This is a genomic window from Georgfuchsia toluolica (assembly GCF_907163265.1).
GTDB classification, from domain to species: Bacteria; Pseudomonadota; Gammaproteobacteria; order Burkholderiales; family Rhodocyclaceae; genus Georgfuchsia; species Georgfuchsia toluolica.
The window spans coordinates 3380370-3438040 of record NZ_CAJQUM010000001.1 but is presented as its reverse complement, the minus strand read 5'-3'; the positions used below and the strand labels follow the sequence as shown (position 1 = coordinate 3438040).

At 59.6% G+C, this 57671-nt stretch carries 52 protein-coding genes (2 of these 52 cut by a window edge); 41 read left to right on the top strand and 11 right to left on the bottom strand.

What is annotated here, in order from left to right; translation table 11 throughout:
• The 3 genes in view from K5E80_RS16260 to K5E80_RS16250 are tightly spaced (at most 27 nt apart) and all read right to left on the bottom strand, a layout consistent with a single transcriptional unit that may run on beyond the window.
• Positions 1–1564 carry the 5' portion of an acyl-CoA carboxylase subunit beta gene (locus K5E80_RS16260; RefSeq protein WP_220637139.1) on the bottom strand. The gene continues 194 nt to the left of window position 1, outside the view, so the window shows 1564 of its 1758 coding nt (coding positions 1–1564); its start codon is at positions 1562–1564; its stop codon lies off the left edge, out of view.
• A 27-nt stretch (positions 1565–1591) separates the two neighbouring features.
• Positions 1592–3676, bottom strand: a complete 2085-nt coding sequence (oadA, locus tag K5E80_RS16255) for a sodium-extruding oxaloacetate decarboxylase subunit alpha (protein WP_220637138.1) — start codon at positions 3674–3676, stop codon at positions 1592–1594.
• 27 nt (positions 3677–3703) lie between these two features.
• A complete protein-coding gene (locus K5E80_RS16250; RefSeq protein WP_220637137.1) occupies positions 3704–4861 on the bottom strand; it encodes an acyl-CoA dehydrogenase family protein in 1158 nt (385 codons plus the stop codon).
• A gap of 737 nt (positions 4862–5598) precedes the next feature.
• On the opposite strand from K5E80_RS16250, the gene K5E80_RS16245 reads away from it, so the two are divergent.
• From K5E80_RS16245 to K5E80_RS16165, 17 genes are all read left to right on the top strand, one after another.
• The gene (locus K5E80_RS16245) at positions 5599–6510 is read left to right on the top strand and encodes an enoyl-CoA hydratase/isomerase family protein (RefSeq protein ID WP_220637136.1); all 912 of its coding nucleotides are present in this window, start codon (positions 5599–5601) and stop codon (positions 6508–6510) included.
• Between the two features lie 20 nt (positions 6511–6530).
• Entirely contained in the window at positions 6531–7598 is a 1068-nt protein-coding gene (had, locus tag K5E80_RS16240) for a 6-hydroxycyclohex-1-ene-1-carbonyl-CoA dehydrogenase (protein WP_220637135.1), read from the top strand.
• Positions 7599–7641: 43 nt separating this feature from the next.
• The gene (gene oah / locus K5E80_RS16235; RefSeq protein WP_220637134.1) at positions 7642–8772 is read left to right on the top strand and encodes a 6-oxocyclohex-1-ene-1-carbonyl-CoA hydratase; all 1131 of its coding nucleotides are present in this window, start codon (positions 7642–7644) and stop codon (positions 8770–8772) included.
• A 262-nt stretch (positions 8773–9034) separates the two neighbouring features.
• Positions 9035–9778 carry a 3-oxoacyl-ACP reductase FabG gene (gene fabG / locus K5E80_RS16230; RefSeq protein WP_220637133.1) on the top strand — a complete coding sequence of 248 codons (744 nt, stop codon included), beginning with the start codon at positions 9035–9037 and terminating at the stop codon, positions 9776–9778.
• Positions 9779–9824: 46 nt separating this feature from the next.
• On the top strand, positions 9825–11024 hold the full coding sequence (locus K5E80_RS16225; protein WP_220637132.1) for a thiolase family protein: 1200 nt from the start codon (positions 9825–9827) through the stop codon (positions 11022–11024).
• Between the two features lie 135 nt (positions 11025–11159).
• Entirely contained in the window at positions 11160–11339 is a 180-nt protein-coding gene (locus tag K5E80_RS16220; RefSeq protein ID WP_220637131.1) for an SDR family oxidoreductase, read from the top strand.
• A gap of 1 nt (position 11340) precedes the next feature.
• Positions 11341–11958, top strand: coding sequence for a transferase hexapeptide repeat family protein (locus tag K5E80_RS16215; RefSeq protein ID WP_220637130.1), 618 nt, complete (start codon positions 11341–11343; stop codon positions 11956–11958).
• Between the two features lie 392 nt (positions 11959–12350).
• Positions 12351–13538 (top strand): acetyl-CoA C-acyltransferase family protein, encoded by a 1188-nt coding sequence (locus K5E80_RS16210; protein ID WP_220637129.1) that lies wholly within the window; start codon positions 12351–12353, stop codon positions 13536–13538.
• Between the two features lie 478 nt (positions 13539–14016).
• Positions 14017–15171: a (Fe-S)-binding protein gene (locus K5E80_RS16205; protein ID WP_220637128.1), complete on the top strand. Its 1155-nt coding sequence runs from the start codon at positions 14017–14019 to the stop codon at positions 15169–15171.
• A 14-nt stretch (positions 15172–15185) separates the two neighbouring features.
• Positions 15186–16076: an FAD-dependent oxidoreductase gene (locus K5E80_RS17275; RefSeq protein WP_220637127.1), complete on the top strand. Its 891-nt coding sequence runs from the start codon at positions 15186–15188 to the stop codon at positions 16074–16076.
• Positions 16073–18283: an FAD-dependent oxidoreductase gene (locus K5E80_RS16195; RefSeq protein ID WP_220637126.1), complete on the top strand. Its 2211-nt coding sequence runs from the start codon at positions 16073–16075 to the stop codon at positions 18281–18283. Before K5E80_RS17275 ends, K5E80_RS16195 begins: the two co-directional genes overlap by 4 nt.
• A 40-nt stretch (positions 18284–18323) precedes the next feature.
• Entirely contained in the window at positions 18324–19094 is a 771-nt protein-coding gene (locus K5E80_RS16190; RefSeq protein WP_220637125.1) for a hydrogenase iron-sulfur subunit, read from the top strand.
• Between the two features lie 28 nt (positions 19095–19122).
• Positions 19123–19575: an NADH-quinone oxidoreductase subunit NuoE family protein gene (locus K5E80_RS16185; RefSeq protein ID WP_220634863.1), complete on the top strand. Its 453-nt coding sequence runs from the start codon at positions 19123–19125 to the stop codon at positions 19573–19575.
• A gap of 9 nt (positions 19576–19584) precedes the next feature.
• Positions 19585–21246, top strand: coding sequence for a (2Fe-2S) ferredoxin domain-containing protein (locus tag K5E80_RS16180; protein WP_220634862.1), 1662 nt, complete (start codon positions 19585–19587; stop codon positions 21244–21246).
• Positions 21243–21914, top strand: a complete 672-nt coding sequence (locus K5E80_RS16175; RefSeq protein WP_220634861.1) for a 2Fe-2S iron-sulfur cluster-binding protein — start codon at positions 21243–21245, stop codon at positions 21912–21914. The genes K5E80_RS16180 and K5E80_RS16175 overlap by 4 nt, the downstream gene beginning before the upstream one ends.
• Before the next feature lie 261 nt (positions 21915–22175).
• Entirely contained in the window at positions 22176–24137 is a 1962-nt protein-coding gene (locus K5E80_RS16170; protein ID WP_281420324.1) for an aldehyde ferredoxin oxidoreductase family protein, read from the top strand.
• Positions 24130–24669 (top strand): 4Fe-4S dicluster domain-containing protein, encoded by a 540-nt coding sequence (locus K5E80_RS16165; protein ID WP_220637123.1) that lies wholly within the window; start codon positions 24130–24132, stop codon positions 24667–24669. Before K5E80_RS16170 ends, K5E80_RS16165 begins: the two co-directional genes overlap by 8 nt.
• Before the next feature lie 447 nt (positions 24670–25116).
• Here K5E80_RS16165 and K5E80_RS16160 read toward each other — a convergent pair whose 3' ends face one another.
• The 3 genes from K5E80_RS16160 to K5E80_RS16150 all read right to left on the bottom strand — a co-directional run bounded on the left by K5E80_RS16160 (position 25117) and on the right by K5E80_RS16150 (position 27581).
• The gene (locus K5E80_RS16160; protein ID WP_343213268.1) at positions 25117–25557 is read right to left on the bottom strand and encodes an acyl-CoA thioesterase; all 441 of its coding nucleotides are present in this window, start codon (positions 25555–25557) and stop codon (positions 25117–25119) included.
• A 162-nt stretch (positions 25558–25719) separates the two neighbouring features.
• Entirely contained in the window at positions 25720–26610 is an 891-nt protein-coding gene (locus K5E80_RS16155; protein ID WP_220637121.1) for a helix-turn-helix transcriptional regulator, read from the bottom strand.
• A 59-nt stretch (positions 26611–26669) separates the two neighbouring features.
• Entirely contained in the window at positions 26670–27581 is a 912-nt protein-coding gene (locus K5E80_RS16150) for a LysR family transcriptional regulator (RefSeq protein WP_220637120.1), read from the bottom strand.
• A gap of 350 nt (positions 27582–27931) precedes the next feature.
• Here K5E80_RS16150 and nifJ point away from each other — a divergent pair, with 350 nt between their 5' ends.
• The 6 genes from nifJ (at position 27932) to dnaJ (ending at position 37078) form a co-directional block, all read left to right on the top strand.
• The gene (gene nifJ / locus K5E80_RS16145) at positions 27932–31510 is read left to right on the top strand and encodes a pyruvate:ferredoxin (flavodoxin) oxidoreductase (protein WP_246591022.1); all 3579 of its coding nucleotides are present in this window, start codon (positions 27932–27934) and stop codon (positions 31508–31510) included.
• A 68-nt stretch (positions 31511–31578) separates the two neighbouring features.
• Positions 31579–32427: a 3-hydroxybutyryl-CoA dehydrogenase gene (locus K5E80_RS16140; RefSeq protein ID WP_220634413.1), complete on the top strand. Its 849-nt coding sequence runs from the start codon at positions 31579–31581 to the stop codon at positions 32425–32427.
• Between the two features lie 104 nt (positions 32428–32531).
• Positions 32532–32966, top strand: coding sequence for a thioredoxin TrxC (trxC, locus tag K5E80_RS16135; protein WP_220637119.1), 435 nt, complete (start codon positions 32532–32534; stop codon positions 32964–32966).
• 260 nt (positions 32967–33226) lie between these two features.
• Positions 33227–33802, top strand: coding sequence for a nucleotide exchange factor GrpE (gene grpE, locus K5E80_RS16130; protein ID WP_220637118.1), 576 nt, complete (start codon positions 33227–33229; stop codon positions 33800–33802).
• Between the two features lie 114 nt (positions 33803–33916).
• The gene (dnaK, locus tag K5E80_RS16125) at positions 33917–35854 is read left to right on the top strand and encodes a molecular chaperone DnaK (RefSeq protein ID WP_220637117.1); all 1938 of its coding nucleotides are present in this window, start codon (positions 33917–33919) and stop codon (positions 35852–35854) included.
• 96 nt (positions 35855–35950) lie between these two features.
• The gene (gene dnaJ, locus K5E80_RS16120) at positions 35951–37078 is read left to right on the top strand and encodes a molecular chaperone DnaJ (protein ID WP_220637116.1); all 1128 of its coding nucleotides are present in this window, start codon (positions 35951–35953) and stop codon (positions 37076–37078) included.
• 223 nt (positions 37079–37301) lie between these two features.
• Here dnaJ and cysS read toward each other — a convergent pair whose 3' ends face one another.
• Entirely contained in the window at positions 37302–38687 is a 1386-nt protein-coding gene (gene cysS / locus K5E80_RS16115) for a cysteine--tRNA ligase (RefSeq protein ID WP_220637115.1), read from the bottom strand.
• 258 nt (positions 38688–38945) lie between these two features.
• Between cysS and K5E80_RS16110 the strand changes: the two genes are divergently transcribed.
• The 5 genes from K5E80_RS16110 to K5E80_RS16090 all read left to right on the top strand — a co-directional run bounded on the left by K5E80_RS16110 (position 38946) and on the right by K5E80_RS16090 (position 43103).
• Entirely contained in the window at positions 38946–39977 is a 1032-nt protein-coding gene (locus tag K5E80_RS16110; RefSeq protein WP_220637114.1) for a nuclear transport factor 2 family protein, read from the top strand.
• Positions 39944–41161, top strand: coding sequence for a L,D-transpeptidase family protein (locus tag K5E80_RS16105; RefSeq protein WP_220637113.1), 1218 nt, complete (start codon positions 39944–39946; stop codon positions 41159–41161). The genes K5E80_RS16110 and K5E80_RS16105 overlap by 34 nt, the downstream gene beginning before the upstream one ends.
• A gap of 5 nt (positions 41162–41166) precedes the next feature.
• Positions 41167–41745 carry a peptidylprolyl isomerase gene (locus K5E80_RS16100; protein ID WP_281420357.1) on the top strand — a complete coding sequence of 193 codons (579 nt, stop codon included), beginning with the start codon at positions 41167–41169 and terminating at the stop codon, positions 41743–41745.
• 18 nt (positions 41746–41763) lie between these two features.
• Positions 41764–42255: a peptidylprolyl isomerase gene (locus K5E80_RS16095; protein ID WP_220637112.1), complete on the top strand. Its 492-nt coding sequence runs from the start codon at positions 41764–41766 to the stop codon at positions 42253–42255.
• A 101-nt stretch (positions 42256–42356) separates the two neighbouring features.
• Complete coding sequence (locus tag K5E80_RS16090; protein WP_220637111.1) at positions 42357–43103, top strand: UDP-2,3-diacylglucosamine diphosphatase; 747 nt, start codon at positions 42357–42359, stop codon at positions 43101–43103.
• On the opposite strand, the gene ispH is transcribed toward K5E80_RS16090, so the two are convergent.
• The 4 genes from ispH to K5E80_RS16070 form a co-directional block, all read right to left on the bottom strand.
• Complete coding sequence (gene ispH / locus K5E80_RS16085) at positions 43093–44019, bottom strand: 4-hydroxy-3-methylbut-2-enyl diphosphate reductase (RefSeq protein WP_220637110.1); 927 nt, start codon at positions 44017–44019, stop codon at positions 43093–43095. The genes K5E80_RS16090 and ispH overlap by 11 nt on opposite strands.
• Positions 44016–44459, bottom strand: coding sequence for a signal peptidase II (lspA, locus tag K5E80_RS16080; protein WP_343213267.1), 444 nt, complete (start codon positions 44457–44459; stop codon positions 44016–44018). The genes ispH and lspA overlap by 4 nt, the downstream gene beginning before the upstream one ends.
• A 130-nt stretch (positions 44460–44589) precedes the next feature.
• Positions 44590–47391: an isoleucine--tRNA ligase gene (gene ileS / locus K5E80_RS16075; RefSeq protein WP_220637108.1), complete on the bottom strand. Its 2802-nt coding sequence runs from the start codon at positions 47389–47391 to the stop codon at positions 44590–44592.
• A 112-nt stretch (positions 47392–47503) separates the two neighbouring features.
• The gene (locus K5E80_RS16070; RefSeq protein WP_220637107.1) at positions 47504–48472 is read right to left on the bottom strand and encodes a bifunctional riboflavin kinase/FAD synthetase; all 969 of its coding nucleotides are present in this window, start codon (positions 48470–48472) and stop codon (positions 47504–47506) included.
• A 146-nt stretch (positions 48473–48618) separates the two neighbouring features.
• Between K5E80_RS16070 and K5E80_RS16065 the strand changes: the two genes are divergently transcribed.
• From K5E80_RS16065 to K5E80_RS16005, 13 genes are all read left to right on the top strand, one after another.
• On the top strand, positions 48619–50595 hold the full coding sequence (locus K5E80_RS16065; protein ID WP_220637106.1) for a peptidase U32 family protein: 1977 nt from the start codon (positions 48619–48621) through the stop codon (positions 50593–50595).
• A gap of 15 nt (positions 50596–50610) precedes the next feature.
• Positions 50611–50781, top strand: coding sequence for a hypothetical protein (locus tag K5E80_RS16060; protein ID WP_220637105.1), 171 nt, complete (start codon positions 50611–50613; stop codon positions 50779–50781).
• A gap of 15 nt (positions 50782–50796) precedes the next feature.
• Positions 50797–51105 (top strand): hypothetical protein, encoded by a 309-nt coding sequence (locus K5E80_RS16055; protein ID WP_220637104.1) that lies wholly within the window; start codon positions 50797–50799, stop codon positions 51103–51105.
• Entirely contained in the window at positions 51102–51293 is a 192-nt protein-coding gene (locus K5E80_RS16050; RefSeq protein WP_220637103.1) for a hypothetical protein, read from the top strand. The genes K5E80_RS16055 and K5E80_RS16050 overlap by 4 nt, the downstream gene beginning before the upstream one ends.
• A gap of 89 nt (positions 51294–51382) precedes the next feature.
• Positions 51383–51964, top strand: a complete 582-nt coding sequence (locus tag K5E80_RS16045) for an HD-GYP domain-containing protein (RefSeq protein ID WP_220637102.1) — start codon at positions 51383–51385, stop codon at positions 51962–51964.
• A gap of 195 nt (positions 51965–52159) precedes the next feature.
• Positions 52160–54058, top strand: a complete 1899-nt coding sequence (locus K5E80_RS16040; RefSeq protein ID WP_220637101.1) for an ATP-binding cassette domain-containing protein — start codon at positions 52160–52162, stop codon at positions 54056–54058.
• A gap of 113 nt (positions 54059–54171) precedes the next feature.
• Entirely contained in the window at positions 54172–54360 is a 189-nt protein-coding gene (gene hemP, locus K5E80_RS16035; protein WP_220637100.1) for a hemin uptake protein HemP, read from the top strand.
• 9 nt (positions 54361–54369) lie between these two features.
• On the top strand, positions 54370–54579 hold the full coding sequence (locus K5E80_RS16030; protein ID WP_220637099.1) for a bacterioferritin-associated ferredoxin: 210 nt from the start codon (positions 54370–54372) through the stop codon (positions 54577–54579).
• A gap of 13 nt (positions 54580–54592) precedes the next feature.
• Entirely contained in the window at positions 54593–55075 is a 483-nt protein-coding gene (gene bfr, locus K5E80_RS16025; RefSeq protein ID WP_220637098.1) for a bacterioferritin, read from the top strand.
• 114 nt (positions 55076–55189) lie between these two features.
• Positions 55190–55738 (top strand): iron transporter, encoded by a 549-nt coding sequence (locus tag K5E80_RS16020; RefSeq protein ID WP_220637097.1) that lies wholly within the window; start codon positions 55190–55192, stop codon positions 55736–55738.
• 2 nt (positions 55739–55740) lie between these two features.
• The gene (locus K5E80_RS16015) at positions 55741–57156 is read left to right on the top strand and encodes a carbohydrate porin (protein ID WP_220637096.1); all 1416 of its coding nucleotides are present in this window, start codon (positions 55741–55743) and stop codon (positions 57154–57156) included.
• A 2-nt stretch (positions 57157–57158) separates the two neighbouring features.
• A complete protein-coding gene (locus tag K5E80_RS16010) occupies positions 57159–57593 on the top strand; it encodes a cupredoxin domain-containing protein (RefSeq protein ID WP_220637095.1) in 435 nt (144 codons plus the stop codon).
• A 7-nt stretch (positions 57594–57600) separates the two neighbouring features.
• Positions 57601–57671, top strand: partial view of an FTR1 family iron permease gene (locus K5E80_RS16005; protein ID WP_220637094.1) — the 5' end (the start) only. Its footprint extends 739 nt past the window's final position; the window shows 71 of its 810 coding nt (coding positions 1–71); its start codon is at positions 57601–57603; the stop codon falls past the right edge of the window.

The following is a 57671-nucleotide window of genomic DNA, read 5'->3' as shown; positions in this document are numbered from 1 at the left end:
TCTTGTCGAGTGTCGGGCCGATGTCACGGCCGCCTTCTTCTTCCTTGACCAAGCGACGAGCGTAGGAGGCCGCCGCCGCGGTTTCGCCGTGCATGACATAGATCTCGGTCAACGGAGTGCCCAGCGTGAAGGCGTTATTGTTGTTGGCCTGCGGGCCGCACATGATGTAGTGGGCGGCAGCCGTACCCTTGCGCAGCACCACGCACATCATGGATAGATCGGTCTGCTCGATGGAGTACACCAGAGACTGACCCAAGGCCAGCAGTTCGGCTTCCTCGGCCAGATCGCCAACGTCGATGCCGGTGGTGTCCTGCAACCAAACGATGGGCAGGTTGTCGCGGCCACACAGGGTAACGAACTCGCCCTGCTTGATCAGACCCTCGCGGTAATGCTTACCGCCGACGCCAGGGTAAGCGCCTTTGGCGTACTCGGGATAATCGGGGAAGACGCCCTGCCGGTTGCCGATGAAGGCGACGGGGAAGCCGTCGATCTTGGCGATGCCGGCGAACACCTCGCGCCCGTAATCGGGACGGTACTCCATGAACTCGCTGTTGTCGGTCAAGCGCGCCAGGATCTGGATCGCATCGTAGGTACGCTTCTGGTTCGCCGGCAGGATCGCGTCGAGATCGGAGGCGGGAAACTTGGGCTCGGCTGGTGCCGCCACGCGGAACATGGCCGGATCGAAGGCCGGCATCATGCGCATGTAGTCCTTGATGCCGTTCAGCACGCCTTTCTCGCTCTCATATACTTCGCGGAAATAGGCAGTCTGGTCGAAGTGAGTCTCGACGCGGCCCGGATCCTTGGCCTTGAAGCCCTTGGTCGCGTCGATCAGGGCGCGCGCGGCTTCGGCATCGATGTGGCCCTTGGGATTCATGCCGCCGACGATGCCGGCGCCACCGACAGCGATGTTGGCCCCCTCGTGCGCAATCAGAATGGTCGGGCTGATACCCTGATAGCCGCCGCCGGCCGGGTTGGTACCGTAGATGCCGTTGAGTATCGGTATGCCCAGATGATTGAGATCGGCGTGGCGGAAAAAGGGCGCGCCGCTCGAACGGCGGCCAGCGTAGACCGTCTCCTGTTCCATCAGCTTGACGCCGCTGCAGTTGGTGAGCCAGACCAGCGGCACGTGAAGGCGTTTGGCCATGTCGGTGACCATCAGGATGTTCTCGGCCTGACCGGCGATCCAGGCACCGGCCATTACCTTGTTGTCGAAGCCGATGATGACCGCCCACTTGCCCTCGATCTTGCCAATGCCGTTGACGACGCCGGTACAACCTTCTTCGTTGTTCTGGGGGTTATAGAGGCTATGCAGGGGATGCCAGGTGCCCTCGTCGACGAGGTAGTCGAGCCGGTCGTAGATGGTCATGCCGCCACGTTCGTGGATCTTCGCCGCAGGGATGCCGGCCTTCTTCACCCGGTCGTTCTCCTTGGCCAGAATCTCCTCCTGCTCGCGGACGAGTTCGACGTTCTCCTTGGCGCGCTTAATCTCTGACTCGGACAGCGGCTTGCCGATGTCGGCCATCTTCTCGAAGTAGGGGCGCAGGGGAGTCTGTTTACGTGGCATGGTTCTTCCTCTATTTCAACGTCAATATCAAACCAGGGTCAGAAGGATCTGCCCGATGTCGACCTTGTTGCCCTCTTGTACCAGCAACTGGCCGACGGTTCCGTCGCGCTCGGCGATGATCTCGTTTTCCATCTTCATGGCTTCAAGGATCAGCAGCAGATCTCCCTCTTGCACAACCTGCCCTTCCTTCACCTCGATCTTCCAGACGTTGCCGGCGAGCGGCGCAGGCACTCCGCCCTTGGTGCTCGCGGCAGTAGCGGTGGACTGGACAGAAGTCGCTGCGGTGGCAGCGGGCGCGGTGGCGGCACCGACAAACGAGAGCAGGGGCTGGCCCTTGAGCACAGCGTCGCCCTTCTTCGCCAACACCTCGGCGATCTTGCCCGGGCGGTCGGCGAGCACTTCGTATTCCATTTTCATCGCTTCCAGCACGAACAGCAGATCGCCTTCTTCGACGCTCTGGCCGGACTCGACCTCGACCTTCCAGATGTTGCCGGCGAGCGGCGAGCCCATCGTCGCCGCGGCGGCGGGAGCAGCGGCGGCCGGTGCAGTGGCGGCGCCCGACATCGCGGCAGCCGCTGCGGCGGCGCCGGCAGCGCCTGTGGCCGAGACCTGGACCTGGAAGCTCTGGCCACGGCCGGTAACAGTGAATACTTCGCCGCCGGCCATTGCCGGAGTCGCCGCCTTGGGTACAGCGTCTTGCTCGCTGGGCACAGGCTCGAAGGCGGCGGGATTGTCGCGGTTCTCGAAGAACTTGAGACCCACCTGCTGGAACAGCGCGTAGGTCAGCACGTCCTCGACCTCGTGCAAACCGGTCCTGATGCCCTTCTTGGCAACGATGTCACGCAGTTCGGCAGTAAGTTTGTCCATCTCTGGCTTGAGCAAGTCAGCCGGGCGGCAGGTGATGGCCTTGCCGCCAGCCAGCACTTTTTCCTGCAACGCCTTGTTCACCGGCGCCGAGGTCGCACCGTACTCGCCTTTGAGAACGGCGGAGGTTTCCTTGGTCATCGACTTGTAGCGCTCGCCGGTCAGGACATTGATCACCGCCTGGCTGCCAACAATCTGCGAGGTCGGCGTGACCAGGGGGATGAAGCCAAGATCCTCGCGTACTTTGGGGATTTCGGCGAGAACCTCGGCCATCCTGTGGCCAGCGTTCTGCTCCTTCAGCTGGCTCTCCATATTGGTGAGCATGCCGCCGGGCACCTGGGCGATGATGATGCGGGCGTCGACGCCCTTCAGCGAACCTTCGAACTTCGCGTATTTCTTGCGTACCTCGCGGAAATAGTCGGCGATCTCTGCCAGCAGGAGCATGTTCAGACCGGTGTCGCGCTCGGTGCCAGCCAGTATCGCCACCAGGCTCTCGGTAGGCGAGTGGCCGTAGGTCATGCTCATCGATGAGATGGCGGTGTCGACGTTGTCCACCCCGGCTTCGACCGCCTTGAGGTAGGCGGCGGTAGACATGCCGGTGGTGGCATGGCACTGCATGTGGATGGGAATCTTGAGCGCTGCCTTGAGCCGGCTTACCAACTCAAAGGCCACATAGGGCGTGAGCAGGCCGGCCATGTCCTTGATGCAGATCGAGTGCGAACCCATATCCTCGATGCGTTTGCCCAGATCCACCCACTTGTCTATGGTATCGACCGGGCTCACCGTGTAGGACAGCGTTCCCTGCGCGTGCTTGCCCTGTTTGATGACTGCGCGGATGGCCGTTTCCAGGTTGCGTGGATCGTTCATGGCATCGAACACGCGGAACACGTCAATACCATTGACTGCGCAGCGCTCGACGAATTTTTCCACCACGTCGTCGGCGTAGTGCCGATAGCCGAGGATGTTCTGGCCGCGGAAGAGCATCTGCTGCCGCGTCTTGGGCATAGCCTTCTTCATCGCTCGCAGGCGTTCCCAGGGATCCTCGCCGAGGTAGCGGATACAGGCGTCGAAGGTGGCGCCGCCCCAGGACTCAATCGACCAGAAACCAACCTGGTCGAGCTTGTCGGCGATCGGCAGCATGTCATCCAGGCGCATGCGCGTTGCCAACAGCGACTGATGCGCGTCGCGCAGGACGACTTCAGTGATGCCCAGAGGAGGCTTCTTTGTCTTAGCTTTTTCTTTGCTCATTTCTCACCCACGCGTCTATGGCAGGAATCAACGATTGACAGCGTCACCCAAGGAAATGCCTGCGATGATGGTCTTCTGGATGTTGCTGGTGCCTTCCACCACGCGCAGCGACTGCGCGTCGCGCAGGAAGCGTTCGGCCGGATACTCGGTGGAGAAGCCGTAACTGCCGAAGATTTTCATGGTGTCCAAGGCGCAATGAACGGCAGATTCCGAGGCGAATAGCTTCGCCATGGAAGTCTCGTGCTGGTTGGGCAGGCCCTGGTCCTTGAGCCAGGCGGCCCGATATACCAGCAGCTTGGCGGCCTCATGCTCGGCGACCATATCAGCGATTTGTGCCTGAATCATCTGGTAGGAGCCGATTTTTTTTCCAAACTGTGTCCGTTCGTTGGCATAACCGATGGCGGCCTCGATAGCACCGCCGGCGATGCCGATGGCGCCTGCGGCGCAACTGATACGAGTGTTATTTAGCTGCCACATGCAAATTTGGAAGCCTTGGCCCACTTCGCCGAGCACGGAGTCCTTGGGAATCTTGGCGGAGTTGAACGAGATCTCGCCGGTCGGGGCACAATGCAACCCCAGCTTGGTCTCGATCGGTGCAGTGATGATTCCCGGGTTGTTCTTCAGATTGATGATGAAGCAGGTCAGCCCCTTGTAACCAGCGGCCCTGTCCGTGACGGCGTAGAGCAGACCCCAGTCGCCAATGTGGGCGTTGGAGATCCACATCTTCTGGCCGTTGATTTCCCAATGGTCGCCGCGATCAGTAGCGTTGGTGCGCATGCTGACCACGTCGGAGCCGGAATTCGGTTCGGTGATGGCGAAAAATCCGAAGTGTTCGGCGCTGACCCATTTCGGGATGAAACGCTTCTTCTGCTCTGCGGTACCAAATTTGTTGACGGTGATGGACGGACCGATGTTCTGCATGTTGAAGGGCAGGCGCCAGGAAGCGCTGACCTTGGCAAACTGCTCGGCAAGGATGACCGACTCGAGAAAACCAAAGCCATTACCGCCATACTCTTCCGGCAAACCGCAGCCGAAGAAGCTTAATCCAGCCATCTTCTTCACCAGCTCGGGACGAAATCGGTGATTCGCCTCGTCATCCTTCATAGTGGGAAGAATTTCCTTCTGCGCGAAATCCTTCGCCATTTCCTGCATCATCCGTTGATCTTCCGTCAATCCGAAGTCCATCTTTAGCTCCTAGGCAATTTTGTTTTCGTTGTGGTAATCACGCAAGAATGCGTCTGGTTTGAGTATCCATGAAACTGTATAGCTGTGCCGGGCAAATCTATTATGCTTAGGGTGAAAGTCTGCATCCCCGTCTGTACCTGCTAAAGGACGGGAGCGGGGATAGTGGGTTTGGCTGATTTGCAAACAGTGTATTGCACCCTTTCGTAAATCGAAGGGTAATTCGACCGCACTGATGACGCAAACGATTAATAGGCACTCATGTGTGCGTTTCCTGCACAACAGAACGCGACACTGCCCTGCAAAAGCAATTTGCAGCCCAAGTGGCGATATTCTGCATGGGAGTATCTTTTATATATCTCTGGCAGCCCATTCCGGCACATTTCGATGCCAGTAGCACATCCAACCACGCAAGAATGCAACTATCCACTTTTCCACTAAACGCCCCTTGACGCTGTGGCTTTTCGTAACGTCAAGGCGCAACTTTTTTGCCCGCATTATTCGTTTTTTGTTGACATGGATCAAAACAATGGCGTTGATACCCCATTAATGTGTTTTATATTGCATGTTGGTAGTATGTAGCATATCCTATAAGATTTATTTAGCCAACAAAAAGATGATTTTCCCATGAATTGTTAAAGTTTAATCAGTTCAAGAACTGATGAGAAGCGCCGTGATTTACTTCACTTTTAGCTGGTGGATATAATCACACGACGCGCGAGCGTCAAAGCGAGCGTCAAATGATCCAGCCTTGTGTGCAACAGCACGGCAAGATGCCGAGCGGCGGTTCGAGCGAACTGGATGACCTCTTCGAATCCTCATGGCGCATATCGTCGATTGCTGAACCACAAGACATCACCCAGGTAGACAAAATGACAAACACGAATTATCAATTCATCAAATTCGAAAAGATGGGCGGGTTGGCAACGCTGACCATCAACCGGCCGCCTTTCAATGTGCTCGATATCCCGACCATGGAGGAAATCAACCTCGCATTGGATCTGTGCCTGGCGGCATCCGACGTCAAGCTGCTGGTCATAACTGGCGCCGGAGAAAAGGCCTTCTCGGCCGGTGTCGAAGTCGCCGACCACACTCCGGACAAGGTCGACAAGATGATCGAGGTCTTCCACGGCATCTTCCGCCGCTTGCAGAAACTGCCGATTCCCACGCTCGCCGCAGTGAATGGCGCGGCTCTCGGCGGCGGCATGGAAGTGGCGATCGCCTGCGACATGATTGTCGCCGCGGCCGGTGCCAAGTTCGGCCAGCCCGAAATCAAGCTGGCCGTTTTCCCGCCGATTGCTGCCGTGCTGCTGCCGCGCCTGGTACCGCCGGCGCGCGCCATGGAACTGCTGCTGGGAGGGGAGCACATCCTCGCCGACGAAGCCCTCAAGATCGGTCTCGTGAACCGCGTCTTTGCCAAGGAAACTTTCGCCGCCGACCTCGAGGCCTTTGTCGATCCTTACCTGACTCTGTCCCGTGCCGCGCTGGCAAGCGCCCTGAAGGCAATTCGCGCCGCTGCTGGCAAGGATTTCGGCACAGCGCTCGACGCGGCGGAAACGATCTATCTCAAAGAACTTATGGCCACCGAGGATGCAAAAGAGGGCCTCGCCGCCTTCCTCGAAAAACGCAAGCCGAATTGGCGCAACCGCTAACGATACCCAGGGAGAACACAGTGATTCCAGAATTCATCGATACTTGGCAGATGAAGGAGCCAGGCACGCTCACCAAGACGCGCGTGCCGATGCCGGCGCTCGCCGCCGGCGACGTTGTCGTCAAGATCGCCGGTTGCGGCGTTTGCCACACCGACCTGTCGTATTTCTATATGGGCGTGCCGACGGTGCAGAAGCCGCCGCTTTCCCTCGGTCACGAAATCAGCGGCACCGTGATCGGCGGTGAAGCGTCGATGATCGGCAAGGAAGTTATCGTCCCGGCCGTGATCCCTTGCGGCGAGTGCGAGTTGTGCAAAACCGGGCGCGGCAACCGCTGCCTTGCGCAGAAGATGCCCGGCAACTCGATGGGTATCTACGGCGGCTTTTCCAGCCATATCGTCTGCCAGGCGAAGTTCCTATGCGTCATCGACAATCGCGGAGCTACGCCACTCGAACACCTGTCGGTGGTCGCCGATGCGGTGACCACGCCGTATCAAGCGGCGCTACGCGGCGATCTCAAGCCGGGCGACAAGGTGATCGTCGTCGGCGCGGCCGGCGGCGTCGGCAGTTTCATGGTGCAGACGGCCAAGGGCATGGGTGCCAAAGCCGTCATCGGCATCGACATCAACGAGGAAAAGCTCCAGTCGATGACCGGCTTCGGCGCCGACTTCGTCATCAACCCGAAGGGCAAGAGCGTCAAGGAAATCAAGGAACTCATCAAGGCCTTTTGCAAGGAGAAGGGCCTCGCCGCCAATACCGGCTGGAAAATTTTCGAGGTCACCGGCAGCAAGCCAGGCCAGGAACTGGCACTGGGGCTGCTCTCCTTCACCGGAAAACTGATCGTCGTCGGCTACGGCACCGACGAGACCAGTTACATGCTGTCCAAGCTGATGGCCTTCGACGCCGAGATCATCGGCACCTGGGGCTGCCCGCCGGACAAGTATCCGGGTGTGCTGGAGATGTGCCTCGACGGCCGCATCCAGCTCGGCCCCTTCGTCGAGACACGGCCCATGAGCCAGATCGAACAAGTCTTCGACGAAGCTCATCATGGAAAATTGAAACGGCGCGTCATCCTGACACCCGACTTCTAATCAATTTATTTATTTCAATTTATTTATTTACGGAGAAATCATAATGGCACTCGAATGGCTGCGCAGGGACAACGAACTCAAGGATCACGCACTACTTGGCGAGGAACATTTCGGTACAACGGCACCTTCGGTCATCTACGAAAAGCGCCCGGTCATCGACCCGCAGGGCAACGCCGTGTCGGGACTATTCGCGGCCTGGATCATTCTCAACAATCCGAGCCAGTACAACTCCTACACTACCGAGATGGTGAAGGCGGTGATCGCAGGGTTCCAGCGCGCGTCCTCCGACCGCGAAGTGGTGACGGTGGTATTCACCGCAGTCGGCGACAAGGCCTTTTGCACCGGCGGCAATACCGCCGAATACTCAGCCTATTACTCGAAGCGGCCGAACGAATATGGCGAATACATGGACCTTTTCAACGCCATGGTGGATGGCATCCTCAACTGCAAGAAACCGGTAATCTGCCGGGTGAACGGTATGCGCGTGGCCGGCGGCCAGGAAATCGGCATGGCCACCGACCTGACGATCAGCTCCGATATGGCCATTTACGGCCAGGCCGGTCCCAAGCACGGCAGCGCACCGGACGGCGGTTCGACCGACTTCCTGCCCTGGTTCCTCAACATGGAGGACGCGATGTATAACTGCGTCTCCTGCGAGACTTGGAGCGCATATAAAATGAAGGCCAAGAACCTCCTCACCAAGGTCGTACCGGTGCTGAAGAAGGACGGCCAGTGGGTGCGTAACCCGCTGGTGCGCACCGACACCTACGTCGACGACGGTGAGATCGTCTACGGCGAACCGGTGGCCGCCGACCAGATCAAAGCAGCGAAGGAACTGATGGCCCAGTGCACTACCGACTTCACCAAGCTCGACGCGGCGGTGAATGAACTGGTGTGGAAGTTCACCAATCTCTTCCCGGGTTGCCTGATAAAGTCCATCGACGGCATCCGTGCCAAGAAGAAATTTTTCTGGGACCAGGCGAAGCTCGCCAACCGCCACTGGCTGGCCGCCAACATGAACCACGAGGCCTGGCTCGGCTTCAACGCCTTCGACGCCAAGAAGTCCACCGGCAAGGACGTCATCGACTTCATCAAGTACCGCCAGTTGGTGGCCGAAGGCGCCCTGTTCGACGAGAAATTTGCCGAACAGGTACTAGCCAAACCGAAGACATAATCATGATAAAGCAGCACAAGTTGCAGCCTGGGCGAGCCATGTCGCTGGCAGGCGGTTTGGCTCCCTATGAAGAGTCGTTGTGAAGCGAAACCTGAGGGTGGAAACACTGAGGGAAGAAATGGCATGAACGCCTTCCACCTCCGAGCGCTGAACACGGCTTCGACAGGAGCACATACTTCCAGATAAAAAGTTTATGCAGGTGAAATAAAAAGTTTTTTGACAGTATTTATCCAAACCCAATATGGGAATTAAAGGAAAAAACATGGAACTTGATGGGAAAAATGCAATTGTGACCGGGGCCAGCCTTGGAATCGGCAGTGCAGTTGCTCTCGATCTGGCAAAGAACGGCGCCAACGTCGCGATCAACTACCGCAAACACGACACTGAAGCAAATGCCATCTGCGCGGAGATCATAAAGATGGGGCGGCGGGCGATTGCGGTGCGTGCCGATGTGGCCAATTTCAAAGATGCGCAGGCCATGGTGGATCAAGTGGTCAAGGAATTTGGCAGTGTCGATATCCTGGTGAACAATGCCGGCGTGAACCGCGATGCGGTTATCTGGAAGATGACTGAAGAACAGTGGGACGAAGCGCTTGCGATCAATCTGAAGGGTTATTTCAACTATATTCGCGCGGTTGCGCCCCTGCTCAAAGAGCAGAACAGCGGCAAAATCGTCAATATCACTTCCATCAACGGCATGCGCGGCAAGTTCGGGCAATCGAACTACAGCGCGGCAAAGGCCGGCATTATCGGCCTGACTAAAACAGTGGCACGCGAACTGGCCAAGTCCAACGTGAATTGCAACGCCGTAGCCCCCGGCCTGATCGAGACGGAAATGATGAAAGCATTACCGGAGGAAGCAAAGCAAAAGGCGATGACGGAGATCCTCTTGGGTCGCATGGGTGCACCCGAAGAAGTCGCCGCGTTGGTCACTTTCCTGTGCACCGAAAAAGCGCGCCATATCACCGGCGAAGTGATCAAGGTCGACGGCGGCCAATATATCTAACATTGACATCTGCGTGGTTCAACCTGCGCAGTTTATGGAGAATCCTATGCGTGAAGCAGTGATTATTGATGCAGTCAGAACGCCTGTCGGAAAATTTGGCGGCGTGTTGAAAAGTGTTCGGCCTGACGATTTGGCTGCCCTGTGCATCGCCGAAATCGTCAAACGCAACAATCTCGACGCCAGCCTGATCGAGGATGTGCTGCTCGGCTGTACCAACCAGGCGGGGGAAGACAATCGCAACGTCGCACGCATGGCGGCTTTGCTTGCGGGTTTGCCCCACTCGGTCGCCGGTCAGACCATCAATCGCCTCTGCGCTTCTGGCCTGAACGCGGTAAATAGCGCCGCACAGGCGATCAAGGTTGGCGAAGGCGAGGTATTCATCGCTGGTGGCGTCGAGTCGATGACCCGGGCGCCCTTTGTCATGGCCAAGTCCGAGTCAGCGTTCTCCCGCGATGTCAAGGTCTTTGACACGGTGATCGGCTGGCGCTTTACCAATCCGAAAATGACCGAGCCATATGCCAAGGAAAGCATGGGCGATACCGCCGAGAACGTCGCGCGCAAGTATGGTCTAACGCGCCAGGAGCAGGACGAATTCGCCCTGGCATCGCAACACAAATGGGGCGCGGCGGATGCGGCCGGCAAATTCAAGGACGAACTTGTGCCGGTGGTGCTGCCACAGAAGAAAGGCGACCCGGTGATCATCAGCAAGGATGAGTTTCCGCGTCCCGATGCAACTCTCGAGCAGTTTGCCAAACTGGCGCCGGCTTTCAAGAAGGATGGAACTGTCACTGCCGGGAATTCCAGTGGCATCAACGATGGCGCAGCAGCCATACTGATGATGGAAGCCGCCACGGCAAAACGGCTGGGCTACAAACCAATGGTGCGGATAGTGTCGAGCGCGGTGGCTGGCTGCGATCCTTCCTACATGGGACTGGGCCCGATTCCCGCAGTTCAGAAAGCCTTGGCGCGTGCCGGTTTGAAGATCGGCGACATAGGTCTCATCGAGCTTAACGAAGCCTTCGCCGCGCAATCCATTCCCTGTATTCGCGAACTGGGCATGGACCCGGCGATCGTCAATGTCAATGGCGGCTCGATCGCCATGGGTCACCCGCTCGGCTCAACCGGTGCACGCATCATGGGCACGCTGGTACACGAAATGAAGCGGCGCGGGGTGCGTTACGGCCTTGTATCACTCTGCATCGGCGTCGGCCAGGGGATTGCGACCATCGTTGAACGGGTAGAGTAATGCCCGGATGGATTTGCATTACTGGCAGCAAGCCAGTTAGCAAACCCAATATGAAAGAACCCGGACAGACAGGACACCAGCCTGTCCGGATTTGTTGATTTTGTGGCTTGACCAGAGTTATATGCGGAGACGCCAATGACTGAAGTTATCCGCACCGACCAGCGCTCCAAGGACAAGCACCTGGAACGCATACCGGGCAGACGCTTGGCCGAAGCGGAAGACATCGCCCCGATGTTCGTCTTCTTCGCTTCCGCCGCCTTGGCCTATGTCACCGGCCAAGTCCTGGCCGCCGAAGGCGGCATGACGATTTATTGACATGGGCCAAATCTACTCCTTCGACGGAGTCATTCCGGTCATCGACCCGAGTGCCTTCGTTCATCCAAGCGCGGTTGTCATCGGTGACGTCATCATCGGCCCGGGTGTCTATGTGGCGCCCTGTGCATCGCTGCGCGGTGACTTGGGGCGGATCATCGTTGGCGCTGATAGCAATATCCAGGACACGGTGGTATTGCACGGCTTCCCGCGTATCGACACCGTGATCGGAAAAAACGGGCATATCGGACACGGGGCCATCATTCATGCCTGCACTTTGATGGACAATGTCCTGATAGGCATGAATGCCGTCGTGATGGATTTTGCCGTCATCGGTGAATCGTCGATCATCGCCGCTTCGTCCTTCGTTCCGGCGAAGAGTGAGATTCCGCCCCGGAGCCTGGCGGTTGGTGTGCCAGCCAAGGTCATCCGCATTTTGTCGAATGACGAACTGGCCTGGAAACTGGAGGCAACCGCCGTTTACCAGCAACTTTGCCTCGACTCTCGCCGCTCCGTGGTTCCGTGCATTCCACTTACTGAACCAGAAGCGGATCGTCGTCGTTGTACCGAACCCGATGTGGTTCCTTTATCAGAATTCAAACGCCGGATCGGGGCTGAGTAGTCAATCCATTGATAAATGGAAAGCTTGGTTCTGTTAAGTCGAGTCAATCAAAGACCTTCGATCACATCATCGGCATCACAATGGGAATGCTGGTGTACAGATCTTGGATTGCTCCGGCTGGTTTCGCGTGATAGCTTTCTCGCAATTAACCGGGCGCTTCATCAAGTCATGTCTGGCCGCACAAACAATCCAAGAGCTGTATTGCATGGGTATGACATATGTGCTCGCCAGGGCAACGACGCTCCCGGACGCACAAAATCAGTGGGACTGGCGCATTTATCACGCACTGTCATGTGCCTGATTGTTCGAGCGCGACCTCTGCATCAAGGATCCGATGGGCCTGGAACTCGATGCGCTAATTGGATTGGAAGGTATTACACCAGGAGAAGTAAATGGCAGAGAAACGTGAAGTAGTAGTGGTGAGTGGTGCACGCGCGGCAATCGGCAGCTTCGGCGGAACACTGAAAGATATTCCCCCGTCAGCGTTGGGCGCTAGTGTAGTCAAGGAAGTCATCGCTCGCGCCAAGATCGATCCAGCCCGGATCGGCCACTTGGTCTGTGGTAACGTCATTCATGGCGAGGCGCGCGACATGTATATTTCGCGTGTCATTGCTCTCAATGCTGGCATGGTCAAGGAGTCCTGCGCACTCACCTTGAATCGCCTCTGTGGTTCCGGCCTGCAGGCCATCGTTAGTGCCGCCAATGCGATCCAGCTTGGCGACACCGACATCGCGATCGGTTGCGGTGTAGAGAGCATGAGTCGTGCTGGTTATCTGATGCCGGCCGCGCGCTGGGGCGCGCGCATGGGTGATACCAAAATGGTGGACATGATGGTGGGGGCGGTCACTGATCCGTTTTCGCCCAACCATATGGGCATAACGGCCGAGAACATTGCCGAACAATTCAACATCTCCCGCGCCGACCAGGACGCACTGGCATTGGAAAGCCAGAAACGCGCTGTCGCTGCGATCGCTGCAGGCCATTTCAAGACGCAGATCGTGCCTATCGAAATTCCGTCGCGAAAAGGCACGGTCTTGTTCGATACCGACGAATATCCGAAAGCCGACGCATCATTGGAAAGTCTTGCCAAGCTGAAACCGGCATTCAAGAAAGATGGAACGGTGACCGCTGGCAATGCCTCCGGTCTCAATGACGGTTCAGCCGCCGTCATGCTCATGGAAGCCGCTGTCGCTGCGAAGGAGGGACTGAAACCCTTGGCGCGCCTGGTCTCCTATGGTGTTGCCGGGGTTGATCCCTCGATCATGGGCACCGGGCCGATTCCAGCGGTAAAGCTGGCCTTGGCGCGGGCCGGCCTCGGCGTCAAGGACATTGACGTCATCGAGTCGAACGAAGCTTTTGCGGTTCAAGCCTTGAGCGTTACGCAAGCACTGGGGTTCGATCCGGCCAAGGTTAACCCGAACGGCGGCGCCGTGGCGCTTGGCCACCCTCTCGGCGCCACTGGCGCCATCCTGACCGTCAAGTGCCTCTATGAATTGGCGCGCATCGGCAAGCGTTATGGCTTGGTGACGATGTGCATCGGCGGTGGTCAGGGTATCGCAGCGGTCTTTGAACGCCCGTAAGCTCAAGAGGCCGGACTTGTGCTCGGCCTCTTGAGCAGTTGTAAATTCCGCAGGCGCTGTGCTTGATTTTCTCCTGTTTGATTGCCTTAACCTGTTTGGCACCTTTGGAGAAAAGTCGCGGTTGTTGACATAGGTCAACACATCAACCTCGATAAGTATTAATATGCATCATATTGCATATTAGCAATATGTAGCATGTAGATCAATATGTAGCATATAAATCATGTAATAAGCAGGTAAGGCTTATATGGTTAAGGAGGCGCTTTCTCAATGAGCGATGGTTTGTTTAACCAGTTCAAGAACCGGTACGAGAAACGCATATTTAATTGTGCGCGCGAGTGGAAAGTACACGCTGATAGCCGTGCGGCGGCAACGTTGTGTACTGCACCGAAGAGTATGCGGCGCCAGGAGTTTGAGTACATGCAACCGGCCGGCTGCCCGGCATTCGCAACTGCTTGACACGACAGGGTAATAGAGCATGGAGACTGCAACCCCCCAAAAAGAAATCATCGACGCGATCAAGGCGAGTGGCGGTGATGCTTTTAAGTCTTGTTACCAATGCGGCATGTGCGACACGGTCTGCCCCTGGAACAGGGTCAGCAAATTCAGCATGCGCAAGCTCGTGCGCGAGGCCACCTTCGGCCTGACCGAGATCGATAACGAGGATATCTGGCGCTGCACAACCTGCGGCAAATGTCCGCAAGTTTGTCCGCGCGACGTCCAGCAGATCAAGTCGGGCGTGGCACTGCGCCGCATCGCTACGGAATATGACGTCTTTGCTGGCGGTGCCTCGCCCATTCCCGGCGTCGCGGCCAGCCTCAAGGCCGAAGGCAACCCCTTCGGTGAGGCGCGCTCGAAGCGCGCCGACTGGGCCAAGGACCTCAATGTCAAGCGCTTCGCTGAGGGCATGGAAATTCTCTACTCCCCCGGCTGCTATTTGGCCTACGACCCGCGTGGCAAGAAAATCGCCAAGGCCACGGTGGAAATCCTGCAGGCAGCGGGCGTTGATTTCGGCATCCTCGGCACCGACGAGAGCTGCTGCGGCGAGAGTATCCGCAAGACCGGCGACGAGACCCTGTTCCGCAACCTGGCCCGCTCCAACATCGCCCAGCTGATCGGCAACGGCGTAAAGAAGATCCTGGTCTCCTCACCGCATTGCTACCACAGTTTCAAGAACGAGTACCCCGAATTCATGGTGCACTTCGAGGTGGTCCACATCACCGAGTACGTGCATCAACTGATCAATGAAGGCCGCCTCAAACTGACCAAGGAAGTCGCCAGGAACGTCACCTACCATGACCCCTGCTACCTGGGCCGCCACAACGGCATATTCGAGCAGCCGCGCGAAGCGCTGAAGAGCGTACCTGGCCTCAAATTGAACGAGATGGCAGAGTCGAAGAAGAACAGCTTCTGCTGCGGCGGCGGCGGCGGCCGCATCTGGATGGAAACGCCCAAGGGTGAGCGATTCTCCGACCTGCGCCTGGAACAGGCGGCGCAGACCGGTGCCGAGGTTCTGGTCACTTCCTGCCCCTACTGCATCACCAATTTCGAGGATAGCCGCCTCGGCCGGCCGGACGGTGGTGCGTCGATCGAGGTCAAGGACATGACCGAAATCATCCGCGAAGCGATCTAGGCGAGGACATCAAAGTGACATTCGAACTTCTGCAACAGCAAATGGACACGTTGCGCGTCTTGCGTGGCGCGGATGACAACATGGGCGACATCATGGTCGTCGGCGGCGGCATCAGCGGCATCCAGGCTGCGCTCGACCTGTCCTCAGCCGGTTACAAGGTCTATCTGGTGGAGAAGTCGCCGACCATCGGCGGCAAGATGTCGCAACTCGACAAGACCTTTCCCACCAACGACTGCTCGATGTGTATCGAGTCGCCCAAGTTCATCGAAACCGACCGGCAGCCGAACATCGAGCTGATGACCTACACCGACGTCGACGCGGTCGAGGGCGAACCCGGTGACTTCACCGTCACGCTGCTGAAGAAGCCCCGTTACGTCGACGAGAACAAGTGCACCGGATGTACTGTCTGCGTCGAGTACTGCCCGGCCAAAATCCCCGACCCGTTCAACCAGAACCTGTCGCAGAACAAGGCCGTGCACATTTACTTCTCGCAGGCAGTGCCGCTCGTCACCTACATTGACGAGAGCTGCCTGTTCCTCAAGGACAAGACCTGCTCGATCTGTCAGACCGTTTGCGAAAACCACGCCATCGATTTCGGCCAGAAGGCGGAGAAGGTCAAGGTCAAGGTCGGCGCCATCATCCTGGCGGCCGGCTACGAGACCTTCGACCCATTGCCGCGCAACGATTACGGCTACGGCAAGTTCGCCAACGTCGTCACCAGCATGGACTTTGAGCGCCTGCTCTGCTCCACCGGTCCACACGAAGGCCAGATCCTGCGCCCTCGGACAAGAAGCATCCGCACAAGATCGCCTGGATCCACTGCGTCGGCTCGCGTCAGGTCAATCCGGCCGGAGGCAACAGCTATTGCTCCGCCGTCTGCTGCTCGTACACGCAGAAGCAGGTGATTCTGGCCAAGGACCACCTGCCCGATATGCAGGCCAAGATATTTCACAACGACATTCGCTCCTACGGCAAGGACTTCGAGCGTTTCTACCAGCGCGCGCACAAGCTGCCCGACGTGCATTTCATCCGCAGCTACACCTCGATCGGCAGCGAAGATCCGGAGACCGGCGACGTCTCCATCCGCTACACTACGCCGGACGGGGTGGTCGAGGAATTCTTTGAACTGGTGGTGCTGTCGGTGGGCTTGACTCCGCCCAAGGATGCCCGGCGCTTCTCCAAGGTGTTCGGCATCGAGCTCAATCAGCACGGCTTCTGCAAAGTCAATCCCGACAACCCGCTGCAGACCAGCCGTCTGGGCATATACACCAGTGGCGCCTTCCAGGGCCCGATGGATATTCCCGAGTCGGTGATGGGCGCCAGTGGCGCCGGCGCCCTGGCCTCCAACCTGCTCAAGTCGCGGCGCGGCCAGCTCTCCGAAGACCGGGTGTATCCAGAAGAGAAAGATTCCTCGGAAGAAGAGGCCAAGGTCGGCGTCTTCGTCTGCCGCTGCGGCGCCAACATCGGCCGCGTGGTGGACGTACCGGGCATCGCCGAGTATGCGAAGGGACTGCCAAACGTAGTGCACGTCGAGGAGAGCCTGTTTGCCTGCGCCACCAACACCGCCAAGGCCATCTCCGACACCATCCGCGACAAGGGTCTGAACCGGGTGGTGGTCGCCGCCTGTACCCCGCGCACGCACGAACCGCTGTTCCGCGACACGCTGCGCGAAGCCGGTGTCAACCAGTACTTCTTCGACATGGCCAACATCCGCGAGCATTGCACCTGGGTGCATTCCAAGGAGCAGGAAGCCGCGACGCAGAAGGCCAAGGACATCGTCCGCATGTCGGTGGCACGGGCCACCAAACTGGAGCCGCTGGACGAGTTCTCCCTGCCGGTGGACAAGACCGCGCTGGTGGTCGGCGGCGGTGTCGCCGGCATGACCAGCGCCCACACCATGGCGGAACAAGGCTATGAGACCTACCTGATCGAGAAGGCCTCCGATCTCGGTGGCATGGCCAACCGCCTCCACTTCACGCTCGAAGGCATGGACGTGCAGACCTTCATCGGGGATCTCAAGAAGAAAGTGTACCGCCACCCGAAGATCCACGCCATCACCAATGCCGAAGTCACGCATGTCGACGGTTATGTCGGCAACTTCACCACCACGGTCAAGTCCAAGGGCCGGGTGCGCACAATCAAGCACGGCGCCGCCATCATCGCAGTCGGCGCCGCCGAGTACCAGCCGACCGAGTATTTGTACGGCGCGAACGACAAGGTAATGACTCTGCTGGAGATGGAAGGCCAGCTCGCCAAGCAGGACGAAAAACTGATGGCGGCCGAGAGCGTGGTGATGATCCAGTGCGTCGGCTGCCGCAACGAAGACCGCAACTATTGCTCGCGCGTCTGCTGCAGTGGTGCCATGAAGAACGCCCTGAAGATGAAGGCGCTCAAGCCGGAAGTGGACATCTACGTGCTCTTCCGCGACATTCGCACCTACGGTTTCCGCGAAGACTATTACCGCGAAGCGTCGAACAAGGACGTCAAGTTCATTCGCTACGAGCCGGAAGACAAGCCGGCGGTGGAAGCCCGGGACGAAGGCGGCCGCAAATTCATCCGCGTGACTGCCACCGATCCGATCCTGGGCAAGAAGCTGGAGCTGGACGTCGATGCCATTGTTCTGGCAGCCGCTGTAATCCCGGCGCCGGGTGCCAGCGAACTGGCGCGCATGTTCAAGGTGCCGCTGGGTCCCGATGGCTTCTTCCAGGAAGCGCACGCCAAGCTGCGGCCGGTGGATTTTGCCGCCGAAGGCGTGTACCTCTGCGGCACGGCGCAATATCCCAAGCACCTGTCGGAAACCATCACTCAGTCCTATGGCGCGGCCGGTCGGGCGCTGACCCTGCTGTCGCGCGACACCGTTGTCGCCTCGGGCGCGGTCACCTCGGTGAGCACGACCGACTGCATCTCCTGCGGCGCCTGCCTCTCGGTGTGCACCTACGGTGCCATCGACTTCGAGGAAACGCCGCGCGGCAAGAAGGCGGTGGTCAATGCGGTGCTGTGCAAGGGCGATGGGCTATGCGTGGCGAAGTGTCCGACCGCGGCCATCAGCCTCTCGCACTACACCAACGACGAAGTGTGCAACCAGATCGACGCCGCGCTGGAACTGGTCTGAGGCGCGCCGACATGACAACGCAACTGATAAGGGACTGAGTATGGCTGCCCCCTCCGATTTCAAACCGATCATTGTCGGCTTTCTCTGCAACTGGTGCTGCTACGGCGGCGCGGATCTGTGCGGCGTCTCGCGCTTCCAGTATCCGCCCTACCTGCGCGTGATCCGGCTGATGTGCTCGGGCCGCGTCGACCTCGAGTTCATCTTCCGCGCCTTCGCCAAGAAGGCCGACGGCGTGTTCATTGGCGGCTGCCATCTTGGCGACTGCCACTACAACCCCGAAGGCAACTACGACGCGCTGGGCAACAGCATGGTCGCCAAGCGCATCCTCGAAAACGTCGGCGTCAATCCCGACCGGCTGCGGCTGGAATGGGTATCTGCCGGAGAAGGTATCCGTTTCGCCGAAATCATGAACGAGTTCGGCGCCAAGATCAAAGCCCTCGGACCCTTTGGTTACTCCGAAGGCCGCGACGTCGCCGACCTGCAGGACGGCCTCGAAGCGGCCACGCAGATGGTGCCCTACATCAAGCTGGTCGAGCGCGAACGCTTCCGCGTGCCGAAGCGGACGGAAGACGGCTACCGCGAATTCTTCGCGCGCGAGGACTACAACGTCCTGTTCAAGGACCTGGTGCTGGACAAGCTGGCCATGAGCCGCATCATGGGTGCTTTGCGCCAGGGCCTGGCATCGACCGAGGAAGTGGCGCAGAAGCTGGGCCTGGAGCCGGCCGAGGTCGCCCGCCACATGCACCTGCTGTCGCAGCAGGGCGTGGTCAAGATCGACGGCAGCCACGTGCGGGCCGCGATCGCCGCCTGAAGCGAATCACTCATACGGGATATGCAAAATGTGTGAAAAGAAAATCGACGCCATCATCGAAAAATACCGCGGCCAGCCGGGTTCCCTGATTCACGCGCTGGTGGAGATCCAGCACGAGAACCACTGGCTGCCCAGGGAAGTGATGCACCGCATTGCCGATGCGCTGGAAGTGCCCTTCGCCCAGGTGATGCAGATCGCCAGCTTCTACAAGACCTTCAGCCTGACCCCGAAGGGTCGTCATAAGGTGCATGTGTGCTCCGGCATGACCTGTCACCTGCGCGGTGCAGCCAAGCTGCTGAAGAAGGTGGAAGAACTTACCGGTCTCAAGGCCGGCGAGACGGATGCCGAATCCAAATTCACCGTCGAGACCGGCGCCTGCCTCGGCAGTTGCAGCATCGGGCCGGAACTCATCGTCGACGGCAAGCACTACGGCAGGATGACGCCTGACAAGGCCGAAGCCGTTCTCAACAGTTACGAGTAGGAAGACATCATGCCCAGGCTCCAATCAGCGGCTGAACTGGAAAAATTCCGCGCCGAAATCCTCGCCCAGCGCGATCCCGCCAAACCCTGCATCGCCGTCTGCGCCGGCGCGGCCTGCGACGGCATGGATTCGGCGGCGGTTGCCGCCGCCTTCCTGGCCCATGTCGACCAGAACAAGTTGGGCGACAAGCTTGAAGTCAGGACCACCGGCTGTCACGGCTACTGCGAGAAGGGACCCAACGTCGTCGTCACTCCCGGCGACATCTGCTACTTCGAGGTCCGGCCCACGGACGTGCCGGAGATCATCGCCGCCACGTTGAAAGGCGAAGTGGTCGAGCGCCTGGTGTACCAGGATCCGAACACCGGCGCCAAGGCCGTGCATATGCAAGAGGTGCCGTTCTACAAGCACCAGACGCGGCTGCTCATCGGCGACAACCCGAAGATCGATCCGATGCGCATCGAGGATTATCTGGCGGTCGGCGGTTACGCGGCGCTGGTCAAGGCCCTGACCACGATGAGTCCGGAACAGGTGCTCGACGAAGTCAAGAAGGCCAACCTGCGCGGCCGCGGCGGCGGCGGCTTCCCGGCCGGTTCGAAGTGGGAGACCACCAGGAACGCGCCGGAGAAGATCAAGTATGTCATCGTCAACGGCCACGAAGGCGAGTCGGCCGCCTTCATGGACCGGGCCATGCTCACCGGCAATCCGCACAAGATCCTCGAAGGCCTGATCATCGGCGCCTACGCCATCGGCGCGCAGAAGGGCTTCATGTACACGCGCCACGACATGCCGCTGCTGGAAAAACATGTCCGCAACGCCCTGGCCCAGGCCGCCGAATACGGCCTGCTCGGCAAGAACATCCTCGGCAGCGGCTTTGACTTTGAATGCGAATTGCATTTCGACGTCGGCATCTTCGTCTCCGGCGAGTCGTCGGCCCTGATGCGCTCCATCGAAGGCAATCCGCCCGAGCCGCGGCCGAAGTACATCCGCACCTCGGTGTCCGGCATCTGGGACAAGCCCAGCAATCTCAACAACGTCGAGACCTGGGCCAACGTGCCGCAGATCATCGCCAAGGGTGCCGAGTGGTTCACCAGCATCGGCTCCGAGAAGAGCAAGGGCACCAAGCTGATTTCGTTGTCGGGCAATGTCGTGAATAGCGGCGTCGTGGAAGTGCCGATGGGCACACCGTTGCGCACCCTGGTGTTCGACATCGGCGGCGGCGTGTGCGATGGCAAGACGCTCAAGGCCATCCACTTCGGCGGCGCCATGGGCGGCTCCATCCCGGCCGATCTGATCGATGCCCCGCTCGATTTCGACGGCATGTCCAAGCTCGGCGCACCGATCGGCGCCGGCGGCCTGCTGCTCATGGACGAAGATACCGACATGGTCGAAGTGGCGCGCTACCTGATGGACTTCCTCACCAAGGAATCCTGCGGCAAGTGCGTGCCCTGCCGCGAGGGCATGCAGCAGATGCTGCAGATCCTCACCCGCATCACCGAAGGCCGCGGCAAGCCGGGCGACATCGAGCGCCTGCAGGACCTGATCGAGGTGACCAACGTCGCCAGCCTGTGCGCCTTGGGCAAGACCTCGGGCGATCCGCTGAAGAGCATGTTCCGCTATTTCAAGCCCGAGTATGAAGCGCGCATCGCCGCCGGTAGTGGAGATACGAAATGAGTGAAATCGTCCTGACGATTGATGGCAAGGAAGTCACGGCCAAGGCCGGCATGACCGTCCTCCAGGCGGCGCAGCAGGCGGGCATCCACATCCCTACGGTGTGCCACCACGAAAAGCTGGAGGCCTTCGGTGGCTGCCGCCTGTGCATGGTGGAAGTCGAATCGCGCGGCTGGACCAGCTACGTCGTCTCCTGCCTGTATCCGGTGGCGAAGGACATCGTCGTGCGTACCCGCTCGGAAAAGGTCGACAAGATCCGCAAGGTGCTGGTCGAGGAGTTGATGGCCCATGCGCCGGACGCGCCGGAACTGGTGAAGCTGGCCGAGGAGTATGGGGCCGACCGCAACCGCTTCGAGCGGGAGGCGTCGTTCTGCATCCTGTGCGGTCTGTGCGTGCGTTACTGCGATGAGGTCAAGCACAAGAACGCCGTCAGCTTCTTCGATAACGGCGCCGTGCGCCAGATCGCCTTCATTCCGGAAGTCGCCAAGACGGAATGCTGGGATTGCCAGGAATGCTTCGCCCTGTGCCCGACTTCCTATGCGCAAGCTGCCTATATGCTGACCGAAGCGCTTGCATTCCCAGGATTGGTCAAGACGGCAGTCCATGATGCCAAGGCACACAAGGCTAAACCAGCGGTGATTCCCATCACCCCGGTCCCTGTGACGGCTTAGGCCGCATGCAAGAGAAAAACCTGTTCAAGATGAACATGAAAGGGGCAACAGAATGAGATATGCAGAGGCTGGCTACAACTTGGAAATGGTTTATTTGTTGCTCCCGACTTCACCACTCGTCAGCGCCAGCCACCGCTGATCGGTCGGGCCGGTCGCGGCACAGCATTCAAGAAGCAATCGTCGTCAACGGGAAAAACCGGCAAACGCGTGCAAGCGCGCAAGACATATGGGCAAGAAACAGTCTGAGAGAGGACCAAAGAGATGCGGTACGGAGAAATAGGATTTGATTTGGAAGTGGATCTTTCCCGCGGGAGCATAGACCGTGTGGAGACCGACCCAAGGGACACCAAGCTTTACCTGGGTGGTCTCGGCACCAACGCCAAGATCATGTGGGACAGGGTACCGCCGGAGACGGAAGCATTTTCTGAGGACAACCTGCTGATCTTCAGCACCGGCCTGCTTTGCGGCACTGGAGCGCCCGGCTGCAACCGCACCATCGTTTCGACCATTTCACCGCAGACGAAGCTGGTGGCCTATTCGATGATGGGCGGCTTCTGGTCGCCGGAGTTGAAGTACGCGGGGTACGACAAAGTCATTATCCGCGGCCAGTCGCCCGATCTGGTCTATCTCTGGATCAACAACGACAAGGTCGAGATCCGCGACGCCTCGCACCTCAAGGGCATGGGCGCGACCGAGACATCGGAGGCAATCCGCAAGGAACTGAAGGATCCGGATATTCAGGTGGCGGCCATCGGTTTGGCCGGCGAGAACCGGGTCTTCTACGCCTCTGTCGAGCAAGGCCGCTCCAGCGCCAGCCGGGGTGGCATCGGCGCGGTGATGGGCGACAAGGGCCTCAAGGCCATCGCCGTGCGTGGCACAAAGGACATCAACGTCGCCGATCCGGGCAAGTACATGGAACTGTGCAACGATGTACTGAAGTACATCAAGTTCCGCGAAGACAATCCGATCAAGGGCGTGCCGCCAATCCTGCAGGGGCTCGGCTCGCCGCAGGAAATGGCCATCGTCGACGAGCAATGGCACACCACCAATTTCATGTGGGGTAACTCGCGTACCCGGCGCAAGGACTTCTGGACCCATGAAATCGAAGAGAAGTGGCGCGAGACCCAGGAAAACGTGCGCACCCGCCTGATCAGTTGCCACAACTGCCCGATGAAGTGCGGCGCCACCATCTCCGTGCCCGGCCTACCCACCTATATGATGAAGTGCTACTCCAAGCTGACTTACACCATGGCTGCCTTTTCGGACCTGGATTTCGGCTTCAAGATTGCGCAAAAGGCCACCGAATACGGCCTCGACGGTTTCTCCACTCCGCAGGCCATGGCCTTCGGCCTGGAATTGCTGGAGAACGGCATTCTGACCAAGGATGATTTCCCGGGCATGCCTGACGATAATGAAGGCCGCTTCTTCTACCTGCTGGAGAAGATCGTCCGCCGCGAGGGTATCGGCGACTACCTCGCCGACGGCACTTACTGGGCGGCCCGGCGCATCGGCAAGGGCGCGGAGAAGTTCGACCATAACACTATCAAGAAGCACGAGCAGCTGCCGCTCAAGCTGGGCATGCTCAATCCGGTCTATTACCTGATGTACTCAACCGGCGAGAAGATCAACATCACCCAGATCGAAGGCCAGTTTCCGCAAGAACCGTTCCCCACACGCGAGGCGCGCGAGGAGTTCGTCAAGGACTGGATTCAGGTGCCCGACGAGAAGTTCAAGAAGTACTACGTCGATTGGGAGCCGCGCGGCGAGATGTCCAACCCCTACTACCCGACGGTCGAGGCCAGTTGCGACATCGTGGACTGGATGGAGAAGATGCACTACATCGACGACGCCGTGGGTATGTGCGCCGGCCTGTCCTCCTTCCCGCTGAAGCCGCCCTACCACATTCACAACTATCCCGAGTTCATCACGGCGGCGACCGGAATAAAAATGAACAAGGATGACGTATGGCAGTCGGCGACGCGCACCCGCACCCTGATGCGCGCCCTCAACGTGCGCCGCGGCATGCGCCGCGCTGACGACAAGCCGCCAGAGGACCATTGGAAGAAGCGCTTCCCCGATCTGGAAAAGCAGCTGCTCGATCAGTATTACAAGCTGAAGGGCTTCAACGATCAGGGCATTCCGACCAAGGAATCCCTCCACGAGCTGGAACTGGATTACATCGCCGAGGAATTCGAACAGAAAGGAATTTACAGCAATGGCTAAGGTCAAGAAAATCGTCAAGTCCATCACCATCGATGCCGACAAGTGCAATGGCTGCAAGGCTTGCGAGGTGATCTGCTCCTCGTGGCACGCCACGCCGCGCTACAGCAGCAACAACCCGGCGCGCTCGCGCATCCGTATCGTGCGCCTGCCGCTGAAGGACATCTACCTGCCGGTCTATGCCGGCGAGTATACCGAGGCGGAATGCACCGGCCGGGACAAATACATCATCGACGGCAAGGAATACAACGAGTGCGATTTTTGCCGGGCTTCGTGCCCCTCGCGCGACATGTTCCACGAGCCCGATTCGGGGCTGCCGCTGAAATGCGACATGTGCGAAGACACGCCGACGCTGGACAAACCCAAGTGCGTCGAGTGGTGCCTGGCCGAAGCTCTGATCTACGTCGAGCGCGAAGAGGAAGTCGAGGAAGATCAGCCGAAGCTGGGCGACGTCGAGATCGGCCTCGGTTCGATGATCGACAAGTATGGAATGCAGCAGGTGCTGGATACCATCGCCAGAATGGCAAAGCCGTAAGACCAATGCTTGACACGACAGAGTAATAGAGTATGGAGATTGCAACCCCCTAAAAGGAAATCATCGACGCGATCAAGGCGAGTGGCGGCAATGCTTTTAAGTCCTGTTACCCGTGCGGCATGTGCAACACAGTCTGTCCCTGGAACAGGGTCACCAAGTTCAGCATGCGCAAGATCGTACGGCAACCGACCCGCAGCCGAAAAATACCAGGAGGAAGGTGCCGACCAGTTCGCCGACGAAGTGATGTTGAGGACGCATAAACTTTATCCCAAAGTTGTATGTTGACAGCATCATCCCCCGCCGCTGACATCAGACGCGGGGGATGAGCAGTCGAATGCACCGAAGTGATTCGGGCGGTCGCCGAGACCCGGAAGTGCTTGGCAAAGCGGGTTTCGCCGACCATTGCCGCCGTATTGCCGCAAACCAGCATCGACTTGCCGGCGATGATCAATTGGACGTGGATACTTCGGTCAACCGCCGATAGTCTTCGAGCCGACTGGCGATGTCAGGCGGAATCGGAATCGATTTGAAATTCCCCACTGATAGCGTTACCAGTACAACTTCGCCGAGCAGCGTAGGATTGCCGCGGATTGAGCCCTCGATCCCGATCGAGATTGATGAACGTCCGATATTTTTCAATATTACCGTCAAATCGAGGATGTCCCCGATACGAGCGGGGCTCTTGAAGTCGCATGCAGCCCTCACTGATGGCAAGGCAACCTTGCGTTCCGTGATCAGGACCGCATAGTTAATACCCAGCCAGTGGGTAAACCAGTCTTCAACAACGGTCTGAAACATATCGAAGAAATTCGGGAAGTAGACGATGCCCGCCATGTCGGTATGGGAAAACCGTATTGGATAATGAGAGGTAAAAAGTCCGTGTTCCATTTTGAAAGTCGGGTTAAATAAATGCATGCTTAGCCAACATGTTCAGCAAGCTCACTTGTTGTGCCTTATGAAAAACACTCGTATCTTTAGTGAAGTAGAATGCAGACATGTTAATGGCATGAAAGTAGATAATTTTCCTGAGTTCCGGGACGGAGCAGGAAATCAGGGATTGATCTGTTTCAGAAGTTCGGCAAAGCTCTGCTGGAGGTCGCCGGCTGAAGTATTTACCGTTGCGTCAGCCTTCATGTACATGGGTTCGCGCCCAGCCAGAATACGCTCCAGATCCTTCATCGCCTCACTGTTGTCGCTCATGGGACGCCGGTCACCTTGTGCCACAACTCGGGCCATGTGATCGGATGGGCTCGCTTTGAGCCAGATCGTATGGCAGTAAGTGAGCAATTTGTCGAAAGTTGCCGCCTCGGTGACGATGCTGCCCCCGGTAGACAGCACAAAACGATCATAAGTATCGATCACCGCTTGCAACGAGCGTTGCTCATAGCGGCGGTAAGCTGACTGTCCATAAAGGGAGAATACCTCGGGCAATGTCATCCCGGCTAACCGCCTGATCTCGTCGGCGAGTTCGATGAAAGGCACATCCAGGTGCGCCGCAAGCATCTTACCCAAGGTAGTCTTGCCTGCCCCGCGTAACCCGACCAGGGCAATACGATGGCGCCGCCCCTTTTTTTCGAAAGTACCCAGCAGGAGTTCTCGCGCTTCTCCCAACTGGGCAGGGGGCAAGCGGGAGAGGTACTGAACCAACAGCGTAAGTTCCGGCGCTTGTTCTGGTCCTACCCGGACAATATCTTCCAGAGGAATCGCCATTGCTTGGGCGACCTGCCGCAAGCGGACTATAGAGATATTTCCCTCACCGCTTTCCAACTGGGCCAGATAACGCAACGACACTCCGGAGTCACGTGCAAGGATTGCGCGGGGCATCCCCCGGCGCACTCTTAGATCTCGAATGTGTTCGCCTAGCGCGCGTAGATACCCATTAGCTTCGAGTTTCAAGTTTGACAGTTCGGGACGCACAGGCACAGGGTTGATATTGTTCATCAGTTCAGATTCACAGACTTGTGAAGTGCATTATATTGCCTATTTTTTAAGATTGCAGATTAACCCAAATTATTAGCTAGCCGGTAATCACTTGCTTCCGCAAGCAGCCAGTCGCGAAAGGCGTGAAAGGTTTGTGTCTCCGGATGATGTTCCGGGAAAATGAGGTAGTAGCTCTTGTCGCTTAGATATTCATGTATTACTGGAATGACCAGATCCCCACTTGCCAGTTCATCCTCGATCATCATGGGGGGAATCAAGGCCACACCCATGTCGTGTTTTGCCGCCTGGGCCAGCATGCTGAACAACTCAAAACGCGGTCCAGCCATATCGCTGGAAACACGCTGACCAAGAGAAGCGAACCATTTTCGCCAGGCATATGGTCGCGTCGATTGCTGAAGCAGGGGCAAATTCGCGATATCAATCGCAGACATCTGGCCGTATTGTGCTACCAAGCGGGGGCTGCATACCGGCACAAGATTTTCGCGCATCAGAAAAATGGACTGGGTTCCTGACCATATCGAATTGCCAAAATATATGGCTGCATCGAAATTAGTCTCGGTAAAGAGGAACGGACGGGTGCGATTATCCAGATTGACTGTAGCTTCAGGATTGCTGCGGAGGAATCCGCCCAGTCGGGGAAGCAACCATTTAGTCGCAAAGGTTGGCACTACGGCCAACTTCAGGGTTACGCCCTGACCTTGACTGGACATCAGAGACAAGGTATCGCGTTCAACCTCATCCAGCCGCACTGCTATCTGACGGCTATAGGACAAGCCGGCTTCGGTAAGCTTGACACCGCGCTTCGAACGTCGAAACAACTGTATTCCGAGAAAATCCTCGAGACCAGCAACTTGGCGGCAGATCGCACTTTGTGTCTGCGATAGTTCTTCGGCTGCGCGGGAAAAGCTTTCGTGCCGCGCCGCGGCCTCGAAGGCAATCATAGCGCCTGAATTTGGGATCTTGCGTCGCATATCTGTAATCGGGCAATTTAGCCAAACCAGAAAGTGTTGTGCAATTCTCGCACAACACAGTGCAAAATTGTCGTTTGCCTAATAGCAGCTTCAACCATAGGATGGTCAAACCAGAGGTGGTAATAGTCCATATCAGTGCGATCCAAGGTAGCCGAGACTTGGCGGAAGTGATGCATACAACCGGCCTTGGTGACAGCACTGAAACAGGCCAGACCATCGGCAAGATGACGCTTCCCGGCGCGGGTTCGTTCACCACATGAGTTTGGTTGACGATCACCGCTATTTATTTATCATGACAATTCACCTTTCGAGATGGGATCAGTCCTGAGGCTGATCTTGAGGAATCCTTGATGAGTAATTCTGCAATGACAATGCAAACGCTGGATGGAAGCCAGGCGGTAGCCTCGGTGGCGTACCGGCTGAGCGAAGTGATCGCCATCTACCCGATCACGCCCTCATCGAACATGGGCGAGCACTCCGACGAATGGGCGGCGAAGGGGATGCACAATCTTTGGAATACTGTGCCGCAGGTTTCCGAAATGCAATCCGAGGGTGGCGCCGCCGGGGCGGTTCACGGCGCACTCCAGGCTGGTGCGCTGTCGACCACGTTCACCGCATCGCAGGGCCTGTTGCTGATGATCCCCAACATGTTCAAGATCGCCGGCGAACTCACGTCCTTCGTGATGCATGTCTCGGCGCGCACCCTTGCCACGCACGCCCTGTCCATTTTCGGTGACCATTCCGACGTCATGGCCTGCCGCTCGACCGGATTCGCCATGCTGGCCGCGGGTTCGGTTCAGGAGGCGCAGGATTTCGCCGCCATTGCCCACGCCGCCACGCTGAAGACGCGCATCCCCTTCCTTCATTTCTTCGACGGTTTCCGCACCTCGCACGAAGTGGCCAAGATCGCGGTGCTTTCCGACGATGACCTGCGTGCGCTGATAGACGAAGAAATGATCGCCGCCCACCGCCGTCGCGCGTTATCGCCCGATCACCCCGTACTGCGGGGCACGGCGCAGAATCCTGACGTGTTCTTCCAGGCGCGCGAAGCCGGCAATAGCTACTATGACGTCTGTCCGGAAAAAGTGAAGGCGGAGATGGACCGCTTCGCCAAGGTCACCGGCCGCCAATATCGCCTCTACGATTACGTCGGCCATCCGCAAGCCGAGCGCGTGATCATCATGATGGGCTCGGGCGCGGAAGCGGCGCATGAACTCGTCGACTGGATGGTGGCCCGCGGTGAAAAAGTGGGGCTGCTCAAGGTGCGCCTGTTCCGGCCCTTCGCCACGGCTGACTTCATCAAGGCGATTCCGCGCACGGCGCGGACCATCGCGGTACTGGATCGCACCAAGGAGCCGGGCGCCTTCGGCGATCCGCTCTACCTCGATGTGGTCGCCGCCCTGCACGAAGCCGAGGAAGAAGGCGCATTGAAGATACACCCGCGCGTCATCGGCGGGCGCTATGGACTGTCGTCCAAGGAGTTCAACCCGGCCATGGTGCGCGCGGTGTATGAAGAATTGGCCAAGGACAAGCCACAGCGGCGCTTTACCGTGGGGATCGTCGATGACGTGACCGGCCTCTCCCTGCCGGTCGATTATTCCTTCGACATCGAACCGAAGGACGTCGTGCGCGCGGTGTTCTACGGCCTGGGCGCCGACGGCACGGTCGGCGCGAACAAGAACTCGATCAAGATCATCGGCGAAGAGACCGACCAGTTCGCGCAGGGCTATTTTGTCTACGACTCGAAGAAATCCGGCGCCATCACCACTTCGCATCTGCGCTTCGGCCCGCGGCCGATCCAGTCGAGCTACCTGATCCGGCGTGCGAGCTTCGTTGCCGTGCATCAGTGGAACTTCTTCGAGCGCTACGATGTGCTGGAGATCGCGGCTCCCGGCGGCACGCTGCTCATCAATTCATTGTTCCCCGCGGAAAAGCTGTGGGCTGAGTTGCCGCGTGAAGTCCAGCAGCAGATCATTGATCTGCAGTTGAAGGTCTACACCATCGACGCTTACGATGTGGCGCGTCGCGCCGGCATGGGCGGGCGCGTCAATACCGTGATGCAAACCTGCTTCTTTGCGCTGGCGGCGATCTTCCCGCGCGAGGAAGCGATCGACTACATCAAGCGCCAGATCAAGAAAACCTACGCCGCCAAGGGCGAGGCGGTGGTGAACAAGAACTACGCCGTGGTCGACGATTCGCTGGCGCATCTGCACGAAGTCAAGGTGCCGGCCACGGCGGATTCCGCCATCGTCATGCCGCCGACCGTCTCGGCCAAGGCGCCGGACTTCGTTCAGCGGGTCACGGCGGTGATGCTCTCAGGCAAGGGCGACGGACTTCCGGTAAGTGCGTTTCCGGTCGATGGCACCTGGCCCACGGCCACGACGCGCTGGGAGAAGCGCAATCTGGCGCTGGAAATTCCCCAGTGGCATCCGGCCATCTGCATCCAGTGCAACAAATGCGCGATGGTCTGTCCGCATGCGGCCATTCGCGCCAAGGTCTACCCGCCGTCAGCGCTGGCGGGTGCGCCAGCCACCTTCCAGTCGATCGATTTCAAGGGCAAACCTTTCCAGGGCCAAAAATACACCTTGCAGGTGGCCCCCGAAGACTGCACCGGCTGCAGGCTTTGCGTCGAAGTCTGCCCGGCCAAGGACAAGCAGAACCCGCGGCAAAAGGCCATCGGCATGGTCCCGCAACTGCCGTTGCGCGTCCCGGAGCGCGACAACTATGAATTCTTTCTCGCGCTGCCCGAAGCAGACCGCAACCTGGTGCCGCTCAATATGAAGGGGACGCAGTTCTTCGAGCCGCTGTTCGAGTATTCGGGTGCCTGTTCCGGCTGCGGCGAAACGCCTTATGTGAAACTCCTGACGCAGCTCTTTGGCGATCGGGCGCTGATCGCCAATGCCACCGGTTGTTCGTCGATCTATGGCGGCAACCTGCCGACGACGCCGTACACGGTCAACCGCGAGGGGCGCGGACCGGCGTGGAGCAATTCCCTGTTCGAGGACAATGCCGAATTTGGTTTCGGCTACCGGCTTGCCGTCGATCAGCAAACCAAGCAGGCGCAGGAACTGCTGCAAGTCCTGGCGGGCGAGGTGGGTGATCGCCTGGTCGGGGAATTGCTGGCAGTCCAGCCGCAGGACGAAGCCGGGATCGCCGCCCAGCGCGTTCGCGTGCTGGCGTTGCGCGAGCAGCTCAAGGGCATTCCCCGGCCCGAAGCGCGCCGGCTGGAACTCATCGCCGACTATCTGGTGAAGAAGAGCGTCTGGATCGTCGGCGGCGACGGCTGGGCCTATGACATCGGTTATGGCGGCCTGGATCATGTGCTCGCGTCCGGGCGCGACGTCAATATCCTGGTCATGGATACCGAGGTCTATTCCAATACCGGCGGTCAGGCCTCCAAGGCCACGCCCACCGGCGCGGCGGCCAAGTTCGCGGCGGCGGGCAAATCGATGGCCAAGAAAGACCTCGGTCTGCTGGCCATGTCCTATGGCAGCGTGTATGTCGCCCAGATCGCCTTTGGCGCCAACGACGCCCAGGTGGTAAAAGCCTTTGCCGAGGCGGAAGCCTATCCGGGCCCGTCCTTGATCATCGCTTTCTCGCACTGCATTGCCCATGGTTATGACCTGGCCCAGGGCGCGGCGCAGCAGAAACTGGCGGTCGATACCGGCTACTGGCCGCTGTATCGCTATGACCCGCGCCGGAATGCCCCCGGCGAGAGCCCGCTGCGCGTCGATTCCCCCGCGCCCAGTGGCAAGGTGACCGACTACACCCGCAACGAGACCCGTTTCCGCATGGTGGAGCAGCAAAATCCGGAACGTTTCAAGGATCTGATGCAGTTGCTCCAGAACAAGTCCGAAGAACGGCTGGCGCTCTATGCCCATATGGCTCTCCCGGTTCAACCCATCATCGACGGAAGTTCCTCTAATTGATTACATCGACCAGCCGTCACACACGATCTTGTGTTGCCAAACTCCAATACAGCCGTTAGGAAAGAAAAATGACAATTGCACAAATTGCAGTAATCGGCGCAGGAACGATGGGCAACGGTATCGCGCAGGCCTGTGCGGGTGCCGGCAAGCAGGTAGTGATGATCGATGTAGCCGGCGCTGCCGTAGCGCGCGGACTGACAACCATCGCCGGCAGCCTGGACCGCCTGGTCAAGAAGGAAAAGATGACCGAAACGCAGAAAGAGGGGATTCTGGCGTTGGTCAAGGGATCGACGAATTATGCCGACATCGCCGGCGCCGATCTGGTGATAGAAGCGGCAACGGAAAACCTGCCGCTCAAGCTGCGCATCATCAAGCAGGTCGAGGAAAATGTTGGCGAACACACCGTCATAGCGACCAACACCTCGTCGATTTCGATTACGCAAATGGCGGCGACGCTGAATCATCCGACGCGTTTCATCGGCATGCACTTCTTCAATCCGGTGCCGATGATGGCGCTGGTGGAGTTGATCAGCGGCCTGCAAACGTCGGATCAGACGCATGCCAGGGTGAGGGAATTTGCCTTATCGCTCGGGAAGTCGCCGATCACGGTGAAGAACCGCCCCGGCTTCGTGGTCAACCGCATTCTTTGCCCGATGATCAACGAAGCGGTATCCGTGCTCGAAGAGGGAATCGCCACGGCCGAGGACATCGACGTCGGCATGAAGCTGGGTTGCAATCATCCGCTCGGCCCGCTCGCCCTGGCCGACCTGATCGGCCTTGATACGCTGCTGTCGATCATGGAAGTGTTATACGAAGGCTTCAACGACCCGCGTTATCGCCCGGCGCCCATGCTCAAGGAAATGGTCGCGGCGGGTTACCTCGGCCGCAAGAGCGGACGCGGCTTTTATCACTACTAATGCGGGTTTGTCTTTGGGATCCACGGCGCCACATATTACGGATAACCGCTCCTTGAAGCGACCCGCATTGGCCCCATATCGGTGGAAATCCGTATGGAGTTGCCATGAACAAATCGCTGATCGTTGTCTGCCCGCACTGCCACGCCCCCAACCGCGTTCCTGAAGATCGCCTTGCGGCAGGCGGCGCCTGTGGGAAATGCAAGAGTTCCCTCTTCGCGGGCAAACCAGTCGAACTCGATGCCGCCAGTTTCGAGCGTCATATCGGTCGCTCCGATCTGCCCATCGTGGTCGATTTCTGGGCGCCGTGGTGCAGCCCCTGCCGCATGATGGCGCCTGCCTTCGTGCAGGTGGCAGGCGAACTGGAGCCGCACTACCAATTGGCCAAGGTGAATACCGAAGATCAGCAGGAGCTGGCAGCCCGCTTCGCCATCCGCAGTATCCCGACCTTGGCCATCTTTCGTGGCGGTCGCGAGATCGCGCGCCAGTCCGGGGCGATGGACGCCGCCAGCCTGAAGCGCTGGATTCAGGCCAACGCATAAACCTGGAAAAAGCAGTTCACCACGGCAACACGGCGAAAACACCAGGCATGGCAAGCATCCGGCACACCATCTATCGGGTGGAGAAATCCGTTGGCAAGCTTTTGCTTTTCCGCCGTCCCACGGGGATTTCCTTTGGTCATGCCCGCCGTGTCGGCCGTGGTCCAAATGAGGTTTTCAGGATAAATTTTTCGCCCCCTTGAAACCCGCCGCGACGCCCCCATATCGCTACGGTTATCTTTCCACCTGACTGTTCGGAAACTATGTCGGACCATCCTGAAAACTCCACCGAAAACCAGAATCCTCTGTTGCAGGAACAAGCGACTCCCGACTCATCTGCGGATACCGCCGCACCTGAACAATCCCAGGACGATGTGACGCCCAGCCTGGAAGAATTGCTCAAGGCAGCAGAACTCAAGGCCGCCGAGCACCACGACGCCTGGTTGCGCGCCAAGGCTGAAGGCGAAAACGTCCGCCGCCGCGCCCAGGAAGACATCGCCAAGGCGAGCAAGTTCGCCGCCGAGAAATTTGCCGGCGAACTGCTTGCCGTCAAGGACAGCCTCGAAGCCGCGCTGTCCAATGAAAACCAGAGTGCCGAGGCCTTGAAATCCGGCGTCGAACTAACCCTCAAGCAACTGGGTTCCGCTTTCGAAAAATCGAATCTTGTCGACATCAATCCGCTCGGCGAAAAATTCGACCCGCACAAGCACCAGGCCATCAGCCAGATCGAGAGCGAAGGTGAACCGAATACCGTGCTCACCGTGTTGCAAAAAGGCTATGCCCTCAACGGACGGGTAATCCGGCCAGCGCTGGTCATTGTCTCCAAGGCAATGGCTTGAAATATCCGCCGCTAACCCGACATACTGAACAGGTTAATTAATACGGGAGCGCGGCGTTGAGGAAGTTTTAACTCCTCACTCCTCACCCCTAACTCCTCACTGAAAGGAATCAAAATGGGCAAGATCATCGGTATCGACCTCGGCACCACCAACAGTTGCGTCGCCGTCATGGAAGGCGGCAAGCCAAAGGTGATTGAAAACTCGGAAGGCGCGCGCACCACGCCATCCATCGTCGCCTATGCCGAAGACGGCGAGATTCTGGTCGGCGCCTCGGCCAAGCGCCAGGCCGTCACCAACGCCAAGAACACGCTGTATGCGGTGAAGCGCCTCATCGGCCGCCGCTTCGAGGAAAAGGAAGTGCAGAAGGACATCGCCCTGATGCCCTTCAAGATTGTCAAGGCCGACAACGGCGACGCCTGGGTTGAGGTACGCGACAAGAAAATCGCCTCGCAGCAGGTGTCGGCCGAAGTGCTGCGCAAGATGAAGAAGACCGCCGAAGATTATCTTGGCGAGGAAGTCACCGAAGCCGTCATCACCGTGCCGGCCTACTTCAACGACAGTCAGCGCCAGGCCACCAAGGACGCCGGCCGCATCGCCGGACTGGAAGTCAAGCGCATCATCAACGAACCGACCGCAGCGGCGATCTCCTTCGGCCTCGACAAGAAGGAAGGCGACCGCAAGATCGCGGTGTTCGACCTTGGCGGCGGCACTTTCGACATCTCCATCATCGACATCGCCGAGATCGACGGCGAGCACCAGTTCGAGGTCATGTCGACCAACGGCGATACCTTCCTCGGCGGCGAGGATTTCGACCAGCGTCTGATCGACTACATCATCGAGGAGTTCCGCAAGGAACAGGGCGTCAATCTCAAGGCCGACGTGCTTGCGTTGCAACGCCTCAAGGAAGCGGCCGAAAAAGCCAAGATCGAGCTGTCATCGAACCAGCAGACCGAAATCAACCTGCCCTACATCACCGCGGACGCCAGCGGCCCGAAGCACCTGGCGATGAAGATCACCCGCGCCAAGTTCGAATCGCTGGTGGATGAGTTGATCGAACGCTGCGCCGCACCCTGCCGCATGGCCATCAAGGATGCCGGGGTCAAGATCGAGGATATCGGCGACGTGATCCTGGTCGGCGGCATGACGCGCATGCCCAAGGTGCAGGAGAAGGTCAAGGAACTGTTCGGCAAGGAGCCGCGCAAGGACGTCAACCCGGATGAGGCCGTCGCCATCGGCGCCGCGATCCAGGGCGGCGTGCTGCAGGGCGAAGTCAAGGACGTGCTGCTGCTCGATGTGACCCCGCTCTCGCTCGGCATCGAAACTCTGGGCGGCGTGATGACCAAGCTGATCCAGAAGAACACCACCATCCCGACCAAGCAGAGCCAGGTGTTCTCCACCGCCGACGACAACCAGAGCGCGGTGACCATCCACGTGCTGCAGGGCGAACGCGAAATCTCGGCCGGCAACAAGAGCCTCGGCCAGTTCAACCTGACCGACATTCCGCCGGCACCACGCGGTTTGCCGCAGATCGAAGTCACCTTCGACATCGACGCCAATGGCATATTGCATGTGTCAGCCAAGGACAAGGCGACCGGCAAGGAAAACAAGATTACCATCAAGGCCAATTCCGGGCTGTCGGAAGACGAAATCCAGCGCATGGTGCAGGATGCCGCCGCGCACGCCGAGGAAGACAAGAAGGTGCATGAACTGGTCGACGCGCGCAACCACGCGGACGGCCTCGTGCATACCGTGAAGAAGACATTGGCCGAGCATGGCGACAAGATCGACGCCTCTGAAAAGAGCGCCATTGAAGCCGCCATCAAGGAAGTCGAAGACGTCATCAAGGATGGCGACAAGGACGCCATCAGCGCCAAGGCGCAGGCGCTGGCAACGGTCTCGCAGAAGCTCGGCGAAAAGGTCTATGCCGACGCGCAGGCTGCCGCGGGCACGGCAGGTGCGGGTGGCGGCGCAGCGCCGGGCGACGATGCCGGCGGCAAGGACGAAGGCGATGTCGTCGACGCGGAGTTCACTGAAGTCAAAGACAAGAAGTGAGGAGCAAGGAGAGAGGGGTGAGGAGCAAAATCCTCGCTCCACTCTCGCCGCCGGTACACTCCTGACTCTTCACTCCTAACTCCTTACTCGTTTCAAATGGCCAAAAAAGACTTTTACGAAGTACTCGGCGTCAATCGCGACGCATCCGACGACGAGATCAAGAAGGCCTACCGCAAGCTGGCCATGAAACACCATCCGGACCGCAATCCGGACAACCCCAAGTCTGAAGAGCAGTTCAAGGAAGCCAAGGAAGCCTACGAGATTCTTTCGAACGGGCAGAAGCGGGCCGCCTATGACCAGTACGGCCATGCCGGCGTCGATCAGCAGGCCGGTATGGGCGCGGGCGGTTTTGGCGGCGCGGGCTTCTCGGATGCCTTCGGCGATATTTTCGGCGACATCTTCGGTGGCGGCCGTGGCGGTGGCGGCCGCTCGAATGTCTATCGCGGCGCCGATCTGCGCTACAACCTCGAAATTACGCTCGAAGACGCCGCGCGTGGCGCCGAGACCAAGATCCGCATTCCTACCATGGATGAGTGCGAAGCCTGCGACGGCAGCGGCGCCAAGAAGGGAACAAAAGCCGAAACCTGCCCCACCTGCCACGGCCACGGCCAGGTGCGCATGCAGCAGGGCTTCTTCTCAATCCAGCAGACGTGTCCCAAATGCCATGGCACCGGGCGCTACATCCCGACGCCCTGCATCAATTGCCACGGCGCGGGCCGCATCAAGAGCCACAAGACGCTCTCGATCAAGATTCCCGCCGGTGTCGACGAAGGCGATCGCATCCGGCTTTCCGGCGAAGGCGAGCCCGGCGTCAACGGCGGGCCGGCGGGCGATCTGTACGTGCAGATCCACCTCAAGCAACACGGCGTCTTCACGCGCGATCACGACGACCTGCATTGCGAAATGCCCGTCAGCTTCACCATCGCCGCGCTCGGCGGCGAAATCGAGATTCCCACGCTCGACGGTGTCGCGCGCCTGAAGATTCCCGCGGAAACGCAAACCGGCCGGGCGTTTCGTCTGCGCGGTAAGGGCATCAAGGGAATTCGCAGCATCGGCCACGGCGACCTGATGTGTCATGTCGTGGTCGAAACGCCAGTCAACCTGACTACACGTCAGAAGGATCTGTTACGAGAATTCGAGGCCATCAACCAGCAGGATAGCGGCCTGCACAATCCACGCGCAAAAGGCTGGATGGACAAGGTAAAAGAGTTCTTCTCGAGTTGACCTTCAGTGATACTTGCGCTCGAGTTGCGTCGACATCAGATGCAGGCAATACCTGCATCGTATCTGCCGTGCAGATAAATCCAGAAAAGGCAGTTCCCACGGCGAATACGGCGGCACGGCGAAAACACAAGGAGGCCCATTGGCAAACTTTTGATTTTTCGCCGTGCCCGCCGTCTCGCCGTGGTTCAAATGAGGTTTTCAGGATAAACGATCCCGATAAATCTCAGGCACGGCGCCAGGTAGTGCCCTGCGGCGAATCTTCCAGCGCGATCCCGGCCGCCTTGAGTTCACCGCGAATGCGATCGGCCTCGGCAAAGTTTTTCGCTTTCTTGGCAGCGACACGAGCTGCGATTTGCGCTTCGATCTGCTCAACCGAAAGTCCGTCATTTGAGCTCAGTCCGGTTTGCAGAAACACCGTGGGGTCGCGTTGCAGAAAGCCCAGCACGCCACCCAGGCCCTTGAGTTGCGCGGCGAGCCCGGCTTCGCCGCGATTCACTGCCCCCACCAGATCGAACAGCACGGCCACCGCCTCCGGCGTGGCGAAGTCGTCATTCATCGCCGCCTTGAAGCGCTGCGCGTGGGCTTCATCCCAGTCGATGACGGCCTCTCCCCTGAAATCCTTGAGCGCGGTATAGAGCCGCGTCAGCGCCTGACGCGCGTCATTGAGATGGGCGTCGGAATAATTCAGCGGACTGCGATAGTGCGCGCGCAGGATGAAGAAGCGCACCACCTCGGCGTCATATTTTTTGAGCACCTCGCGGATGGTGAAGAAGTTGCCGAGTGACTTCGACATCTTTTCGTCATCGACGCGGACGAAGCCATTGTGCATCCAGTAATTGACGAAGCTGCCCTCGGCAATGTCACTGGCGCCTTCGCTCTGCGCGATTTCGTTTTCGTGGTGAGGGAACTGCAAGTCCTGTCCGCCGCCATGAATGTCGAAACGTTGACCGAGCAGACGCGAACTCATCGCCGAACATTCGATATGCCAGCCCGGTCTGCCCGGACCCCAGGGCGAGGCGTATTTCACTTCCTCGGGTTCGCTGTCCCTGGCGTGCTTCCACAGCACGAAATCGAGCGGGTCCTGCTTGCCCTCGGCGACATCGACGCGTTCGCCGGCACGCAGGTCGTCGAGCGACTTGCCGGAGAGCTTGCCGTAGCCGGCGAACTTGCGCACCGAGTAGCAGACGTCGCGATTGGCGGCGCTATAGGCATAGCCGCGTTGTTCGAGTTGGCCGATCATCGTCAGCATGTCAGAGACATAGTCGGTGGCACGCGGCTCGGCGTCGGGACGCAGCACGCCCAGCGCATCGGCATCCTCGTGCATGGCAGCAATGAAGCGGTCGGTCAGAGCGCGAATGCTCTCGTTATTTTCGGCCGCGCGCTTGATGATCTTGTCGTCGATGTCGGTGATGTTGCGCACATAATTGACCGCATAACCGGCCTGACGCAGCCAGCGCGTCACCATGTCGAATACCACCATGACGCGGGCGTGGCCTAGATGGCAGTAGTCGTACACCGTCATGCCGCAGACGTACATGCGCACCCTGCCCGGGTCGATGGGAATGAATTCCTGCTTGGCGCGACTGAGAGAGTTGTAAAGCCAGATCATGGGAAGGGGTTAGCGTGAAAGGACGTAAATTGAAGCGATTTGTTTTGACCGAGCGTAGCGAGCTAATGAGTAGCCCCGCCCCGGGGCGGGGATTGGGATGGGGGAAGTCCAATTAGCCTTTGCGCTTTATCATCATCAATGGTGCAACAACATTGCATGCGCGTTAGGGCGTAAATCCGGCGCTTGCGCCCGAATTGGCTATATCTTTTCTTGTTAGAATCGTACGCTGTATTCAATTCAAAGTCGGGCCAGTTTACCATGACCGCATCCAGCCTTTACCCGCGTCGCGCGCGACTCCTCCTGTTCGCGGTACTGACCGCCTGCATGATGTCCGCCGCCCACGCGGATGCCCTGCAGGACGCCGGCAAACTGTTAAGGCAGGGGCAGGCCAAGCAGGCGCTGGAACAGGTGGATGGCTATCTGGTTGCCCATCCCAAGGATGCCTCGGCCCGCTTCCTGCGCGGCGTCATTCTCACCGAGATGAAGCGCGACAGCGAAGCAATCGCGATTTTCACCAAATTGACCGAGGATTATCCCAACCTGCCCGAACCCTATAACAACCTGGCTGTCATCTACGCCCAGCAGAAGCAGTACGACAAGGCCAAGACAGCGCTGGAAGCGGCGATCCGCACGCATCCCTCCTATGCGACCGCGCACGAAAACCTCGGCGACATCTACGCGCGCCTGGCCAGCCAGGCCTACGACAAGGCGTTGCAACTCGATTCCTCGAACAAGACTGCACAGACCAAGCTGTCGATGATTAGCGACCTGATGATGGTGTCGGCGCAAGCCGCATCACCGCCAGCAGCGCGGCCTCCTGTAGCAGTTGCCACGACAGCCGAGCCAAAGCCCGCGCCGCTGCCTGCGCCCGCAGCGAAACCTGCGGAACCCGCGAAGCCCGCACCCAAGCCCGAGTCCGTGCCGGCTGCCGGCAATGTCGGCGACGATGTGGCGAAGGTGATTGCCGCATGGGCCGAAGCATGGTCGAGCAAGAACGCCAAGGCCTATCTTGCTTTCTACGCCAGCGATTTCAGGGCGCCGCGCGGTGAATCGCGCGCCGCCTGGGAGGCGGAGCGCACCAAACGCGTCACCAAGCCCGGCAAGATCAACGTCACCATCGAAAGCGCCAGAGTGACACATGAGGTCACGCCGGAAGGCGCCGACCAGGTGGTCGTCAAATTCCGTCAGCATTACAAGTCCGCCACCCTGTCGTCGTCAAGCAACAAGACCCTGCTCATGACCCGGCAAAACGGCCAATGGAAAATCCTGCAGGAACGGATCGGCGGTTGAAGCTTTCCGGCCATTGGCGGCGCGCCTTCACCATTGCGCTCTGCGCGGCCAGCGTCGCGCTGGCCGCGCCCGCCCGCTATTCCGACGCCGGGCCCGAGCCGCTGTTGGCAAATACGCTGGCGGCCATCGACCAGGGGGATTTTCCCAAAGCCATGCGGCAGGTCGATGCGTTGATCGGCGCCTACCCGAATTTCCGTCTCGCCTATTTGATCCGCGGTGACCTGCTGCTGGCGCAGACCAAGCCTTTATCGACCTTTGGCGAAGGCGGCAGGAACGCACAGGACAAGGTTTCCGATCTGCACGAAGAAGCCGTGGCGCGCCTCCGTGCCTGGCGCGACAAACCGCGGGGCGATGCGTTACCGCGTTACCTGCTGAAGATGGAGAAAGCGCAGAAGTTCGCCATCGTGGTCGACACCCAAAAATCACGCCTCTATCTCTACCGGAACGACGACGGCATGCCACGTTTCGTCGCCGACTATTACATCACACAGGGCAAGCTGGGCGCCGACAAGATCAGGGAAGGCGACAAGCGCACGCCGATCGGCGTCTATCACGTCACCTCCAGCCTGTCGCGCAAGCAGCTCGGCGACTTCTACGGCAGCGGCGCCTATCCGATCAATTATCCCAATGAATGGGACAAGCGCCGCGGCCGCAACGGCCGCGGCATCTGGCTGCATGGCACCCCGTCCAACACCTTCTCGCGGCCGCCCAAGGCTTCTGACGGCTGCGTAGTGCTCGCGAATCAGGATCTCGACGCCATCGCCGCCGACCTGCAGATCGGCCTCACGCCGGTGATCATCAGCAACAGCATCGAATGGCTTTCGCTCGACGACTGGCAGGCGGAGCGCAGTTCCCTGCTCGCCATGCTTGACGAGTGGCGCCACGACTGGGAAAGCCGCGATGGCGACAAATACGCCAGCCACTACGCGCACGATTTTCTCGCCGACGGGCAAAATCGGAACCAGTGGCTCGAACAAAAGCGCAAGGTCAACGTCGGCAAAAGCTGGATCAAGGTCGCCACCAACAACATCAGCATGTTCCGCAACCCCGGCAAGGAAGAATACGTAGTGGTGACTTTCGAGCAGGATTACCGCAGCAGCAACCTCTCGAACGTCGTCAAGAAGCGCCAGTACTGGATCAAGGAAGACGGCCGCTGGAAAATCATTTATGAAGGAACTGTATGAAACTGATTAAAGAAGTTCTGCTGGGGCTTGCCCTGGCATTGCTGGTTTGCGCGTCCGCATCTGCCGCCGGACCGCAAAGTGCGCCGCGCGTCGAGATGAAAACCAGCCTGGGAACGATTGTTGTCGAACTCAATCCGGCCAAGGCGCCGAAGACCGTGGAAAACTTTCTCCGGTACGTTAAGAGCGGTTTCTACAACGGCACGATTTTCCACCGCGTGATGCCGGGTTTCATGATCCAGGGCGGCGGCTTCGAGCCCGGCATGAAGGAAAAACCGACCCGCGACCCGATACCCAACGAAGGCAAGAACGGCTTGCGGAACATGGCCGGTACCATCGCCATGGCCCGGCGCGGCGATCCCGATTCGGCCACCGCCCAGTTCTTCATCAATCACGTGGATAATCCCATGCTCGACTATCCCAACCCCGACGGTGCCGGGTACGCCGTATTCGGCCAGGTGGTCAGGGGCATGGACATCGTTCAGAAAATCGCGCAGGTTCGCACCGGCAATGCAGGCATGTTCGAGAATGTACCGCTCACCCACGTCGTCATCGAATCAGTCAAACTACTGCCCGATTCAAAATAACCCTTCCGGAAAAACATCATGATCAAACTGCATACCAACCACGGCGTCATCAGCATCGAACTCGACGGCGAAAAGGCGCCCAAGACGGCGCAAAACTTCATCGACTACGTCAGCGCCGGTCACTACAACGGTACGATCTTCCATCGCGTCATCGACGGCTTCATGATCCAGGGCGGCGGCTTCGAGCCCGGCATGAAGCAAAAGCCGGTGCGCGCGCCGATCGAGAACGAAGCCAACAACCAGCTCAAGAACAAGCGCGGCACGCTGGCCATGGCGCGCACCAATGACCCGCATTCGGCCACGGCGCAGTTTTTCATCAACGTCGTCGACAACTCCTTTCTCGACCACACGGCTCCTACCGGCAGTGGCTGGGGCTACTGCGTCTTTGCCCGTGTCGTCGATGGCATGGATGTGGTCGACAAGATCCGCGCCGTCAAGACCGGCAGCTCCGGTTTCCACCAGGACGTGCCAGTGCAGGACGTGGTGATCGAAAAGGCCGAAGTAGTGTGATGCAGCGCCGTTCGCGCTGAGCCTGTCGAAGCGCAGCCGATCACTGCAACCTGGAACCGGCCTTCGACAAGCTCAGGCCGAACGGCAGACGACGTCCGACCATGGAACTCTTCCTCTCCGACCTGCACCTGCACGAATCGAGGCCGGAGACAACGCAGCTTTTTCTTGATTTCATCGCCGCTCCGGCGCAAGGCGCGCAGTGCCTCACCATCCTCGGCGACCTGTTCGAGTACTGGGCCGGCGATGATGACATTGGCACCTCGTTGCACGCCCGTGTCTGCGCCGCGCTCAAGTCGCTCGCGTCGCGCGGCACGGCCATCCGCTTTCTCGCCGGCAACCGCGATTTCCTGATCGGCGCCGGCTTCGCTACAGCCAGCGGCGCCGTGCTGCTGCCCGATCTCCTGGTCGAAGCCGTCGCCGGCACGCCGGCGCTGCTGCTGCATGGCGACACCTTGTGCAGCGACGATGCCGCCTATCAGGACTACCGCCGCCAGGTGCGCAACCCGATCTTCATCGAAAATTTTCTGCGCCGCCCGCTGGCCGAACGCAGAGCCTATATCGAAGAGATGCGCCAACGCAGCGAAGTGGAAAAGCGCGGCAAGGACATGGCCCTCATGGACGTCAACGCCGACGCCGTGCGTCAGGCTTTCCGCGATGCGAATGTCACGCGCATGATTCACGGCCATACCCATCGCCTCGCCCTGCATCGTTATGAGATCGACGGCAAGTCCTGCGAACGCTGGGTGCTCGGCGACTGGGGCAAGACGGGAAACTTCCTCGAATGCGACGAATCCGGCTGGCGCTTCCGCACCTGGGACGGCAAGCAGGCAACCGCGATCAGAAGCTGATCAGTTCCTTCGGCAACTGGAACTTGACGCGCTCCTCGATGCCTTCAAGCGACTTTACCTCACCGCCGCCGATTTCGCGCAAACGCTCCACCACCTGCTGCACCAGCAGTTCCGGCGCGGAAGCGCCCGCCGTGACGCCAATGCATGACTTTCCGGTAATCCATGCCGGGTCGATCGACTCGGCATCGTCGACCAGATAGCCGGGAATGCCGCGATGCTCGGCCACTTCGCGCAAGCGGTTGGAATTGGAACTGTTGTGCGAGCCGACCACGATCAGCACGTCGCAGTCCATGCTCTTCACCGCGTCCTGGCGGTTCTGCGTGGCATAGCAGATGTCGTCGCGGGCCGGCAGCAGGATGGCGGGAAAACGCGCCACCAGTGCCTTGATGATGGAGGCCGCGTCGTCCACCGAGAGCGTGGTCTGCGTCACATACGCCAGCTTTTGCGGATTCGTCACGCGCAAGGAGGCAACGTCGGCAACATTCTCGACCAGATACATATGGCCGTCGGTCTGACCCATGGTGCCTTCGACTTCAGGATGGCCGCGATGGCCGATCATGACGATCTCGTAACCGTCGCCGACCAGCCGCGCCACCTGGTTATGCACTTTGGTCACCAGCGGACAGGTCGCGTCCAGTACCCGCAGCTCGCGGCTGCCGGCCGAGCGGCGCACCGCCTGCGACACGCCATGGGCGCTGAACACCAGCACCGCGCCATCGGGCACCTGATCGACTTCCTCGACGAACACCGCGCCCTTGCCGCGCAATGTTTCGACCACATAGCGGTTGTGCACCACTTCATGCCGCACGTACACCGGCGCGCCGTATTTCTCCAGCGCGCGCTCGACCACAGCGATGGCGCGATCGACGCCGGCACAGAAGCCGCGCGGGTTGGCAAGGAGAATGGTTTTGGTCATGAAGCTTCCTTGCGCATGAGTTGATGCAGCAGCAGCAGGGCGACGCCGACCGAGATCGCGCTGTCGGCCACGTTGAAGGCCCAGAAGTGCCAGCCGGCATAATGAAAATCGAGGAAGTCCACCACCGCGCCATGGTGCATGCGGTCCACCGCGTTGCCGATAGCCCCGCCGAGTATCAGCGCCAACGCCGCCGGTTGCAGACGCTCCGCCGCATGCTCGCGGAGCATCCACACAATCCACGCAGAAATGCCAATGGCAAGGGCGAGAAAGAACCAGCGCTGCCAGCCATCCGCGCCCGATAAAAAACTGAACGCCGCGCCGCGGTTAAAGACAAAGACCAGATTGAAAAAATCCGTCAGCGCAATACCGCCATTCTGCGGAATCGACGCCAGCACCCAGGCCTTGCTCGCCTGATCAAGCACGATCACGACTGCCGCCAGCAGCAGCCAGTTCAGGAATCTGACAGGGCAGCCGAGACCACCCGTTCGCCCTGAGCTTGTCGAAGGGCGCGAGCAACAATTGACGCGTGGTTCGACAGGCTCACCACGAACGGAACCAGTAGGCGTTTCCCTAGGCATGGCTGCGCACTTCACCAGCGCCGAACAGATTGGATGCGCAGCGTCCGCACAATTCCGGATGTTCTGCCGCATGTTCATGTTTACCGACATCGGCGCGCCAATGCCAGCAGCGCGCGCACTTGACGTGTGCGGTCGGCGTGGCGATCACGGCCTCGGCGCCGGCATCGGCGGCCTTGACCAGCGTGGTCCTGGAACAGATCAGCACAAAACGCAAATCGTCATCGAGCGCGGCGAGGTTCTCATACCGCGCACCGCTGGCGCGAATCTCCACCTCAGCCTGCAAGGACGAGCCGATCTTGCCTTCGGTGCGCAAATCTTCGAGCACCTTGGTCACTTGCGAGCGCACTTCGCGAATCTGCTGCCAGCGTTCGAGCAGTTCGGCTTCGCCCTGTTGCTCCGGCAGCACATGCCAGGAATGCAGCATCACGCTGTCGTCAGGCTTGCCGTTGATCACGGCCCAGATTTCTTCGGCGGTGAAAGACAACACCGGCGCCATCAGCCGCGTCACGCATTGGGTGATATGCCACAGCGCACTTTGCGCCGAACGGCGCGCCTTTGAATCCGCAGCCGAGGTGTAGAGCCGGTCCTTGAGGATGTCGAGGTAGAAGCCACCGAGATCTTCGGAGCAGAAGCCTTGCAGCGCCTGTACCACCTTGAGAAATTCATAGCGCTCGTAATCGCCGGCCAACTGCGTTTGCAGCCGCCGCATCAGCGCCAGCGCATAGCGGTCGATCTCCAGCCACTCCGCAACCGGGAGTGAATTCTTGCCGGCATCGAAATCCGCCGTATTCGCCAGCAGGAAGCGCAGGGTATTGCGCAAGCGGCGATAGGTCTCGACCACGCGGTCGAGGATTTCCTTCGAGATCGTCAGCTCGCCCGAATAGTCGGTGGAAGCGACCCAGAGACGCAGGATTTCGGCGCCCATCTTGTCGGACACTTCCTGCGGCGCTATGACATTACCCTTCGACTTGGACATCTTCATGCCCTTGCCATCCACCACAAAGCCGTGCGTCAGCAACGCCTGGTAAGGTGCGCGGCCGTCGATGGCGCAGCCGGTGAGCAGCGAGGAATGGAACCAGCCGCGATGCTGGTCCGAACCTTCGAGATAAAGGTCAGCCGGCCAGGCCAGTTCGTCCCGGTGCGAACCGCGCATGACGCTCAAGTGGGTGACGCCGGAGTCGAACCAGACATCGAGCGTATCGCTCATCTTGATGTACTGGGCCGCTTCAGCGCCGAGCAGTTCCGCCGCCTCCATGTTGAACCAGGCATCGATGCCGCCCTGCTCCACGCGCAAGGCGACCTGCTCGACAAGTTCCAGCGTACGCGGATGCAGCTCGCCGCTTTCCTTGTGCAGGAAGAAAGGGATCGGCACACCCCAGTTGCGCTGGCGCGAAATGCACCAGTCGGGACGATTGGCGATCATCGCATTGAGCCGGGCTTGCCCCCAAGCGGGATAGAAAGTCGTATCAGCGATGGCCTGCAGCGCATGTTCGCGCAGGCTGGTGCTGCCGTCGGGTTTGCGATCCATGCCCACGAACCACTGCGCCGTGGCGCGATAGATGACCGGCGTCTTGTGGCGCCAGCAATGCATGTAGCTGTGGGTGATGGTTTCGTGCTTGAGCAGCGCGCCGACTTCGCGCAGCTTGTCGACGATGTTCGGGTTCGCCTTCCAGATGAACTGGCCGCCGAAAAATTCCAGGCTCGGCACATACACGCCGTGGCCCTGCACCGGATTGAGGATTTCATCGAAGCCGCGCCCATTGGCGCGCCAGATCATGAAGTCGTCCACGCCGTAGGCCGGCGAGCAATGGACGATGCCGGTGCCGGCATCGGTGCCAACGTATTCGGCCAAATAGACCGGCGCTACGCGATCGTAGAAGGGATGATGAAATTCGATGCCGGCGAGCTGCGCGCCCTTGGCCGTCGCCATCACCGTGCCTTCCAGGCCATATCGTTTCAGGCACTCCTCGACCAGTTCCGCGGCAAGCAGCAACAACTTGTCGCCGACGTCCACCAGCGCGTAATTGAATTCCGGATGGATATTCAGCGCCTGATTGGCGGGAATGGTCCACGGCGTGGTGGTCCAGATCACGGCGAACGACGGCTTGGCCAGGCGGTCGAGCTTGAAGGCTGCCGCCAGTTTTTCCGGCTGGTCGCAGCGAAAGGCGACATCGATGGCGTCCGACTTCTTGTCCTCGTACTCGACCTCGGCTTCGGCCAGCGCCGAGCCGCAATCGAAGCACCAGTTCACCGGCTTCAAGCCCTTGAACACCCACCCCTGCTCCAACATCCGGCCCAGCGCGCGGATTTCGGCGGCCTCGGTCTTGAAGTCCATCGTCAGATAGGGGTTGTCCCAATCGCCGAGGACGCCCAGGCGGATGAAGTCCTTTTTCTGCCGCTCCACCTGCTGCGCCGCATAGGCGCGCGACAAGGTGCGCACCTTGTCCGCCGCGATGCCCTTGCCGTGCTGCTTTTCGATCTGGTGCTCGATCGGCAGGCCGTGGCAGTCCCAGCCTGGCACATAGGGCGCGTCGAAACCCGCCAGCGTCTTGGCGCGGACGATGATGTCCTTGAGAATCTTGTTCACCGCATGACCGATATGGATATCGCCATTGGCATAAGGCGGGCCGTCGTGCAGCACAAAGCGCGGCCGGCCCTGCGCCGCGGCGCGAATCTTTTTGTACAACTGCTTTTGCTGCCAATCCTTGACCCAGCCCGGCTCGCGCTTGGCGAGATCGCCGCGCATCGGAAACGAGGTGTCGGGCATGTTCAGCGTCTTGCGGTAATCAGCCATGGTTTAATGTGAAAAAGCAGAAACAGCGCCCATTGTGATATCGAGCGTAGCGAGCCAAATGGCAGCCCCGCCCTGGGGCGGGGTATGGGGGTGGGGGACGTTCAATTTGCCTTTACGCACTTTTATCCTCAGGGGTGGCGTTGGCGGCTATACGCGTTAATCCTGCAAAGTACCTTCTGGTGTCATCCACATCACGGGCAATCTGCTCTTTCAAGGCATCGACCGAGTCGTATTTTTTCTGATCGCGCAGCTTGTGCACAAAATTCACCGACACATGCTGACGGTAAATCTCCGCGGAAAAGTCGAGCAGATGCACTTCCAGCACCGGCTTCAGGCCATAGCCCAGGGTCGGCCGCACGCCGATGCTGGCCGCGCCTTGCAAGGGTCGCTCCTGCAGGCCTTCCACGGTCACCGCAAACACGCCGTCGAGCGGAATGCGTTTGCGGCGAAACTGGATATTCGCCGTGGGAAAACCGAGTTTGCGGCCGATCTTGTCGCCGTGGATCACCCGCCCTGCCACGTTGTAGGTGCGGCCGAGCAGGCGCGCGGCCAGTTCCAGGTTGCCCGCAAACAGCGCCTCGCGCACGGCGGAACTGGAAACGCGAATGCCATCCACCTCCACGGTATGCATCGCGTCCACCGTAAAGCCCTGCGCCGCGCCCGCCGCCTGCAAGGTGGCGAGATTGCCGGCGCGTTTCCTGCCGAAGCAGAAGTCGTCGCCGATGATCAGGTGTTGCACGCCGAACCCCTGCACCAGCACGCGGTCGATGAACTCCTGCGGCGTCTGTGCCGCGAGTTGGCGTCCGAAGCGCAACACGAAAGTATGGTCCACCCCCGCCGCCTGCAACAGCGCCAGTTTTTCGCGCATGCCGGTCAGGCGCGCCGGAGCCTGATCCGGAGTGAAGAACTCGCGCGGATGTGGTTCGAAGGTCAGCACACAGGCCGGCAGATGGTGCGCCCGCGCCACGGCAATCAGCTTGTCGAGCATGGCGCGATGCCCCAGATGCAGACCATCGAAATTGCCGATGGTCAGTGCCGTCGGGGTTGTCGATTGCTCCGGAACGCTGACTGAAATTTGCATCGCCACTGCATGCGGGAAAAGGGGACGGATTATATCAGCCGGGGTAGGCCCAGCCGGCCCGTGAGGCCTTGGGACAGGCAGTCAACAAGCCGGTCGGCACAGTTGAAACGCCGCTAGAATCCGCTTTCCTTCTCCCCGCCTCCGCCATGCCCGACCATCTGCTCGAACTGCTGGCCCCCGCCCGCGACGCCGACATCGGCATCGAAGCCATCAAGCACGGCGCCGATGCCGTGTATATCGGCGGCCCGGCCTATGGCGCGCGCGCCGCGGCCGGCAATCGGGTGGAGGACATCGCCCGGCTGGCGAACTTCGCGCATCGCTTTCACGCCAGAGTCTTTGTCACCCTCAACACGATTTTCGACGACAGCGAGATCGAGCCCGCGCGCAAACTGGCCTGGGAACTCCACGCCGCCGGTGCTGACGCCTTCATCGTGCAGGACATGGGCCTGCTCGAAGTGGATATGCCACCGCTGCCCCTGCATGCCAGCACGCAGACCGACATCCGCACGGCGGAGAAAGCGCGCTTCCTGCAGGACGTCGGCTTTTCGCAGATCGTGCTGGCGCGCGAACTGACGCTCGACGAAATTCAGCGCATCCGCGCCGCCACCGACCCGAAACGCTGCCGGCTGGAATTCTTCATTCATGGCGCGCTGTGCGTGGCCTTCTCGGGTCAGTGTTACATCAGTCATGCGCACACCGGGCGCAGCGCCAATCGCGGCGAATGCGCGCAGGCCTGCCGCCTGCCCTATACCCTCGAAGACCCGCAGGGCCGCATCGTCGCCTATGACAAACACCTGCTCTCGCTGAAGGACAACGACCAGAGCGCCAACCTCTCCGCCCTGATCGACGCCGGCATCCGCGCCTTCAAGATCGAAGGCCGCTACAAGGACATGGCCTACGTCAAGAACGCCACCGCCCATTACCGCCAGTTGCTCGACGCCATCATGGCAGAGCAACCGCAATATGCCGCAGCATCGTCGGGACGCAGCACGCACCTGTTCACCCCGCAGCCGGAAAAGAGCTTCAACCGCGGCAGCACCGACTATTTCGTCAATGGCCGCGAGCACAGCGACATCGGCGCCTTCGATACGCCCAAGTTCGCCGGCGAAGCCATCGGCAGCGTCACCCGCATCGGCCACGACTGGTTCGAGATCGACGGCGCGGTTGAACTGCACAACGGCGACGGCGTGAGCTACCAGCCGGCCAGCAATAAGGGCAGCGACAAGCTCTCGGGCATGCGCATCAACGTTGCGCAGGGCAAGCGGCTGTTCCCCAACGAGATGCCAGACGACCTGCAAAAGGGCATGACGCTGTATCGCAACCGCGACCAGGCCTTCGAGCGCGCGCTGGAGAAGGAATCCGCCGAGCGGCGCATCGGCGTGATGATGAGCCTGACAACGAGCAACAAAGAGGAATCGTCACGCCGTTCGGTTCGTACCACGGGGATTTCCTCCGGTCATGGTGAGCCTGTCGAACCACAGGGCCTGCAACTCACGCTCACTGATGCTGACGGCATCACCACTACCGTGCATTGCGATGCGAAGATCGAAATGGCACGCGATGCTGAAAAAGCACTGACCACATTGCGTGGCAATCTTGCCAAGCTGGGCAACACCGATTTCATCGCCACAGAGATCGATATCGCCGTCCCCTGGTTCGTCCCCGCCTCGCTCATCAACGGCCTGCGCCGCGACGGCATCGCAGCCCTCATTGCAGCGCGCGAAGCCATGCGCCCGCGCCCGCCACGCGCCATACCCGTCGAACCGCCCGTACCCTACCCGGAGAAAGAACTCACTTATCTCGCCAATGTACTCAACCAGCATGCGCGCGACTTCTATCGGAAGCACGGCGTCGAGTTGATCGCCGACGCTTACGAGGCCGACACCACGCCCGGCGAAGTCTCGCTCATGATCACCAGGCATTGCCTGCGCTACAGCTTCAACCTGTGCCCGAAGCAGGCCAGGGACTGGCAGCTCAAGGGCATCAAGGCCGAACCGATGACGCTGATCAACGGCAGCGAACGCCTGACGCTGCGCTTCGACTGCAGGGCCTGCGAGATGCATGTGGTGGGGAAGAGCAAGAATCGGGTGATCCCGCTGACACCAGTCGGCAAGGCGTATTGAGTTAACATAGGCGGCATGTTTTATCTTGATCTCTTCCGCGCCCTTGATCAGGAACAGGTTCGTTACCTTTTGATTGGCGGACTGGCGCTCAATATCCATGGTGTCGAACGCGCCACGATGGATATCGACCTCATGCTCGCCATGGACAGCGACAACCTGAAATCCTTCCTGCGCGTTGCACGGTAACTGCAATTACAACCCGTGCTGCCCGTGAGTCTGGAAAGTCTTGCCGACACGGCGCAACTCAGACGCTGGGGTGAGGAAAAGCACATGCTCCCCTTCGGCCTGCGCCCACCGGGGCCTTCTGCACCGACACTCGACATCCTGATTCAACCCAGCATTGATTTCGGCCAGGCATGGCAACGGCGCATCGAAAAAATCGTCGGCGGCGACCACATACAGCTTGCCCACATCGACGACCTCATCGCCTTGAAAAGTGGTACGGGGCGCCTGCGCGACCAGTCCGACATCGCGGCACTTGAACGCCTCAAGCAACTGGGTGCCTCATGAACATTCAGCGCGCGGACTTTGCCTACGAAATATCGGATGAACGCCTCATCGCCTACGGCCGCATCCCGCTGCTGGATCGGCTGCGCTGGCTCGACGAAGTACGGCGTTTCACGCTGATGGTGCGAAACGCACCGACTAGTGCGCAGGAAGATGTTGTCATAGAAGACAAACCGAACCTGGCCCGTTAATCCTTGTAAATAGAGTATTCTTGTTTCGCAATTGATTTCCTATTTCGCGCCACGGTAACACTGTCACCAGAGGAGCCGGGACAATAAAAATGGACGAAATCGCAAAATATCAGGTTTCGGTTGACGCGCTTACCATTGCTCTAGAGGAGCGTGACGCTTATACGCGGAGCCACTGTGATCGGGTTGTGGTTCTTGCAAGTGAACTGGGCGAGGCGTGCGGTCTGTCGCATAGCGAAATGCAATTGCTCCACCTGAGCGCGCTTTTCCACGATATCGGAAAGATCGGGATTCCTGACCATATATTGCTGAAGCCCGCGGCCCTTGATGATGAAGAATGGTCGGTGATGAAAGCACATTCCGAGAAAGGGGAGCGAATCGTCAGGTCTGCCAGGACGAATTTTTCCGACGATCTGGGCCTGATAATTCGGCATCATCACGAATCGTTTGATGGCAGCGGTTACCCAGACGGCCTTTGTGGTGGAAACATCCCTTTGCTATCGCGTGTATTACTGGTCGTCGACGCATACGACTCCATGAGCACGCTGCGCCCTTACCACGGAGTTAAAACGCACTCCGAAGTAATTGGAATCATGAATCACGAGAATGGCGAAAAATTTGATCCCAGAATTTTGGGGGAGTTCTCCAGGCTTATCGACAAGAGTCCTTTGTGAGTCGGCTAATTCGACCACACTAATGTGACGCGGACTTCATTAGTAACTGATCATGTGCGGCCGTTACGGCACCCCGGAAGAAACTGAATACGAGCGTTTTTGGCACATCGGACAGAGCAAATGGCGCTCGCCTTTTCAACGGCTACCCGCACTGAGCAATGCGATAATCCTCCGCCCCGAATCCATTCCTGCCCCATGCCCCTGCTCCGTCTCAGCAACGCCTGTATCGCCTACGGCCATGTGCCGCTGCTTGACCATGCCGATTTCCTGCTCGATGCCGGTGAGCGCGTCGCGCTGATCGGGCGCAACGGCAGCGGAAAATCCTCACTATTGCGTGCGCTGGCCGGCACGGGTGCGCTGGATGACGGAGAGTCATGGCGCCAGCCGGGACTCAAGCTGGCCTATGTGCCGCAGGAACCGGGATTCGATGCTGCTCAGACGGTATTCGAAGCGGTTGTCACCGGCATGGGTTCTGCCAGCCGTCTGCTCGCCGAGTGGCACGAGGTCTCGCATCAACTCACTATTGTGGACAGCGACCACGACGCACTGCTGGCGAAACTCAATCATCTGCAACACGAACTTGAAGTCGTCGGCGCCTGGTCGGCGGCGAACCAGGCCGAGCGCGCGATCCAGCGTTTCAGCCTTGATCCTGAGGCGAAGGTCGGCACACTTTCCGGCGGGCAGAAAAAACGTCTCGCCCTGGCCCAAGCGCTGGCTTCCGAACCCGAAGCGCTGCTGCTCGACGAACCGACCAATCACCTCGACGTCGGCGCCATCGAATGGCTAGAAGAGATGTTGCTCGGCTCCGGCATCAGCCTGCTGTTCGTCACCCACGACCGGCGTTTTCTCGACCGGCTGGCGACGCGCATCGTCGAACTCGACCGCGGCAATCTGGCCAGTTTTCCCGGTTCCTTCGCCGCATACCAGGCGCGCAAGGCGCAGATGCTGCAGGACGAGGCGATCCAGAACCGCAAGGCCGACCGCCTGCTGGCGCAGGAAGAAGTGTGGATTCGCAAAGGCGTGGAGGCACGGCGCACGCGCGCCGAAGGCCGCATCCGTCGCCTCGAAGCGTTGCGTGCCCAGCGCGCCGAACGACGCGACAAACTTGGTGCCGCGCGGCTCGCGCTCGATGCCGGCGACAAGAGCGGCAAGCTGGTGGCCGAACTGAAGAACGTCAACAAGTCATTCGGCGACAAGGTGATCGTGCGCGATTTCACCACGCGCATCCTGCGCGGCGACAAGATCGGCGTCATCGGCCCCAACGGCGCGGGCAAGACGACATTGCTGCGGCTGATCCTCGGCGAACTCGAAGCCGACAGCGGCACGGTAAGGCTCGGCAGCAAGATCGAGGTTGCTTACTTCGACCAGTTCCGCGCCGCGCTCGACCCGGAAGCGAGACTGGTCGACGTCATTTCACCCGGCTCCGACTATGTTGAAATCGGCAATCAGCGCAAACACGTCATCGGTTATCTCGAAGACTTCCTGTTCGCGCCGGAACGCGCGCGTTCGCCGGTGAAGTCGCTCTCCGGCGGCGAACGCAACCGCCTGCTGCTGGCGCGGCTGTTCGCGCGCCCGGCCAACGTGCTGGTGCTCGACGAGCCGACCAACGATCTCGACATCGAGACGCTCGAACTGCTCGAACAACTGTTGCAGGACTACGACGGCACGCTGTTTCTGGTCAGCCACGACCGTACCTTTCTCGATAACGTGGTGACGCAGACCATCGCCTCGGAAGGCAATGGCAGATGGAAGGAATATGCCGGCGGCTATGCCGATTGGCTGCGCTGCCAGAGCGACAGGCGTACCGAAACGAAAGAAGCTGCCGGCGCATCCAGGCAAAGTCAAAAGCAGGCTGCGGCAATCGCAAAGAACAGCAAACTGTCCTGGAAGGAACAGCGCGAACTCGAAGCGCTGCCCGGCCGCATCGCTGCATTGGAGGCGGAACAGGGCACACTCAGCGCGCGCCTCGAAGACCCGGCAGTACATGCGGCCGGCGGTGATGGCCAGAAGATCGCCGCGCGGTTGGAAGCCATCGACAACGAGTTGATGACGCTGCTGGAACGCTGGGAAAGCCTGGAAGGCCGCACTGCCTAGCGATTTGAGGTCCGCAAGCGCGGGTTATTGAGGCGCCACGCCAAAAACGCTTGCATTTGAGAATTATTCTCATGTAAGATAAGAACTGTTCTCATCTACACGGATCCGATCCGATGAAAAACTCACCGATTCGCCGCGAAATACGGCCGCAGCCAAACCAGGCGCAAGGCAGGCATTCCGATGGGCCGATGCTGGAGAGTAATGCACTGTTCGCTGGCGGCAACGAAGTCGTCATCACCCATGGCGCCGAGCTTTATCGGCTGCGTTTGACCCGCCAGAACCGTTTGATCCTGACCAAGTAAGGGCCTACTATGTACGTGTGCATCTGCAACGCCGTCACTGAACGAGATATCGGTAGCGCGGTAGCTGAAGGCTGCGGCAGCCTGCGGGAACTGCGCGAGCAACTTGGGGTTGGCGCCTGTTGCGGGCGCTGCACGGGTTGCGCCCGCAAGGTTCTGAATGATTCTCTTCAGCCCCGACCCATCCACGCTGCCGCCATGATGCAGTTCGCAGCAGCCTGACACGGAGAAAAAAATGAAAGGCGACAAGAAGGTCATCCAGCTGTTGAACAAGTGTCTCGTCAATGAACTCACCGCGATCAACCAGTACTTCCTGCATGCGCGCATGTACAAGAACTGGGGCTTCGAGGCGCTCGGCAAGCACGAATACGAGGAGTCGATCGAGGAAATGCACCATGCCGACAAGCTGATCGAGCGCGTGCTTTTCCTTGAAGGGCTGCCCAACCTGCAGGCGCTGAACAAGCTCCTGATCGGCGAGACCGTGCCCGAATGCATCGCCGGCGACCTCAAGCTGGAACAGGGCGCCCACGCCGACACCAAGGCTGCCATCGCCTATTGCGAGTCGGTCAAGGATTATGTCTCGCGCGAAATTCTGGATGACATTCTCGAGGACACCGAGGAACACATCGACTATCTCGAAACCCAGTTGGAACTGATCGAAAAAGTCGGCCTGCAGAACTATCTGCAATCGGCGATGGGGGGCGCTTCCGGCTCCTGACCCCGCTGCGCCGGGGCGCATCCATCCGCCCCTTTTCATTCAGCCAGCCAGTCGCGGCCGGACGCGCGGCAAGCCAGCCAAAGACGTTTTTCACTCAACCTTTGGAGGTTTGCCATGCGTTTTCTTCGTTCGCTGTTTCTCGTTCTCGGTGCCGGCCTTTCGCTAACCGCCGCCGCCCTCGAATATCCCATCGGAACACCCCAAAACCTCGCCGGCATGGAAGTCGCCGCCGTCTATCTCCATGCCATCGACATGGAGCCGGACGGCCACATGAGGAAGGCCGCCGAGTCCGACATCCATCTCGAAGCCGATATCCATGCGCTCGGCAACAACGCCAATGGCATCCCGGAAGGTTTCTGGGTGCCTTACCTGTTCATCAAATATGAATTGTCCAAGATCGGTATGAACGAAGTCATCCAGGGCGAGATGATGCCGATGGTCGCCAGTGATGGCCCGCACTACGGCGACAACGTCAAGCTGAAGGGGCCGGGCAAGTACAAAGTCAAATTCATCATCTACCCGCCCAGCGCCAAGGAAAATACGCACGGCAACCATTTCGGCCGCCATACCGACCGTGCCACCGGCGTGCACCCCTGGTTCAAGCTGGTGGAAGCCGAATGGGAATTCGTCTACGCCGGCATCGGCAAGAAGGGCGGATACTGAGCATGCGCACGAAATTGATCGCCGTCCTCGTGGTGGCGGGCCTGGCCGCGCCGGTGATGGCCGACGACAATACGGCGCTGATGGCCGAATTGAGGCGGCTGGCCGACCGCGTCGAGGCGCTGGAAAAACAGAACAGGGAAATGGAAAAGGCGCTTGCCAGCGAGCGGCTTTCCGAAAATGAACCCGAGCTTGCCACGCGCGTCAAGGCCGTCGAAGTGGAGGTGGATGCCATCAAGGGGCCGGCCACCAAACTGGGCGAGGCGCTCGACGGCGTCAAGGTCGAGGGCAGCCTGACCGCTGTCGGTCAGAGCATCGGCGCGCATGGCACGGCAAGCGGCCAGGACGAATCGCGCTACAACTATCGCGGTGATGTGACCTTCAGCCTGCCGCTGGGTTCGATAGGCAACAACGAGGGCAAGTTCTTCACCCACTTCCGTCTCGGCCAGGGCAATGGCGTCGGGCTGCGGCCGACCTACACCAGCACGCCGAACACCACGGCCTTCGAGACCGCCGCCGGACCGGACGATTCCTTCGCCATCCTCGCCCAGGCCTGGTACCAGCTCAGGATGCCGCTGAATTACGGTGTCAGGAAAGAGGACGCACGCGAGCACCTGAGCTTCACTGTCGGCAAGATCGATCCTTTCGTCTTCTTCGACCAGAACAGCGCGGCCGACGACGAATCAACGAAGTTCCTGAACAACGTATTCGTGCATAACCCCCTGCTCGACTCGGGCGGCGATATCGGCGCGGACGCCCATGGCTTCCAGCCGGGCGCGCTCGCCAAGTATGAGAACAGCGCCCAAAAGGGCGGCGAATGGGCGCTGTCGCTCGGCGCCTTCGTCCCTGATACGGGGGCCAATTTCTCCGGTTCGACCCGCGCCTCGCTCGTCATCGGGCAAGCGGAAATGAATACGCGCCTCAACTTCCTGCCCGGCACCTGGCGCGCCTATGCCTGGACCAACAGCCGGGCGAGAAATTATGATGGCATACAGCGGCGCAATACCGGATGGGGCATTTCCGCCGACCAGAAAGTGCTCGACGATCTGACGCTGTTCGGCCGCTATGGCCATCACACCGCGGGCCATGTGCTGTTCGACCGTGCCATCACCGCAGGCGCGGAACTGGAAGGCACACGCTGGGGCCGCTCGGCCGATTCCATCGGACTGGCCTTCGGCAAGCTGCGCACCAGCAATGATTTCCGCCGCGATTCGCTCACGGCGGACGCGGATGGCGACAGCGTGGCGGATTATGGTTACGCCGCGAACGGCAGCGAGAAGCAGACCGAGGTTTACTACCGCTTCAAGCTCAACGATGCAATTGAGTTAACGCCGAATTTGCAATGGATTCGTGATCCCGGCGGTAACAACAGTGCGGATGCGATCCGCGTCAGCGGCGTGCGCGCCAAGGTTGAGTTCTAGAAATGTCCCGCCACGCTCGCAAAATCGGCTCACTGCCTGCCACGGCGGGGTGCATGCGCTCCTGGGGCGGCCCGTCGAGGGCATGGGGCCGCTTGTTGCCCCATCTGCTGTTCGTCGCCCTGCTCTGGTTCGGTCTCGGCTGGGCGACGGACAGCCATGCCCAGGCCAGCGAGTTGCCGACTTTTCACGTCGTTGCCAAGGGCGGTCGGCTGTCGCCCGAGCGCATCGAAGTCCCCGCCGGCAAGCGCATTAAACTCATCATCCAGAACGAAGGGCCCGGACCGATCGAGTTCGAGAATCTCGACATGCGGGTCGAGAAAGTGCTCGCTCCCGGCGGCACTTCCTTCGTTGTCATACCACCGCTGAAGCCCGGCACCTACACATTCATCGACGAGTTCCATCGGGGAACCGGCTCAATGCAACTCATTGCGAGGTAGATCCAGTATGCTTAATACTCTTGTCATTGTCTGGCGCGAAAGCCTCGAAGCCATGCTGGTGATCGGTGTGCTGCTGGC

Coding starts and splice junctions, on each gene's coding strand:
- oadA (WP_220637138.1), bottom strand. CDS start 3,676: ATGAGCAAAGAAAAAGCTAAGACAAAGAAGCCTCCTCTGGGCATCACT.
- K5E80_RS16250 (WP_220637137.1), bottom strand. CDS start 4,861: ATGGACTTCGGATTGACGGAAGATCAACGGATGATGCAGGAAATGGCG.
- K5E80_RS16245 (WP_220637136.1), top strand. CDS start 5,599: ATGATCCAGCCTTGTGTGCAACAGCACGGCAAGATGCCGAGCGGCGGT.
- oah (WP_220637134.1), top strand. CDS start 7,642: ATGGCACTCGAATGGCTGCGCAGGGACAACGAACTCAAGGATCACGCA.
- fabG (WP_220637133.1), top strand. CDS start 9,035: ATGGAACTTGATGGGAAAAATGCAATTGTGACCGGGGCCAGCCTTGGA.
- K5E80_RS16225 (WP_220637132.1), top strand. CDS start 9,825: ATGCGTGAAGCAGTGATTATTGATGCAGTCAGAACGCCTGTCGGAAAA.
- K5E80_RS16220 (WP_220637131.1), top strand. CDS start 11,160: ATGACTGAAGTTATCCGCACCGACCAGCGCTCCAAGGACAAGCACCTG.
- K5E80_RS16215 (WP_220637130.1), top strand. CDS start 11,341: ATGGGCCAAATCTACTCCTTCGACGGAGTCATTCCGGTCATCGACCCG.
- K5E80_RS16210 (WP_220637129.1), top strand. CDS start 12,351: ATGGCAGAGAAACGTGAAGTAGTAGTGGTGAGTGGTGCACGCGCGGCA.
- K5E80_RS16205 (WP_220637128.1), top strand. CDS start 14,017: ATGGAGACTGCAACCCCCCAAAAAGAAATCATCGACGCGATCAAGGCG.
- K5E80_RS16190 (WP_220637125.1), top strand. CDS start 18,324: ATGGCTGCCCCCTCCGATTTCAAACCGATCATTGTCGGCTTTCTCTGC.
- K5E80_RS16185 (WP_220634863.1), top strand. CDS start 19,123: ATGTGTGAAAAGAAAATCGACGCCATCATCGAAAAATACCGCGGCCAG.
- K5E80_RS16180 (WP_220634862.1), top strand. CDS start 19,585: ATGCCCAGGCTCCAATCAGCGGCTGAACTGGAAAAATTCCGCGCCGAA.
- K5E80_RS16175 (WP_220634861.1), top strand. CDS start 21,243: ATGAGTGAAATCGTCCTGACGATTGATGGCAAGGAAGTCACGGCCAAG.
- K5E80_RS16170 (WP_281420324.1), top strand. CDS start 22,176: ATGCGGTACGGAGAAATAGGATTTGATTTGGAAGTGGATCTTTCCCGC.
- K5E80_RS16165 (WP_220637123.1), top strand. CDS start 24,130: ATGGCTAAGGTCAAGAAAATCGTCAAGTCCATCACCATCGATGCCGAC.
- K5E80_RS16160 (WP_343213268.1), bottom strand. CDS start 25,557: ATGGAACACGGACTTTTTACCTCTCATTATCCAATACGGTTTTCCCAT.
- K5E80_RS16155 (WP_220637121.1), bottom strand. CDS start 26,610: ATGAACAATATCAACCCTGTGCCTGTGCGTCCCGAACTGTCAAACTTG.
- K5E80_RS16150 (WP_220637120.1), bottom strand. CDS start 27,581: ATGCGACGCAAGATCCCAAATTCAGGCGCTATGATTGCCTTCGAGGCC.
- nifJ (WP_246591022.1), top strand. CDS start 27,932: ATGAGTAATTCTGCAATGACAATGCAAACGCTGGATGGAAGCCAGGCG.
- K5E80_RS16140 (WP_220634413.1), top strand. CDS start 31,579: ATGACAATTGCACAAATTGCAGTAATCGGCGCAGGAACGATGGGCAAC.
- trxC (WP_220637119.1), top strand. CDS start 32,532: ATGAACAAATCGCTGATCGTTGTCTGCCCGCACTGCCACGCCCCCAAC.
- grpE (WP_220637118.1), top strand. CDS start 33,227: ATGTCGGACCATCCTGAAAACTCCACCGAAAACCAGAATCCTCTGTTG.
- dnaK (WP_220637117.1), top strand. CDS start 33,917: ATGGGCAAGATCATCGGTATCGACCTCGGCACCACCAACAGTTGCGTC.
- dnaJ (WP_220637116.1), top strand. CDS start 35,951: ATGGCCAAAAAAGACTTTTACGAAGTACTCGGCGTCAATCGCGACGCA.
- cysS (WP_220637115.1), bottom strand. CDS start 38,687: ATGATCTGGCTTTACAACTCTCTCAGTCGCGCCAAGCAGGAATTCATT.
- K5E80_RS16110 (WP_220637114.1), top strand. CDS start 38,946: ATGACCGCATCCAGCCTTTACCCGCGTCGCGCGCGACTCCTCCTGTTC.
- K5E80_RS16105 (WP_220637113.1), top strand. CDS start 39,944: ATGGAAAATCCTGCAGGAACGGATCGGCGGTTGAAGCTTTCCGGCCAT.
- K5E80_RS16095 (WP_220637112.1), top strand. CDS start 41,764: ATGATCAAACTGCATACCAACCACGGCGTCATCAGCATCGAACTCGAC.
- K5E80_RS16090 (WP_220637111.1), top strand. CDS start 42,357: ATGGAACTCTTCCTCTCCGACCTGCACCTGCACGAATCGAGGCCGGAG.
- ispH (WP_220637110.1), bottom strand. CDS start 44,019: ATGACCAAAACCATTCTCCTTGCCAACCCGCGCGGCTTCTGTGCCGGC.
- ileS (WP_220637108.1), bottom strand. CDS start 47,391: ATGGCTGATTACCGCAAGACGCTGAACATGCCCGACACCTCGTTTCCG.
- K5E80_RS16070 (WP_220637107.1), bottom strand. CDS start 48,472: ATGCAAATTTCAGTCAGCGTTCCGGAGCAATCGACAACCCCGACGGCA.
- K5E80_RS16065 (WP_220637106.1), top strand. CDS start 48,619: ATGCCCGACCATCTGCTCGAACTGCTGGCCCCCGCCCGCGACGCCGAC.
- K5E80_RS16060 (WP_220637105.1), top strand. CDS start 50,611: ATGTTTTATCTTGATCTCTTCCGCGCCCTTGATCAGGAACAGGTTCGT.
- K5E80_RS16050 (WP_220637103.1), top strand. CDS start 51,102: ATGAACATTCAGCGCGCGGACTTTGCCTACGAAATATCGGATGAACGC.
- K5E80_RS16045 (WP_220637102.1), top strand. CDS start 51,383: ATGGACGAAATCGCAAAATATCAGGTTTCGGTTGACGCGCTTACCATT.
- K5E80_RS16040 (WP_220637101.1), top strand. CDS start 52,160: ATGCCCCTGCTCCGTCTCAGCAACGCCTGTATCGCCTACGGCCATGTG.
- hemP (WP_220637100.1), top strand. CDS start 54,172: ATGAAAAACTCACCGATTCGCCGCGAAATACGGCCGCAGCCAAACCAG.
- K5E80_RS16030 (WP_220637099.1), top strand. CDS start 54,370: ATGTACGTGTGCATCTGCAACGCCGTCACTGAACGAGATATCGGTAGC.
- bfr (WP_220637098.1), top strand. CDS start 54,593: ATGAAAGGCGACAAGAAGGTCATCCAGCTGTTGAACAAGTGTCTCGTC.
- K5E80_RS16020 (WP_220637097.1), top strand. CDS start 55,190: ATGCGTTTTCTTCGTTCGCTGTTTCTCGTTCTCGGTGCCGGCCTTTCG.
- K5E80_RS16015 (WP_220637096.1), top strand. CDS start 55,741: ATGCGCACGAAATTGATCGCCGTCCTCGTGGTGGCGGGCCTGGCCGCG.
- K5E80_RS16010 (WP_220637095.1), top strand. CDS start 57,159: ATGTCCCGCCACGCTCGCAAAATCGGCTCACTGCCTGCCACGGCGGGG.